The organism is Micromonospora fiedleri (assembly GCF_016774385.1).
Taxonomy (GTDB): Bacteria; Actinomycetota; Actinomycetes; order Mycobacteriales; family Micromonosporaceae; genus Micromonospora; species Micromonospora gifhornensis.
Window position 1 is genome coordinate 628184 of the sequence record NZ_JAETXL010000003.1, and the last position, 57671, is coordinate 685854.

45 protein-coding genes and 1 pseudogene (2 of these 46 running past the window's edge) are annotated in these 57671 nt (G+C 71.2%); 24 read left to right on the top strand and 22 right to left on the bottom strand.

Annotation, left to right across the window (positions count from 1 at the left end):
• The 3 genes in view from JMF97_RS31235 to JMF97_RS10630 are tightly spaced (at most 45 nt apart) and all read right to left on the bottom strand, a layout consistent with a single transcriptional unit that may run on beyond the window.
• Window positions 1–155, bottom strand: partial view of an ABC transporter permease gene (locus tag JMF97_RS31235; RefSeq protein ID WP_203221386.1) — the start only. The gene continues 661 nt to the left of window position 1, outside the view; the window shows 155 of its 816 coding nt (coding positions 1–155); it begins with the start codon at window positions 153–155; the stop codon falls past the left edge of the window.
• Entirely contained in the window at window positions 152–1168 is a 1017-nt protein-coding gene (locus JMF97_RS10625; protein WP_203221387.1) for an ABC transporter substrate-binding protein, read from the bottom strand. The genes JMF97_RS31235 and JMF97_RS10625 overlap by 4 nt, the downstream gene beginning before the upstream one ends.
• A 45-nt stretch (window positions 1169–1213) precedes the next feature.
• The gene (locus JMF97_RS10630) at window positions 1214–1954 is read right to left on the bottom strand and encodes a class II aldolase/adducin family protein (RefSeq protein ID WP_203221388.1); all 741 of its coding nucleotides are present in this window, start codon (window positions 1952–1954) and stop codon (window positions 1214–1216) included.
• A gap of 411 nt (window positions 1955–2365) precedes the next feature.
• Between JMF97_RS10630 and JMF97_RS10635 the strand changes: the two genes are divergently transcribed.
• The gene (locus JMF97_RS10635) at window positions 2366–2743 is read left to right on the top strand and encodes an MmcQ/YjbR family DNA-binding protein (protein ID WP_238359062.1); all 378 of its coding nucleotides are present in this window, start codon (window positions 2366–2368) and stop codon (window positions 2741–2743) included.
• 46 nt (window positions 2744–2789) lie between these two features.
• Here the strand turns inward: JMF97_RS10635 and JMF97_RS10640 are convergent, their stop codons facing one another.
• The gene (locus JMF97_RS10640; RefSeq protein WP_203221390.1) at window positions 2790–4625 is read right to left on the bottom strand and encodes a family 43 glycosylhydrolase; all 1836 of its coding nucleotides are present in this window, start codon (window positions 4623–4625) and stop codon (window positions 2790–2792) included.
• Window positions 4626–4948: 323 nt separating this feature from the next.
• Between JMF97_RS10640 and JMF97_RS10645 the strand changes: the two genes are divergently transcribed.
• Both JMF97_RS10645 and JMF97_RS10650 read left to right on the top strand, forming a co-directional pair.
• Window positions 4949–5710 (top strand): MBL fold metallo-hydrolase, encoded by a 762-nt coding sequence (locus tag JMF97_RS10645; protein WP_203221391.1) that lies wholly within the window; start codon window positions 4949–4951, stop codon window positions 5708–5710.
• On the top strand, window positions 5707–6300 hold the full coding sequence (locus JMF97_RS10650; protein ID WP_203221392.1) for a DedA family protein: 594 nt from the start codon (window positions 5707–5709) through the stop codon (window positions 6298–6300). Before JMF97_RS10645 ends, JMF97_RS10650 begins: the two co-directional genes overlap by 4 nt.
• Here the strand turns inward: JMF97_RS10650 and JMF97_RS10655 are convergent.
• From JMF97_RS10655 to JMF97_RS10665, 3 genes are all read right to left on the bottom strand, one after another.
• Window positions 6221–8515, bottom strand: a complete 2295-nt coding sequence (locus JMF97_RS10655) for an alkaline phosphatase family protein (RefSeq protein ID WP_203221393.1) — start codon at window positions 8513–8515, stop codon at window positions 6221–6223. The genes JMF97_RS10650 and JMF97_RS10655 overlap by 80 nt on opposite strands.
• Before the next feature lie 65 nt (window positions 8516–8580).
• The gene (locus JMF97_RS10660; protein ID WP_203221394.1) at window positions 8581–9318 is read right to left on the bottom strand and encodes a DUF4184 family protein; all 738 of its coding nucleotides are present in this window, start codon (window positions 9316–9318) and stop codon (window positions 8581–8583) included.
• Between the two features lie 26 nt (window positions 9319–9344).
• Window positions 9345–9719 carry an MmcQ/YjbR family DNA-binding protein gene (locus tag JMF97_RS10665; RefSeq protein WP_203221395.1) on the bottom strand — a complete coding sequence of 125 codons (375 nt, stop codon included), beginning with the start codon at window positions 9717–9719 and terminating at the stop codon, window positions 9345–9347.
• Window positions 9720–9872: 153 nt separating this feature from the next.
• Between JMF97_RS10665 and JMF97_RS10670 the strand changes: the two genes are divergently transcribed.
• Window positions 9873–10337 (top strand): aminoacyl-tRNA deacylase, encoded by a 465-nt coding sequence (locus tag JMF97_RS10670; protein ID WP_203221396.1) that lies wholly within the window; start codon window positions 9873–9875, stop codon window positions 10335–10337.
• A gap of 118 nt (window positions 10338–10455) precedes the next feature.
• Here JMF97_RS10670 and JMF97_RS10675 read toward each other — a convergent pair whose 3' ends face one another.
• The gene (locus JMF97_RS10675; RefSeq protein WP_203221397.1) at window positions 10456–10782 is read right to left on the bottom strand and encodes a plasmid stabilization protein; all 327 of its coding nucleotides are present in this window, start codon (window positions 10780–10782) and stop codon (window positions 10456–10458) included.
• 231 nt (window positions 10783–11013) lie between these two features.
• Here JMF97_RS10675 and JMF97_RS10680 point away from each other — a divergent pair, with 231 nt between their 5' ends.
• Entirely contained in the window at window positions 11014–12588 is a 1575-nt protein-coding gene (locus JMF97_RS10680; protein ID WP_203221398.1) for a hypothetical protein, read from the top strand.
• Window positions 12589–12968: 380 nt separating this feature from the next.
• Here JMF97_RS10680 and JMF97_RS10685 read toward each other — a convergent pair.
• Window positions 12969–14345: pseudogene (locus JMF97_RS10685) on the bottom strand (LVIVD repeat-containing protein); the annotation flags it as partial.
• Window positions 14346–14588: 243 nt separating this feature from the next.
• On the opposite strand from JMF97_RS10685, the gene JMF97_RS31240 reads away from it, so the two are divergent.
• From JMF97_RS31240 to JMF97_RS10720, 6 genes are all read left to right on the top strand, one after another.
• Window positions 14589–15317 carry a DUF305 domain-containing protein gene (locus tag JMF97_RS31240; protein ID WP_203221400.1) on the top strand — a complete coding sequence of 243 codons (729 nt, stop codon included), beginning with the start codon at window positions 14589–14591 and terminating at the stop codon, window positions 15315–15317.
• Between the two features lie 130 nt (window positions 15318–15447).
• A complete protein-coding gene (locus tag JMF97_RS10695) occupies window positions 15448–16020 on the top strand; it encodes a DinB family protein (protein ID WP_307816861.1) in 573 nt (190 codons plus the stop codon).
• 208 nt (window positions 16021–16228) lie between these two features.
• Complete coding sequence (locus JMF97_RS10705; RefSeq protein ID WP_307816862.1) at window positions 16229–19618, top strand: ATP-binding protein; 3390 nt, start codon at window positions 16229–16231, stop codon at window positions 19616–19618.
• A gap of 100 nt (window positions 19619–19718) precedes the next feature.
• Entirely contained in the window at window positions 19719–21365 is a 1647-nt protein-coding gene (locus JMF97_RS10710; RefSeq protein ID WP_203221401.1) for a bifunctional 3-(3-hydroxy-phenyl)propionate/3-hydroxycinnamic acid hydroxylase, read from the top strand.
• Between the two features lie 184 nt (window positions 21366–21549).
• A complete protein-coding gene (locus JMF97_RS10715; protein ID WP_307816863.1) occupies window positions 21550–23433 on the top strand; it encodes a Xaa-Pro dipeptidyl-peptidase in 1884 nt (627 codons plus the stop codon).
• A 135-nt stretch (window positions 23434–23568) separates the two neighbouring features.
• Window positions 23569–24678, top strand: a complete 1110-nt coding sequence (locus tag JMF97_RS10720; protein ID WP_203221402.1) for a threonine aldolase family protein — start codon at window positions 23569–23571, stop codon at window positions 24676–24678.
• Between the two features lie 5 nt (window positions 24679–24683).
• Here JMF97_RS10720 and JMF97_RS10725 read toward each other — a convergent pair whose 3' ends face one another.
• Window positions 24684–25115 (bottom strand): MarR family winged helix-turn-helix transcriptional regulator, encoded by a 432-nt coding sequence (locus JMF97_RS10725; RefSeq protein ID WP_203221403.1) that lies wholly within the window; start codon window positions 25113–25115, stop codon window positions 24684–24686.
• An 82-nt stretch (window positions 25116–25197) separates the two neighbouring features.
• Here JMF97_RS10725 and JMF97_RS10730 point away from each other — a divergent pair, with 82 nt between their 5' ends.
• Both JMF97_RS10730 and JMF97_RS10735 read left to right on the top strand, forming a co-directional pair.
• On the top strand, window positions 25198–26991 hold the full coding sequence (locus tag JMF97_RS10730) for an ABC transporter ATP-binding protein (RefSeq protein WP_203221404.1): 1794 nt from the start codon (window positions 25198–25200) through the stop codon (window positions 26989–26991).
• A gap of 25 nt (window positions 26992–27016) precedes the next feature.
• Window positions 27017–27850, top strand: a complete 834-nt coding sequence (locus tag JMF97_RS10735) for a metallophosphoesterase family protein (protein WP_203221405.1) — start codon at window positions 27017–27019, stop codon at window positions 27848–27850.
• Window positions 27851–27878: 28 nt separating this feature from the next.
• On the opposite strand, the gene JMF97_RS10740 is transcribed toward JMF97_RS10735, so the two are convergent.
• Entirely contained in the window at window positions 27879–28850 is a 972-nt protein-coding gene (locus tag JMF97_RS10740) for a GNAT family N-acetyltransferase (RefSeq protein WP_238359063.1), read from the bottom strand.
• A gap of 102 nt (window positions 28851–28952) precedes the next feature.
• Here JMF97_RS10740 and JMF97_RS10745 point away from each other — a divergent pair, with 102 nt between their 5' ends.
• Genes JMF97_RS10745 through JMF97_RS10755 form a run of 3 tightly spaced genes read left to right on the top strand, consistent with a single transcriptional unit; the run spans window position 28953 to window position 31260 of the window.
• Window positions 28953–29882, top strand: a complete 930-nt coding sequence (locus JMF97_RS10745; protein ID WP_203221406.1) for an ABC transporter ATP-binding protein — start codon at window positions 28953–28955, stop codon at window positions 29880–29882.
• A 29-nt stretch (window positions 29883–29911) separates the two neighbouring features.
• On the top strand, window positions 29912–30706 hold the full coding sequence (locus JMF97_RS10750; protein WP_203221407.1) for an ABC transporter permease: 795 nt from the start codon (window positions 29912–29914) through the stop codon (window positions 30704–30706).
• Entirely contained in the window at window positions 30703–31260 is a 558-nt protein-coding gene (locus JMF97_RS10755) for a TetR/AcrR family transcriptional regulator (RefSeq protein WP_203221408.1), read from the top strand. Before JMF97_RS10750 ends, JMF97_RS10755 begins: the two co-directional genes overlap by 4 nt.
• A gap of 76 nt (window positions 31261–31336) precedes the next feature.
• Here the strand turns inward: JMF97_RS10755 and JMF97_RS10760 are convergent, their stop codons facing one another.
• The 3 genes from JMF97_RS10760 to JMF97_RS10770 all read right to left on the bottom strand — a co-directional run bounded on the left by JMF97_RS10760 (window position 31337) and on the right by JMF97_RS10770 (window position 34289).
• Window positions 31337–32473, bottom strand: a complete 1137-nt coding sequence (locus JMF97_RS10760; RefSeq protein WP_412101334.1) for an acyl-CoA dehydrogenase family protein — start codon at window positions 32471–32473, stop codon at window positions 31337–31339.
• Between the two features lie 71 nt (window positions 32474–32544).
• The gene (locus tag JMF97_RS10765; RefSeq protein ID WP_203221410.1) at window positions 32545–33189 is read right to left on the bottom strand and encodes a response regulator; all 645 of its coding nucleotides are present in this window, start codon (window positions 33187–33189) and stop codon (window positions 32545–32547) included.
• Window positions 33186–34289 carry a sensor histidine kinase gene (locus JMF97_RS10770; protein ID WP_203221411.1) on the bottom strand — a complete coding sequence of 368 codons (1104 nt, stop codon included), beginning with the start codon at window positions 34287–34289 and terminating at the stop codon, window positions 33186–33188. The genes JMF97_RS10765 and JMF97_RS10770 overlap by 4 nt, the downstream gene beginning before the upstream one ends.
• Before the next feature lie 111 nt (window positions 34290–34400).
• Here JMF97_RS10770 and JMF97_RS10775 point away from each other — a divergent pair, with 111 nt between their 5' ends.
• The 3 genes from JMF97_RS10775 to JMF97_RS10785 all read left to right on the top strand — a co-directional run bounded on the left by JMF97_RS10775 (window position 34401) and on the right by JMF97_RS10785 (window position 37554).
• Window positions 34401–35138 carry an ABC transporter ATP-binding protein gene (locus JMF97_RS10775; RefSeq protein WP_203221412.1) on the top strand — a complete coding sequence of 246 codons (738 nt, stop codon included), beginning with the start codon at window positions 34401–34403 and terminating at the stop codon, window positions 35136–35138.
• Window positions 35135–35902 (top strand): ABC transporter permease, encoded by a 768-nt coding sequence (locus JMF97_RS10780; protein WP_203221413.1) that lies wholly within the window; start codon window positions 35135–35137, stop codon window positions 35900–35902. The genes JMF97_RS10775 and JMF97_RS10780 overlap by 4 nt, the downstream gene beginning before the upstream one ends.
• Window positions 35903–36201: 299 nt before the next feature.
• On the top strand, window positions 36202–37554 hold the full coding sequence (locus JMF97_RS10785) for a GNAT family N-acetyltransferase (RefSeq protein WP_203221414.1): 1353 nt from the start codon (window positions 36202–36204) through the stop codon (window positions 37552–37554).
• Between the two features lie 28 nt (window positions 37555–37582).
• On the opposite strand, the gene JMF97_RS10790 is transcribed toward JMF97_RS10785, so the two are convergent.
• The 3 genes from JMF97_RS10790 to JMF97_RS10800 form a co-directional block, all read right to left on the bottom strand.
• The gene (locus tag JMF97_RS10790; RefSeq protein ID WP_203221415.1) at window positions 37583–38527 is read right to left on the bottom strand and encodes an acyltransferase domain-containing protein; all 945 of its coding nucleotides are present in this window, start codon (window positions 38525–38527) and stop codon (window positions 37583–37585) included.
• Window positions 38528–38616: 89 nt separating this feature from the next.
• Window positions 38617–41757, bottom strand: coding sequence for a hypothetical protein (locus JMF97_RS10795; RefSeq protein WP_203221416.1), 3141 nt, complete (start codon window positions 41755–41757; stop codon window positions 38617–38619).
• Window positions 41758–41832: 75 nt separating this feature from the next.
• Window positions 41833–43032: a PucR family transcriptional regulator gene (locus tag JMF97_RS10800; RefSeq protein WP_203221417.1), complete on the bottom strand. Its 1200-nt coding sequence runs from the start codon at window positions 43030–43032 to the stop codon at window positions 41833–41835.
• 58 nt (window positions 43033–43090) lie between these two features.
• On the opposite strand from JMF97_RS10800, the gene JMF97_RS10805 reads away from it, so the two are divergent.
• From JMF97_RS10805 to JMF97_RS10815, 3 genes are all read left to right on the top strand, one after another.
• Entirely contained in the window at window positions 43091–45385 is a 2295-nt protein-coding gene (locus JMF97_RS10805) for an aminotransferase class III-fold pyridoxal phosphate-dependent enzyme (protein WP_307816866.1), read from the top strand.
• Window positions 45386–45389: 4 nt separating this feature from the next.
• A complete protein-coding gene (locus tag JMF97_RS10810; protein ID WP_203221418.1) occupies window positions 45390–46985 on the top strand; it encodes a xylulokinase in 1596 nt (531 codons plus the stop codon).
• A gap of 265 nt (window positions 46986–47250) precedes the next feature.
• Entirely contained in the window at window positions 47251–48945 is a 1695-nt protein-coding gene (locus tag JMF97_RS10815) for a hypothetical protein (protein ID WP_238359215.1), read from the top strand.
• A gap of 39 nt (window positions 48946–48984) precedes the next feature.
• Here JMF97_RS10815 and JMF97_RS31250 read toward each other — a convergent pair whose 3' ends face one another.
• The 3 genes from JMF97_RS31250 to JMF97_RS10830 all read right to left on the bottom strand — a co-directional run bounded on the left by JMF97_RS31250 (window position 48985) and on the right by JMF97_RS10830 (window position 52339).
• Window positions 48985–50463 (bottom strand): cation:proton antiporter domain-containing protein, encoded by a 1479-nt coding sequence (locus JMF97_RS31250; RefSeq protein WP_203221420.1) that lies wholly within the window; start codon window positions 50461–50463, stop codon window positions 48985–48987.
• Window positions 50464–50547: 84 nt separating this feature from the next.
• Window positions 50548–50775, bottom strand: a complete 228-nt coding sequence (locus JMF97_RS10825) for a cation:proton antiporter regulatory subunit (protein ID WP_203221421.1) — start codon at window positions 50773–50775, stop codon at window positions 50548–50550.
• Window positions 50776–50860: 85 nt separating this feature from the next.
• The gene (locus JMF97_RS10830) at window positions 50861–52339 is read right to left on the bottom strand and encodes a glycoside hydrolase family 43 protein (RefSeq protein ID WP_203221422.1); all 1479 of its coding nucleotides are present in this window, start codon (window positions 52337–52339) and stop codon (window positions 50861–50863) included.
• A gap of 291 nt (window positions 52340–52630) precedes the next feature.
• Here JMF97_RS10830 and JMF97_RS10835 point away from each other — a divergent pair, with 291 nt between their 5' ends.
• Window positions 52631–53374, top strand: coding sequence for a DUF8817 family protein (locus tag JMF97_RS10835; protein ID WP_203221423.1), 744 nt, complete (start codon window positions 52631–52633; stop codon window positions 53372–53374).
• 114 nt (window positions 53375–53488) lie between these two features.
• Here the strand turns inward: JMF97_RS10835 and argS are convergent, their stop codons facing one another.
• Window positions 53489–55213 carry an arginine--tRNA ligase gene (gene argS, locus JMF97_RS10840; RefSeq protein WP_203221424.1) on the bottom strand — a complete coding sequence of 575 codons (1725 nt, stop codon included), beginning with the start codon at window positions 55211–55213 and terminating at the stop codon, window positions 53489–53491.
• A gap of 364 nt (window positions 55214–55577) precedes the next feature.
• On the bottom strand, window positions 55578–56039 hold the full coding sequence (locus JMF97_RS10845) for a VOC family protein (RefSeq protein WP_307816867.1): 462 nt from the start codon (window positions 56037–56039) through the stop codon (window positions 55578–55580).
• 201 nt (window positions 56040–56240) lie between these two features.
• Between JMF97_RS10845 and katG the strand changes: the two genes are divergently transcribed.
• Window positions 56241–57671: the 5' portion of a catalase/peroxidase HPI gene (gene katG, locus JMF97_RS10850; RefSeq protein WP_203221425.1), read on the top strand. The gene runs 765 nt beyond the window's last position; the window shows 1431 of its 2196 coding nt (coding positions 1–1431); it begins with the start codon at window positions 56241–56243; the stop codon falls past the right edge of the window.

Below are 57671 nucleotides of genomic sequence, written 5' to 3' on the forward strand. Positions count from 1 at the left end.
GTCAGCGGGGGCACGTGCAGCGGCGAGAAGAACGCCCTGGTCACCGCCTCGTAGCCGATCGCGGCGAGCAGCAGCCCGAGGATGCCGAGCAGCCGCCGGCCGGTCGCGCCGACCGGCTGCCGGGTGTACGCGGGCGTACGACCGCCGGTGTTCACGGCAGGATCAGCTCGTCGAGGTCGGGTGTGGTGTTGATCAGGCCGTCGCGTCGGGCGTACCCGGCCAGCTTCTCGGCGGCCTGCCGGCTCACCTCGTCCCGCCAGCCGGTGATGGTGATCCTGCCGGCCACCTCCGGGGTGATCTGGGTGAAGGTGGGGATCTTCGCGCGGACCTCGTCCTCGTGCTCCCGGGCGTACGCGTACGCCTCCCGGATCGCGGTGCGGAACGCGGTGACCACCTCGGGCTTGCGCGTGACCAGGGCGCCGGAGGTGTACCAGGCGGAGACAGTGAGGTCTTCGGCCAGGTCGGTGAAGCCCCAGCCGATCGGCACCGCGCCCTGCGCCTTGGCCGCGGACAGGAACGGCTCGACCACCCACGCGCCGGCCACCCGGCCCTCGCTGATGGCGGCGGGCACCTGCGGGAAGGGGATCTCGACCAGCTTCAGTGATTCCGAGTCGCCGCCGTCGGCACGTACCGCCTCCCGGGCGGCGGCAGCCGCGATGTTGGTCAGGATGTTGACCGCGACGGTCTTGCCTTCGAGCTGTTTCGGGCTGGTGATGCCGGAGTCGGCGGCCACCACCAGCGCGCCGTAGTCGGCGCCGGCCTTGCCGGTGGAGGCGGACGCCGGCACCACGGCCTTGACGTCCAGGCCCTGGGTGCGGGCCACGATGAGGGTGGTGAGGTCGCCGGTGGCGAAGTCGACCTTGCCGGCGAGCACCGACGGTACGGAGGTCAGGTCGGAGGTCTCGGTGTCCACCTCGACCTTCAGGCCGTGTCTGGCGAAGATGCCCTTGTCCTCGGCGAGGTAGATCGGGGCGAGGTGGCCCAACGGTGACGAGGCGAGGGTGATGGTGGTCAGGCCGTCGTCCGTACCGGCGGCGCCGGTGGCCTGGTCCGAACCGCAGCCGGTCACGGCGGCGCCGAGCAGCGCGGCGGCGAGCAGGCCCGCGGCGCCACGGCGGAACGTGGTGGGAAGGCTGGGGTGACCGGTGATCCGGGTCGTGCGGAACATGGTTGATCTCGATTCTCAGGTCGTGGAGGGGTTGGTCGACGCCGGTCAGAAGCGCAGGCGCAGGTCGAGGTCCTTGACGTGGTCCGGGAAGGGCGTCACACCGCCGAGGGCGAGCGCGCCGAGGCTGGATTCGGCCGCCTCCTCGATCGCCACCACCAGGCTCGCGGCGTGCTTCGCGTCGTCTCCGGCGACGAGCAGGCCGTGGTTGCCGAGCAGCACCCCGTACGTCTGCGGGTGGGCCTGGTAGGTCTCGGCGATGGTGCGGACCGCTTCGGCGGTGCCGCGGGGTGCCCAGGGCGCGACCGGGACGTCGACCGCCTGCCCGTGCACGAGCAGCGCTTCGTAGCGGGCGGGGAGGCTGACCGAGGCGAGGGCGTAGCTGGTCGCGTGCGGCGAGTGGGTGTGGATGACCGCGTTGACGTCCCTGCGGGTGCGGTAGACGCCGACGTGCATCTTCAGGATGGCGGCCACCGACGGGCTGGGCGCGCCGTAGCGCACCTCGCCGTCGAGGTCGACCACGACGACCTCGTCGTTGACCGTGCGCAGCGCCGGTAGGCCGACCCGCAGGTCGCTCGCCGGCCAGGGGCGCAGCAGTTCGCCGGCGTTGACCGCGAGCAGGTTGTCGTGTCCGGGCAGGCGGACGCTGATGTTGCCGTGTCCGCTGGCGGACATCGCCGAGGCGGCGAAGATCCGGTTGATTCCGGTGGTCAGGTCGGTGCGCGCGGCGGCCAGTTCGTCGGCGCCGAAGGGGGCGTTGCGCAGTGTCGAGGGCGTGGGGGTGTGCACGGTGATGGCCTCGCAGGCTCGGGTGTCGATGGGTGTGCCGGATGCACGCGCCGAGCGGCGCGTGAGATGAGTAGCCGCGCGCAGGCACGGCGGGAGGAAGCGCGGTACAGCCGCGGACGGCCGCCCGACGGACGGACGTCGACGTCGGATGGGGCCGTACGGGGAAGAGGCCGGGCCGATCAGGCGGCGGCCGGTGGCCGGGTCAGCGGCCGGGACAGAGCGCGCTGCCGGTGCGGCCGTAGTCGACCGCGCGACGGGCGGTCAGCAGCAGAGGCATAACCCTAGTATGCCCGTAGGATTTATGGGCGATCAAGACGGGTGGGCCTGTGACCTGCGCCCCAGCGCCGTCGACCGCAACTCGCGCTGCGCGAGGCGGTGGAGTCGGCCACGCCACTGCCGTACGGTGAGACGATGATCGACCCGGTGAACACGATCCGTCAGGTGTGCCTGGGGCTGCCCGAGGTCAGCGAACGTCTCAGCCACGGCACACCGACCTGGTTCGTCCGCGACAAGAAGTGCTTCGCGCAGCTGTGGCCGGACGGCCACCACCGCAACGACTTCCCGCACCTGTGGTGTGCCGCGCCGCCCGGCTCGGCCGCCGAGTTGATCGCCGCGGACCCGGACGTCTACTTCCGGCCGCCCTATGTGGGCCATCGCGGCTGGGTGGGCGTACGCCTGGACACCGGCGTGCAGGCCGACGAGGTGGCCGAGGTCATCGAGGACAGCTACCGGGTCGTGGCGCCCAAGACCCTGGTGGCCCGCCTCGACGCGGCCGTCACGCAGGGCTGAGCACGATGGTGGGCCCGACGCCACGGTCGGGCCCACCACGGTCAGGTCACTGGAACGACACGTCGTCGAGGTAGAAGCCGTCGGTGCCCGAGGCCGTCTCGACGTAGAAGCGGGCGTTGGACAGGGTGCCGCTCCACGACACGGTCGCCGTACCGGTGAGCTGGGTCCAGCCGTTGGCGTTCGCCGTCGCTGCCGGGGTGAGCTGGACGTAGTTCGTGGTGCCGTTGGCGGTCACCGCCAGGGTCGGCCGCACCGAGGGGGTGCCGCTCTGCGAGCGTACCCACAGGGTCGTGGTGTACGTCCGGCCGTTGGTCAGCGCCGAGGTCACGTCCTGGCTGGGGCCGTTCCACGATCCGGTACGCCCGGAGTGCAGCAGTGACCGTGCGCCGCTGCGGACGACGGTGGTGGCCGACGACAGGGTGCCGCTGCCGAACACCGACCAGCCGGTCGTGCCGTTCTCCATGGTGCCGTTGGTCAGCAGGTTCCCGCCGCTGCCCGAGCCGGCGGTGAACCGCCAGTTGTTGATGTTGAGCAGGTATCCGCTGCCGCCGGTGAACCGCAGGTAGAGGTCGCGGGTGCCGGTGGCGCCGCTGACGTTGCACGAGGTGTTGGTCCAGTTCTGCCAGCCGCCGGTGCCGGCCACGGCACAGGTGCCGACCAGCGGGCCGGTGGCGCTGTCCAGCCGCAGTTCGATGGTGCCGCCGCTGGAGCCCGAGGCGACCCGAGCGGTGAACGACGACGCACCGGTGCCGAAGGCGACACCCCGGACCCGGATCCAGTCGCCGTTCTCGATGAACCCGACGTTCACGCCACCCTCGCTCGACGCTTCGGTCTCGATGCCGTTGCCCCAGTTGATGGTCTCGGCCTCCTGGGTGACGTACGGGTTGAGGGTGCCGATCTGCGGCGCACCGGCGCTGGTCATGTTCATCACCGGGATCGACCCGTCGGCGTTGTAGGAGAAGCGTTCCACCGCCACCGAACGGGTGTAGCCGCTGCCGCCGGGCAGGGCACCGTTGTGGTAGAAGAAGTACGAGTTGCCGGCGTAGTCGATGATCCCCGGGTGGTTGGTGAAGCTGGCGCCCTGCCGGGGCATGACCGTCCCCCGGTAGGTCCACGGTCCGGTCGGTCCGGGTGCCGTGGAGTAGCCGATGAACTCGCTGCAGCACTCGGCCGCGAAGACGTTGTAGTAGACGCCGTTGCGCTTGTAGACCCAGGGGCCTTCCTCGTACAACGTCGGGCGGCTGGAGTTGCCGGTGCGGGTGCCGAAGCCGGCGGTGGTCAGCGGGATCTGCGTCGGGCTGCCGGAGAAGGAGATCATGTCCTGGTTGAGCCGGACGTACCACAGGTTCGGGTTGCCCCAGTAGAGGTAGGCCTGACCGTTGTCGTCGATGAAGGCGTGCGGGTCGATCTCACCGTTGCCGACCAGCGGGCGGCCGAGCGCGTCCCGAAACGGTCCGGTCGGTGAACTCGACACCCCGACCCCGATGACCATCTGCCCGTTGGACCGCTGCCGCACCGGCACGTACCAGTAGAACTGGCCGTTGCGTTCGATGACGTGCCCGGCCCAGGCGTTCGCGTCCGCCCAGGCGAACGTGCTCAGGCTCATCGGCACCCCGTGGTCGGTCCAGTTCGACATGTCCGTCGAGGAGAAGACCCGCCACTCCTTCATGGTGAAGTACGTCGAGCCGTCCTCGTCGCGGCCGGTGTAGACGTAGACCCGGCCGTTGTGCACCAGCGGCGCCGGGTCGGCGGTGTAGACGTGCTGGACGATGGGGTTGTCCGCCTTCGCCGGTGCGGCGAAGAAGGTCACCAGCATCAGCGGAACGGCCAGCCAGGCGAGCCAACGTCTGACTGGCCGGCCGCGCAGGGGTACGAATTCCATGGTGGACTCCTGAGGGTGGTGGAAGGCGTCCGACGCCCGGCCGGTCCGGGACGGGACCGCCGGGTGGGGCGGGTGCAGCGGGTGGACGGGACCGCGACGTCGACAGCCGGTCGAGCCATCGAAGAGCGACGAATGTTAGCGCCAACATCACGCCACTCGGCCCTCACGGCACCCGCACGCGACGTTAACATGTGAGCGATCACATAAACAAGAAATCGATCGATGCCTGCCGGCTGTCGTTCACGGTCGACAGGTGGCGCGGGTGCGGTGCCCGACCAGCGGCCGGATACGGTGGCAGGCATGGCGACGGTACGGGTGACGGCGTGGTCGCACTGACCTGGCACGGGCACAGCACCGTGTGGATCGAGGATTCCGGCACCCGGCTGCTCACCGACCCGCTGCTGCGTGACCGGCTGGCCCACCTGCGCCGTCGACGTGGTCCGCTCCCCCGGCTGCCCGGTGCACCGGACGCCGTACTCGTGTCGCACCTGCACGCCGACCACCTGGACTTCGCGTCGCTGCGCCGGCTGCCCGCCCGGACCCTGCTGGTGGTGCCGGCGGGCGCCGCCCGGTTGGTCCGCCGGGTCCTCGGCCCGGCCGCCGGCACCTGCACGGAACTCTCGCCGGGCGAGCAGATCACCATCGGCCGGGTCACGGTCCGCGCGGTACCCGCGCATCACCATCCCGGCCGTGGCCCCTGGTCGCGGCAGCAGGCGCCCGCCATCGGCTACCTGATCGACGGTCAGGCCCGTACCTGGTTCGCCGGCGACACCGGCCTGTTCGACGAGATGGCCGACCTCGGGCCGGTCGACCTGGCGCTGATCCCGGTCGGCGGATGGGGTCCCACCCTCGGGCCCGGTCACCTCGACCCGCGGGCGGCGGCCGAGGCGGTACGCCGCGCCGCCGCAGCCTGCGCGGTGCCCATCCATTACGGCACCTTCTGGCCGATCGGCTGCGACCGGATCCGCCCGGACCGGTTCCTGCACCCCGGCGACGACTTCGCCCGACACGCCACGGCCGTCGCCCCGGGCACCCGGACCGTGGTGCTGCACCCGGGTCAGTCCGTCACCGTGCGTCAGTCGTGACCGCCACGCTTGGCGCGCTGGCCTGGCTCGCCGTGGTGGTGCTCTTCGGCGCCGTCGTCCCGGTGGTGCCGACCGGCGCGGCGGTCAGCGGCGCCGCCGCCCTCGCCGCACACCAGGATCCGGTGACCGTGCTGCTCGTCGTACTCGCCGGGGCGATCGGGGCGTACGTGGGTGATCTGGCGGTCTACCTGGCGATGTGCTGGGGCGGGGAGCGCTTCGCGCGGCGGCTGCGTTGGCTGCGCGGCCCGAACCGGCTCGACCGGGTGTCGGCGCGGGTACGCGAGGGCGGGGTGACGATGTTCCTGGTGTCCCGGCTGATACCCGGCGGCCGGTTGCCGGTGCTCCTGGCCGCGGCGGTGTCCGGGCTGCCCTGGCGGCGGTTCGCCGTGGCCAACCTGCCGGCCAGTCTGCTGTGGTCGGCCCTGTACGCCGCGATCGGCGTGCTCGGCCGGGCCATCTTCCCCGAACCGTGGCAGAGCGTGGTCGCCGCGATCCTGATCGTGGTCCTGATCAGCCAGGCACTGGGCTGGTGGGGACGCCGACGCCCGCTGCCGGTTCCGCCACCAGCGTCACCGGCTCCGCCGGCCTGACGGTCGGCCTGGTCGGGCTGGCCGGGCTGGTCGGGTTGGTCGGCTCGGTCGGGTTGTCGGGTTGACGCAGGCCGAGCCGGTGCAGCCAGCCGAGCAACTGACGATGCACCGCGTCCGGTCCGACCAGTTCGCCCTGCTGCGGCCAGCCGGCGGGATGGATGAGCACGGCCTCGTTCTGCCACCCGCCGAGCCCGCCATGGCTGCCCACCAGCTCTTCGAACGCCGGCACCTCCTCGAGGCCGGGCTCCACCGCGCTGATCACCACCAGGTCGCCGACGTGCGCCATCTGCTGGTGTCGCAGCAGGTCGTGCCGAGCTCGCGGCCCGTAGGGTGTCAGCGGATCGTCGCCGTCGACCTGGCCGTCGGACAGCCGATGGACTCCCCGCGCGCCGATGGCCAGCGGGCCGGCGGCGGAGTCGACCACCACCAGGCCGATGCCGGGATGGGCGGTCAGGCCGTCGATCAGCCCGGGGGCCACGGTGTCGACGCGGTCGCGGGTCAGTCGCCCCGGATGGTGGGCGAGGTAGATCATCGCCAGGTTGCCGGAGGCCACCACCACGGTCTCCGGCTCGTTGTGGTCGACGGCCGGCGCCGGGTCGGCCGCCGCCGGCGTTCCGGTCGCCGAGCGGGCCGCCACCCGGGTCGCCGTGGCGGTCATCCCGCTGCGGCCGGTGACCTCGGTGAGCAGCCGGTCGACCCGCTCCCACGTCTCGGGGCGGCCACCCGGCTCGTCGTCGACCGGCGCCGGCAGGATCTCCTGGGTGGCGGTGAGCCGCCGTACCAGCTGGGTCAGCGACTCGCCGTAGCGCTGGCGGAACGTGGCACCCTGGCTCTGCCCGTGGTCGCTGAGCACCACGACGTGGTAGCGCCGGGCCCCTTCGGCGGCCAGCCGGTGCAGGATGCCGAGGGTGTGGTCGAGCGTCTCCAGGGCCGCCATCGCCTCCGGGCGGGCCGGCCCGGCGTGGTGGGCCACCTCGTCGTAGTCGACGAAATCGCAGAAGATCACCGGTGCGCCCCGGGCCATCTGCTCGGCGATGAGCGCGACGTTGAGGTCGCTGAGCAGGCTGGCCAACGGCCGCAACGCCAGGTAGGAGCCGCCCCGGTCGGCCCTGGGCTGCACGCCGCGTACCCGCCGCCGACGGGCCCCGTGCAGTTCCCGCAACACCTGACCGGCTCCGAGGACCACCGCGCGGGCGAAGCCGTACGGGCTGGTCATGAAGGCCGCGTAGCCCGGGGTGGAGCGTCCGGGCAGCCCGGCACGGCTGATGGTGAACAGGCTGGTGGGAGCGTCACCGGAGAAGGCGGTGCTGATGCTGACGCCGCCGTCGCGCAGCAGACCTCGGCCGGTGGAGACCCGCCGCTCGACCTCGGCCGCGTCCCGGGGGCGGCTGGTGACCACGAGCCGGCCCGGTTCACCGTCGGCTGTCGCCTTCTCGTACCAGCGGTAGGCCGGCACGTGGTCGACCTCGCCGTACAGCAGGCCCGCCTGCGCGGCCGGGGTGGTGGCCGGCAGCCCGGTGTGCCAGCGGGTCATCCGGTGACTGCCCGACCGCAGCCAGCGACCGATGGTCGGCAGGTTGCCCGCGCGCACCGCCCACTGCACCACCGGTGCGGCCACCCCGTCGAGCTGGATGATCAACAAGCCGGCCGCCGGTTCGGCATCCTCGGTGGACGTGGCAGCGGCCCGACGCCACGGTCGCCAACGCGGACGGCCGTCGAGGCTGCGGCGGACCCGACTCATCAGCCGCAGCATCTCGCTGACGAACGAGTCGTCGGTGCCGGCGTCGGCCAGCCAGTTGACCACCGCGGCGAGCGCCACGGCCAGCCAGGCGGCGGCGAACGCCACCGGGAACCCGGCCACGTGCGCCTCCGGCGCCAGCCGCAACGCCACGTACATCACCAGCGCCTGGACACCCACCCCGATGGCCAGGGCACCGAGCCCGCCGAGCGCGGTGGCCAACGCCAACAGCAGCGGGCGTAACACCGCACCGACCGCGGTGACCAGGCCGACCAGCCACAGCAACCCGACCAGGCCGGTGGTGGTCACCCCGGGCAGCAGCCAGAACGTGGCGCTGAGCACCACGAACGAGGTCACCATGCTGCGCACCAGCGCCCGCATCCGGGCGAGGGTCGGGCGGTGGTAGTCGCGCAACATCCGCAGGCCGAGCCGGACGGTCTCGGGTTGAGCCTGTCCGGCAGCCACCTGCGGTTCCATCCCGCCACCATGCCACAGCCGAACCACCAAGATCCAAAAGGCCGAGCGGTCGACGGTGCCCGCGCTCACCGGGTCGGTCGGGTCGGCCAGCAGCGCACCGCCAGGACGCCGGCCAGCAACGCCGCACCGACGAGGTGGATGAGGCGTACGCCGGTGGCGGCGGGGAACGACGCGCCCGGCAGCATCGGCACCGTGACCAGGCCCACGGCGGCGACGACGATGACGACGCCCCAGAACGCCCCCGGGCGGATGGCCCACTCGGGCCGGTCCGCTCCCCTGACGTCGGGCCGCCCGAGACGGGCCAGGCACCAGATCGCGACGACGGCACCGAGCACGGTGCTGGTCAGATCCGACACCGTCCACCAGGCGACGTCGGTGACGCTTGCCCAGCGGACACCGAACACCACGACCAACCAGTCGTCCGTGTGGGTGAGCCAGTCCCAGGCAAGATGGCTGGCCGCACCGAGCAACGCCGAGGTGACGGTGACCCACGAGCGATGACCGCCGCCCGCCGGCCCGTCGACCCCCCACCCGAACCGGCGGTTCTGCGGCAGATGGGCCGCGACGGTGCCGATCGAGGACCGGAAGATCCAGGCGTACGCCAGTGCCACGGGTAGGCACCACCAGATCAACGCGGGCCAGGTGTGCGTGTCGGGGAAGCCGGGGCCGTCCGCCCGGTACATCAGGTGGCCCACGTCCGGTGCCACGGCACCGCTCGACAACGCCACCCCGTCGAACCACCGTGGCCGCCACAGCTTCAGCGGCAGGACCGCCGCCAGATGCGAGGGCAAGGTCAACGGCACCGCGGAAGTCTAGTGGCCGGCGCCTGTCAGCCGAACCGGTCGTCGACCTCGGCCGCGACCGGCTCCGGGGCGCGCATCCGCCAGGCGTCGGTGACGAGTTCGGCGAGGCGCTCGGCGTCCACCCGCGCCAGTCGCAGCATGACCAGGGGCAAGCCGTCGTAGCCGGGGGTGGTGAAGAACGTCTCCGGTTCCCCCAGCAGCAGCGCCTGCTTCTCGGCCTCGTCACCGACGTACAGCACGGCGATGTCGGTGCGGATGGTGCGGGGCTTGCCGGGGCGTCGCTCAGGATAGGACCAGACGAAGCCCTTGTCCGCCACCCGGAAGTCGAAGCCGTCGCTGTCGATCTCCACCACCTGGGGCAACGCCAGCGCGAGGCGCCGCACGTCGTCGGCGTCAGCCATCGTGGCCCCCACCGGCATTGTGGCCCTCACCGGCATCGTGGCCCCCACCGGACACAGCCTGCTGCATGCCGCCAAGGCTAGTGGGCGGGTCCGACATCCCGACGTCGGCGGTGTACCGACCTGCGCCGACGGGTACGACGATAGGCTGTCGTCGTGTCCACGCCGGCTCTCGACGCCCTCGCCGCGGCCGGCCTCCGCCACCAGGTCGTCGAACACGGCCCGGTCCGCAGCCTCGACGAGGCCGCGGCCGCCCTCGGCGTGGCGGTGCCCGACGTGGTGAAGACCCTGGTGGTACGCCGCGGCGACGACGACTACCTGTTCGTGCTCGTTCCGGGTGACCGGGTCATCTCCTGGCCCCGGCTACGGGCGCTGCTCGGGGTGAACCGGCTGTCCCTGCCGGACGCCGACACGGCCAAGGCGGTGACGGGCTACGAGCGGGGTGCCATCACCCCGTTCGGCGCGACCACCCGATGGTCGGTCGTCGCCGACGAACGGATCCGGGGCCGCACGATCACCCTCGGTACCGGACGACACGGTACGGCCGTGCTCGTCGAGGCCGACGCGGCTGTGGCAGCACTCGCGGCCACCCTCGCCGACATCACCGACCCCGCCGGATGACGACGGGCCTGCTTCCAGCCGACGGTGATCGACTCCGTTTCGCTGAAACGGCGGTATCCCGCCACTGCGCACCCCGCCGTTTCGGCGAAACGGCGCGCCGCGGCAGCGGCCCGGTGCCTCACCGGCTGGACAGCGCCTTCTCCAGCTGCTCCTTGGACATCGAGGAGCGGCCCTTGATGCCGCGCAGGCGGGCCTCGTTGTAGAGCTGCTCCTTGGTACGCCCCTGCGCTCCAGTGTGCGACCGCTTGCCGCCGCGATGTCCGGACGAGACGTCGTCGAGCGACGATCGGCTCGCGGTACGCGACTCGCCGGCCCGGGCCCGTTCCTTGTTCACCGTCCGGGCGGCGATCTCCTTGGCGCGGCCCTCCCCCACGCCACGCTTCTTGGCGCTGGCCTTGATGTGTTCGTACTGCCGTTCCCGCTTGGGACTCGATCCTGCTGGCATCGCTTTCCCTCCGCACGACCTGGGACGGGGACTCCTTCCGGTGCAGACATGCCCCGGTCCACCCAGGCCAAACACATCGACGATCGACCTGTCGAAGCTCCGCCGGCCGTACCGCCGGTGACGCGGCGGCGATCGACGCGGTGGTGGAGTGGGGCGTCGGGGTCGGGCGTGGCGCTGATTCGTAGGGAAACACCGGATTCGGCGCGGGGCCGGACGGCATAGCGTCGGAGGATGCTCAGAACTCCGTTCGTCGGCCGGCTCGCTGGCCGGGTCGACGCGGTCGCCGTCCGTCGCTGGATCAGCGGCGCACTGGCCCTGACCTGCGCCGTCGTGCTGACCGCCGGATGCAGCAGGGTCAAGCTGCCGGGTGGCGGCGGGGACGCCGACGACCGGTACGGGTACGCCCCGAAGCCGGACGACTCCGTGGTCTACCAGCCGGACGTGGTGCTCGTCGAGGGCGGCGGCAAGGCCATCCGCTCGGTCAGTGACGACGGGTTCACCTATGTCGTCGACGGTGACGCCCCCGGCGCGGACGAACTCCAGCCCGGCAAGATCATGTTCGCCACCAGTCAGGCGGTCGGCCGGGTGGTACGGGTGGAGAAGTCCGGCGGCGACCGGGCGGTCACCTTGGCTCCGGTGCAGCTGACCGATGTGGTCCGCGACGCGGACATCACCTTCGACCAGCCGCTCGACCTGACCGCGCAGCAGTTCAGCCCCTTGCCCGACCTGCTCGGCGAGGTGGTCGAGGAGGAAGCACCGGCCACCCCCGTGCTACCCGACGCGGCGGACGCCACCGGCCTGACCGGCAACGCCATCGGCCTCGGCGGCGGCACGGGCGGCGGCGCGCTCGGCCTGGGTGGGAACGAGGGTGGGCTGTCGGATCTGCGGATCGCCGTGCCGCCGATCGCGCTCGGGCCCGCTCGCGCACCCGGCGGCGGGGGCGCGGCCCACAGCATGGAACGGAAGATCGGCGGGTGGGGCGTGACCGCCTACCTGGGTCGTACCGCAGTGGGCCTGACCGCGCAGCACAGCACGGCGGCCTCCGGCCTCAAGGTCGACTTCGACATCCAGTTGCTCCTCGACAACCTGCGGCTGTCGGGCAACGTGAAGGTGACCAACGGGGTGATCCCCCACCCTCGGTTCCGCATCGACGGGGTGCACGGTCTCGCCATCACCGTCGCAGCCGGCGCGCAGGGTGGGTTGAGTGACAACAAGAAGGCGCGGATCGAGCTACCGATCGAGTTGTCGCAGCCGATCATCATCGGCGGCTTCCCGGCGACGCTCAAGCAGACGTTCAAGTTCCTCGTCCAGACGGCATTCACCGCGAAGAACGGCAACATCTCGGGTACCGGCCGGTGGGGTCTGACCGGACCGATCGGTTACGAAGGGGGTTCGGTGCTCACCCCGACCTTCTCCGTGCAGCAGAGCATCATGCAGTCGCTGCGGGGGGTGTCGGTCGGCGTCGAGGCGATCGTGGTGGCCGCGGAGTTCCGCTTCGGTCTGATGCTCGGTCTGCCGGTGGCCGGTGCCGGGCCGTTCGTCGGCGTGGTGGCCTCGCTGGGGCTGACCAACGGTTCGGCGGCCGGTCGGGTGGGTCTGCCGTTGGCCGGGCCGGCGGTGAAGTGTCGGGGCACCACGCTCGTAGTGACCGCACGGGCCGGTGAGGGCCTCAACGTTTCCGCGCCGTTGGCCAAGGCGATCGAGGTCGTACTGGGGGTGCCGATTCCGAAGGAGGCCACCTTCGTCAGCAAGGACATCATCAACCGTACCGTCGTCGAGCCGGACGTACCCCTGTGTCGTGAGTGAGGCGCGGGCCGCGCGACGTGCCGGGTGCCGGACAGGGCTCCGGCCCGGCGGGAATCCGCCGGGCCGGAGCTGTGGTGCTGTGGTGACGGGGGTACGGATCAGCTGGTCCGCACCGAGCCGTTGACCTTGGTGTCGCGGATGGTGGCGCCCGGGGCGTTCACCGAACCGTTCACGCTGCTCTCGACGATCGACACCACCGAGGCACCGGCGGCCTGGATCGAACCGTTGAGCTTCGAGCCGAAGACGATCAGACCGGCACCCGGGTTCACCTTGATCGCGCCGTTCTGCGTCACCCCGTCGAAGCAGGTGATGCCGGACTTGATGGTGAGACTACCGTTCTGGCGTCCACGCAGGACGGTGGTGCAGGACGGGTAGCTGGGCTGGGTCTGGACGTTCAGCTCCTCGAAGGCGATCGCCCGCGCGTTGTTGGTACGCGGGTCGTCCAGCTTGAGGACGTCCAGGCCCTTCTGAATGTCGTTCGAGTAGATGTAGCCGTTGTTCCAGTACGCCGACCAGGATCCGCCGAGGATGGACCGGGTGTCCGACAGCGGACCCCGCTCCCAGTAGGCGATCTCGAACGGGTTGGCGGAGTCGGTGAAGTCGATCACCGAGATGCCGCCCTGGTACCACGCCTGGACCATGATGTCGCGGCCCATGGCCGGGATCAGCGAGCCGTTGTGGGCGACGCAGTTCTCCCGGGTGCTGTTCTCCCGCGGGATCTTGAAGTAGCTCTTGAAGACCAGCTGGCGGTTGGCCCCGGAGCCCTCGATGTCGTAGATCGCGTTCGCGCCCTGGTTGTCCCGGTAGGCCGGGGTGCAGATCGCGCCGCTGCCGCCACCGAGCTCGTCGGTGAACAGCACCTTGGTGCCGGCGTTGTTGAACGTGGCCGAGTGCCAGAACGCGAAGTTCGTGTCCTGGACCTGGCTCAGCACCACCGGGTTCTCCCGGTCGGAGATGTCCATCAACACACCGTCACCCATGCAGGCGCCGGCCGCGAGGTCCAGCTCCGGGTAGGCGGTGATGTCGTGGCAACCGCTGGTGCGGGCGCCGCCGCCGTCCGGGAAGAGCACCGGAGTGGACACCACGGAGGCGCTGGTCGGGTTCGCGACCGGAACCTTGATGATCGAGATCTTGTCGTGCGGCGTCTTGCAGTACGCCGCGGTCGCCGACGGGCTGTACGACTGGACGTAGACGTACACGTCCTTGCCGTCCTTGCTCGGCACCAGCGTCAAGGTGTGCGAGCCGCAGTCGGTACGGACCGACTTGATGTAGCGCGGGTTCGCCTTGTCGCTGACGTCGAAGATCCGCACACCCTCCCAGTGGTCCGGGTTGGCCACCGAGCCGGCGCTGCTGTTGCACGAGTCGTCGCTGCGAGGCGAGTCGACCGCGAAGAACAGCAGGTTGCCGAAGACCGACGGGTCGCCCTGTCCACCGGGGCAGATGACCTGGCTGACCACCTGCGGCGAGGCCGGGTTGCTGACGTCGAAGACGTTGAACCCGTTGTAGTTGCCGGCGAACACGTGGTCGCCCTGGAACGCCAGGTCGCTGTTGTACGAGGACTCGGCGGCGAGGCCGCCGAACTTCGGCACGTTGGCGATCTGGGTGAGGTTGGCGCTGCTGACGATCTCGTCAACGCCCGGGATCACGTTCGCGGCGGCGCTTGCCGGCGCCGCCGCAACCGTGCTGAGGAGGAGGGCGCCAGTGGCGGCGAGGCCGAGGATGGCCCTCCGCTTCCCTCGCGCGGTCGGTTGTGACATGTAGTTACACCCTTCGTCGTGGGTGAATTGGGGGTAGCGGGACGATAACCTGCGACACCGGGAATCTTTGTGATTTGGGTCACAGTAGACCGGACGCCATGATCACGATTAGGCAACACCGGGAGCACGAACAACCGCAGGAACGACTAATGACGTCTTTTCCGCGTCCCCAACCCCTGCTGTCATATCCGCAGGTCGCGTTACGATCCCGGCCAACCTCGGGTCCACGGCGGGAGGCAAGTCGTGCAAGGCGTACGGATAGGCAAGGTTCTCCGCCAGTCGCGGGCGGTCGTGCTGGTCGAACTGGCGGTGCTGGCGGTGCTCGCCGTCGGGGCCACGGTGCTGTTCCTGCTACCGGAAGACACATCGGAGCCGGCGGCGACCGCAAGCCCGACGCAGGCCATCGAGTTGCCCGGCCTGCCGGACTCCACCGCGCCGGTGGTGATGCCCGGCCGTCCCGGCGAAGAGGCCCGGACGGCGCCGGCGAACGAGGTGTCGGCCCTGCCCCGCCAGCCGCACAACAACGCGGACATCCGCTTCGTCACCATGATGATCCCGCACCACGAGCAGGCGTTGGTGATGGCCCGACTGGTCCCCGAACGAGGCGAGAACGAGCAGCTCAAGCGCATCGCGGCGCGCATGCTGGCGGCCCAGGAGCCCGAGATCAAGTTCATGGAGACCTGGCTGGCCGAGCGCGGTCTGGACCGCAACTCCGGCGGCGACCACCGGCACACGATGTCCGGCATGCAGTCGGCGGAGGCGCTGAACCGTCTCACCGCCGCTCGCGGCGCCGAGTTCGACCGGATGTTCGTCGCCATGATGACCGAACACCACGAGGGCGCGATCAAGATGGCCAACGAGGCGCTCGTGCTCGGCAGCGAACCCCTCATCAACGAGATGGCCAGCAGCGTGGTGGTGGAGCAGAACGTCGAGATCAACCGGATGCGCGCGGTGCTGGCCAGCGGAAACTGACCTACGGGTACGGGCGACGCCGACCCTGCCACCGCCGTTCGTCGGGCCGGTGGCGCCTGACCCGACGACGGCGGGGAATGTCGGGGGTGGCCGATAGCGTGCGGGCTGAAACCGACGAAAGAGGCCCGCCGTGACCGAGCCGACCTTGACGACCGAGCCGACCTTGACAGCAGAGCCGATGCCACCGACCGGGCCGCCGTTACCGGCCGAGCGTGCCGACCTGCTGGAAGCGCTGCAACTGCACCGCTTCTTCCTGCGGAACACCACCCGCGACCTCACCGACGAACAGGTCGGCCAGCGCAGCACCGTCAGCGAGCTGTGCCTCGGCGGGCTGATCAAACACGTCGCCGACACCGAGCAGACCTGGACAAGCTTCATCCAGCACGGTCCGACGTCGATGCCCAGCGTCACCGACCCGGCCACCTTCGAACAGCGAGCGCTGACGTTCCAGATGCTGCCCGGCGAGACCCTGGCCGGCATCCTCGCGGCCTACGACACGGTCGCCCAGCACACCGACGACCTGATCCGTACCCTGCCGGATCTGGACGCCAGCCAACCCCTGCCCGACGCACCGTGGTTCGAGTCCGGTGTCCGCTGGTCGGCGCGCCGGGTGCTGCTGCACCTCATCGCCGAGACGTCCCAGCACGCCGGTCACGCCGACATCATCCGCGAGGCCATCGACGGCACCAAGAGCATGGGCTGACGGTCGGACCACCAGCGGCGGCAGGTCGCGGTCTGCGCAGCCGGACCACCAGCGCGGCTCCGCTCAGCCCGGCCACCGGCGCGACAGTCCGCTCAGCCTGGTCACCGCGGCGGCGGATCAGGGTCCTCTCAGGACGCCGGGTGACTGGCCGGGGAGCCGTCAGCTGGCATACTCGGCCGGGCCAGGTCGGGCCGAAGATGGTGGTGGAGTGCAGTTCCGGGTGCTGGGGCCGCCGGAGGTGGTCCGGGACGGGCAGGTGGTGCCGCTCGGTGGGCCCAAGCAGCGGGCGCTGCTGGTGCTGTTCCTGCTTCGGCCGAACCGGTTCGTCGCCGCCGACTGGCTGGTCGACGCCCTGTGGGACGGTCGACCGCCGCCCAGTGCGAACATCACCCTGCGCACGTACGTGGCGGGGCTGCGCCGGGCCGTGGAGCCGCACCGCTCCCCCCGCGAGACGGCCCGCGTCCTGCGGAGCCGATCGAAGGGCTACGAGCTTCGAGTCGACCCTCACAGCATCGACGCGACCCGGTTCCGGCAACTGGTGGACCGGGCGGCGGAGCGCCTGAACGCCGGTGAGCCGGCGGCCGCCGAACGCGACTACCACGACGCGTTACGGCTCTGGCGGGGTGAGCCGATGACCGGGGCGGCCGAGTTGTCCGCGGTGCGTCCCGAGGCGGCGCGGCTGGCCGAGCTGCGACTCATCGCCGAGGAGGGACGGTTCACCGCGGCCGTCGCCGCCGGCCGGCACGCGACTGTCCTCGCCGAGCTGCGTCAGTTCGTGGCGGCCCATCCGGTACGCGAGACCGCCCGCGCCCAGTTGATGCTGGCGCTGTACCGGGCCGGCCGGCAGACCGAGGCGCTTGCCGCGTACGACGAGGGCCGCCGGATCCTGGTCGACGAGTACGGGATCGATCCCGGCGCGCACCTGCGCGAGCTGCACACGCTGATCCTGGAGCAGGCGGTCGCGCCGGCCGCGAACCCCCCGACCGTCCACTCTGCCGGCGGAGTCGTCGGCATCCACGCCCGCCCGCCCCTGCTGCCCTCGCAGACCGCGACCGCCTCGCCCGCGCCGACGCAGACCGACAGTCCGCTCGTACCGACGCAGACCGAAACCAGCCCGCTCGTACCGACGCAGACCGAAACCAGTCCGCTCGTACCGACGAAGGCCGAGATCGGTCCGCTCGTGACGGCGGCGCACGGCACGACCCGTCCGCCCGGCGTGCCGGTGCAGGTGGGGGCCGGTTCGCGTCTGGTGCCGGTGGGGTCGGGTGACCCGGCGGGAGCGCTGGTGGGTCGGGGTGCCGAGCTGGCCCGACTGGTGGCGGTGTTGGCCGGGGCGACCCGCGAGCACGGCCGCAGCGCCATCGTGGTCGGTGAACCGGGGATCGGCAAGACCAGCCTGGCCGCGACGGTCAGCGCCGTCGCCGGGGCCGACGGCGTCGCGGTGGTGTGGGGACACTGTCCCGACCTCGGGCAGGCGCCGCCGTTCTGGTTGTGGCGGCAGGTGGTGCGCGGCCTCGCGGCCATGCCACAGGTCGGGGCCAGCGGAACGGTGCGCGGGCTCGACGCGTTCGCCGCCGGGCCGGCCCACGACGCGACCGGCGAGGTCAGCCCCGATCCGGCGGCCCGGTTCCAGGCGTACGAGGCGGTGGCGGAGCTGGTCCGCGCGGCGGCCGAACCGGCGGGGCTGCTCATCGTCCTGGACGACCTGCACGCCGCCGACCCGGACTCGTTGCTGCTGCTGCGGTTCCTCAGCACCGCGCTGCCCGGCACCCGCGCCCTGGTGCTGGCCACCCTGCGGCCGTACGAACACGACCCGGCGCTGGTGGCCACGGTGGCGGAGCTGGCCCGCGGCCCGGGCTTCGGTCGACTGCGGCTGACCGGGCTGACCACCGACGCGGTGGCCGACCTGGTGCGGCGACGCACCGGCGCGCCACCGGCCGGGCCGGCGCTGGCACGGTTGGTCACCCGCACCGGCGGCAACCCGTTCTTCATCACCGAACTGCTGCGTGCCCGCGCCGATCCGGCCGGTACGGACCTGCCGCCGAGCATCCGGGACACCGTCCGGTTGCGCCTCGGTGGGTTGCCCGCGGCGACCCGCGACTGTCTGGCTCTGCTCGCGGTGGCCGGCGACGATCTGGACGCCACCACGATGGCCGAGGTCCTCGAACTGCCGGCCGACGCCGTCGCCGAGGCGCTGAGCGCGGCCTACACAGCCGAGTTGGTCACCGAGGCCGAGCCGGGCGGGGTGCGGTTCCGTCACCCGCTGTTCGCCGAGGTCGCCTACGCCGAGTTGCCGCCGCCTCGGCGGGCCACTCTGCACGCCCGGCTGGCCGGTGTCTACGAACGGTCCGGGGTGGTCGGCCCGGCCGAGTTGGCGCGCCACTACGGGCAGGCCGCCGGACTCGGTCACGAGGAGGAACACCTGCGGTGGTCGCTGGCGGCGGCCGACGACGCCACCCGACGGTTCGCCTACGAGGACGCGCTCGGCCACCTGCACCGGGCGGCGCACCGGTTGGCCCGGGCCGTCGGCTCCGCCACGGCGGCCCGCACCGAACTCGACGTGCAACTGCACCGGGCCGCGTTGCTGCAGATGACGGTGGGTGTCGGCGCCGACGCCGTCGACCAGGTCTGTGCCCGGGCCCGCGAGCTGCTCGCCCTGGTCGGGCCGGACACCGACGTACGGCCGGCGTTGTGGGCGCTGGGCGAGCTGGCCGCCAACCAGGCCGACTACGCCGGCTGCACCGACCTGGCCGAGCGACTGTGCCGAGCCGGCACCACCGCCGATACCCACACCGGCACCGGCACCGGCACCGGCACCGGCACCGATGAGTTGACCGTGGCGGCCGGTGAGTACCTGCTCGGGGTGGTCGGCTACTTCACCGGCCGGCTCGACGCGGCCGACCAGCGGCTCACCGCCGCGATCGACCGGCTCGGGGCGGTGGACTCGCGGCTGCTGGGCCGGCAGGTGGGTCGCCTGCCGGTGCTGGCCGCGTACAACTTCCGCGCCCTGGTCAGGTCACTGCGCGGTGACCCGGTGGCGGCCCGGCGCGACATCCGGGACGCCGAACTACTCGCGGAGCGGCTGGACGATCCGTACGGTCGGGCCAACGCCGCCTTGTTCGCGGCATGGATGGGCCTTCAGGAACGGGACGTGCCGACGGTGCGGGCCGCCGCCGCCCGGTGCCAGGAGATCGGCGCAGCCGACGGGATGCCGCACTTCGTGGCCACCGGTGGGTTCTTCCGGGAGTGGGCCGCCGCCCGAGGCGGTGCCCCGGACCGGCTGGCGGCGATGCGCGCCGCGGTGGAGGGCATCTACCGTCCGGGGCTGCGCGCCACCCGCACCGTCACCTTCACCGCGATGGCCGAGGCGTACCTGGCCGCGGGTGACCGGGACACTGCGGCGGCGTTGGCGCAGGACGGCCTGGCCGTGGTGCACCGGCTCGGTGAGACGGTGTTCGCCGCCGAACTGCACCGCATCCGCGGCATCGCCCGCGACGACCCGGCCGCGTTGGCGGCCGGTGCCCGCCTCGCCGAGGAGCAGGGCGCCGAACTGCTGCTGGCCCGGTTCCCGCCGCAGTTCGGCGGCCGGTCGGGCTGACCTCAACAACATCTCCACGCCTCTTCCACACCCGGCTGCTGTGCTGACCACCGTCAGATCCGGCCCGGGCACACCGGGCAACGGTGTGGGAGGAACAGTCATGAAGCCCGCTCAGCCAGCGCCGCAGCCGGCAGCCACAGAGGTCGACGTCGTGGTGGTCGGATGCGGTCCGGTCGGCGCGTTGACCGCGAACCTGCTCGGCCTGCGCGGGGTGAGCACACTTGTGGTGGAGCGCAGCACGACGCCGCACGGTCAGCCCCGGGCGTTCTCCTGCGACGACGAGGCGTTGCGGATCTACCAGCAGGTGGGGCTGCTCGACCGGATCGGCGCCGACCTGCACCAGCCGGCCCGCGCCGACTACGTCAACGCGGCCGGGAAGACCTTCGCCACCATCGACTTCTCGCAGGTCGACTTCGGGTTCGGGCACGCGCCGCTGAACTTCTTCGACCAGCCGCGCCTGGAGCAGATCCTGCGCGGCGGGCTCGACCGGTACGACCACGTCGAGCTGCGGCTGGGCACCGAACTGGTCAGCCTCTACCAGGACGACGACCGGGTGCACCTGGTGCTGCGCGACGTGGCCACCGGGCAGTCGTACCCGGTGCAGGCCCGGTACGTGCTGGGCTGCGACGGTGCCCGCAGCACCACCCGCACGGCCGTACGCATCCCGCTGGCCGGGGCGAGTTACGCCGAACCGTGGCTGGCCGTCTCCGGTGACGTGCCGGCGGAGGCGATCCGTGCGCCGCACACCACGTTCGTCTGCGACTGGCGACGGCCGGCGTTCGTCTCCCCTGGTGCCCGGGGCAGCTACCGGGCCGAGTTCATGCTCCAGCCGGACGAGACCGAGGCCGACATGACCCGCCCGGAGCGGATCGCCGAACTGGTCGAGCCGTACGTCGATCCGGACCGGTTCACCGTCACCCGGGCGGTGATCTACACCTTCCACCATCTGATCGCGCAGCGGTGGCGGGAGGGGCGGGTGTTCCTGCTGGGCGACGCCGCCCACCAGATGCCCCCGTTCCTCGGTCAGGGACTGTGCAGCGGGCTGCGCGACGCGACGAACCTGACCTGGAAGCTCGCCCTGGTGCTCGGCCGCGACGCCGACCCCGCGCTGTTGGACACGTACGAGACCGAACGGCGTGGGCACACCGCGGCGATGGCGGACACCAGCGTCCGGCTCGGACGGGTGTTCCTGGCCCGCAGCCGTCCCGCCGCGTGGCTGCGGGACACCGCGCTGCGGGCGGTGCAGACCGTGCCCCGGGTCCGCCGGTTCGTGCGGCGTTTCGAGTTCAAACCCCTGCCCGCGTACGACCGGGGCCTGTTCGCCGGTGGGCGGCGCCACGGTGCGGTGGGCACGATGTTCCCGCAGCCCCGGGTCACCGTGGCCGGGTCGGCCGACCCGGTCCTGCTGGACGAGGTGCTCGGTGCCGGATTCGCCCTGCTGGGCACGGCGGTGCCGGCCGGCAGGCCCGGTTGGCCGGGGGTGCCGGTGCGCACCGTCGTGGTACATCCGGCGGGCAGCACGGGCCTGGCCGCGACCTGTGCCGAGCCCGATGACGGGCAGGTGCATGTCGTCGACGTCGACGGCGTGATCGTCTCGTGGCTGCGTCGGCACCGGTGCGACGCGGTGGTGCTGCGGCCGGACCGGTTCGTCTACGCCCTCGGGTCCGCAGCGGACGACACGCTGCTGCCGTCCCTGGCGGCGGCGCTCGGTACGCCCGGGACCGTCGCTGCGACGCGGTCGACCTGATCGGTCGGCGAACGCGGCGTCCGACGTCGACCGAACGGCCGGACATCACCGTCCCTTTACGACTTTCCGCCGGTCAGCGGGTGAGCGGGGTGCCGCCGGCAGGGTGACCAGGTCTAGCATGTGGATCACCAACCGTGACCCCCTGGTTGACATCGGCCAACAGCCGAGTGAAGGGAAACCACACGTGCGTCGAACCCCCCATCTAGCCCTGGTGGGCGTGGGTGTGACCGGTGCGCTGGTGCTCAGCGCCAGCCCGGTCGCCGCGAAACCCGCGCCCGCCTCCACCACCCCCGGCATCGTGGTCAGCGACGGCATGACCCAGCCGGTCTTCTCGCTCGCCGACGCGATCGAGGAGCGGGTGTACGTCGAGACTCCGGTGGACACCGACGGCGACGGCCGTCGTGACCGGGTCGCGATCGACATCTCCCGTCCTCGGGAGACCGCCACCGAAGGCTTCAAGGTGCCGGTCATCTTCGAGCACAGCCCGTACCGCAAGGGCACCTGGGGCAGCGTGCCCTACCACAGCGTGCTGGTGGACGAGCTGCCGCAGAACGGTGTGACCCACCCGTCCGTGTCGCTGTCCGCCGACGTCGAGACGCAGGGCGCGGTGACCAAGCCCAACCTGCCCGGCCAGCTGGACGACTACTACGTGCCGCGCGGGTACGCGGTCGTGCTCGGCCAGAGCGTCGGCACCGGCGACTCGGACGGCTGCCCGACCAGCGGCGACCAGGCCGAGACGCTGGGCACCAAGGCGGTCATCGACTGGCTCAACGGCCGGGCCAAGGGGTACGACGCCAACGGCGCAGCGGTCAAGGCCGACTGGAGCACCGGCGCGGTCGGCATGACCGGCGCCTCCTACAACGGCACCCTGCCCAACCAGGTCGCCACCACCGGGGTCAAGGGCCTCAAGACGATCGTGCCGGTCGCCGCGATCAGCAGCTGGTACGACTACTACCGAGCCAACGGTCTGGTCGTCGCGCCCGGCGGCTACCAGGGCGAGGACGCCGACATCCTGGCCAAGTACACCGCCGGTCGGGCCCGCGCCGAGGGCCACTGCGCCGACGAGATGGCCACGCTGACCGAGGAGCAGGACCGGGTCACCGGCGACTACTCGAAGTTCTGGGCCGACCGCGACTACCTCGACGCCAAGAAGGTCAAGGCCAGCGTCTTCGTGGTGCACGGCCTCAACGACTGGAACGTGCGTACCGAGCAGTTCGCCGGCTGGTGGGACGAGCTGGCCAAGCACAAGGTGCCGCGCAAGCTCTGGCTGCACCAGGGTGGGCACAGCTCGCCGGGCAACACCGCCGCGGTGACCCTGCCCGACGGTAAGACCTGGACGTACAAGCAGACCGAGAACCGCTGGTTCGACTTCTGGCTGTGGAACGTGCCCAACGGCATCATGGACGAGCCGACCGCCGTGGTGCAGCGCGAGAACCGGGTCAACACCACGTACGCCAACTGGCCGGACCCGGCCACCCGTGACGTGAAGCTGGCGCTCGGCGCGACCGACGCGACCAGCCCGGGCACGCTGATCGCCGGCAAGCGCCCCAAGGACGCCACCGTCGAGCAGAGCTTCGTCGACAACGGCCGCACCCTGTCGCCGAACGTGCTGGTCGCCGCGCCGGACGTGGCCAACCCGAACCGGCTGGCCTACCTCACCCCGGAGCTGACCCAGGACGTCCGGATCTCCGGGCGCGCGGAGATCCGGCTGCGGATGGCGATCGAGAACAAGTCGGCCGCGAACCTGACCGCGTACCTGGTCAACTACGGCCCGGCCGGCTCGACCGCCGCGCCGACCGTGGTGACCCGCGGCTGGCTCGACCCGCAGAACCGCAAGGACGCGGCGCGCACCGAGCCGCTGAAGCAGGGCAAGCTGTACGACCTGAAGTGGACCCTGGAGCCGAAGGACTACGTCTTCCCGGCGGGTAACCGCATCGGCGTGGTGGTCTTCTCCACCGACCAGGCGTACACCCTGCTGCCCCTGGGTGGCACCGAGTTGCGGGTCGCGCCCAAGCACAGCGAGTTGCGCCTGCCGGTGGTCGGCGGCCAGAAGGCCCTCGCCTTCTGAGTCGACGCCCGACCCGGATGATCCACGGGCCCGCCGCCGGTACGCCGGTGGCGGGCCCGCTCGCTGTCCCCGACCTCGCGCCGACCGCGTTCATATTCTTATTGCAAAGAACTTGCAACAAGGTAGGGTGCCGGCATGGACGCTGAACCACGTACCTCGCAGGACTCCGGCCGACGCCCGGTGACCACCACGGGCCGGACCGTGCGACGGTCCCTGGTGCTGCACTCCGAACTGCATCGCCGCCCCCAGGAGATGCTGCGCGCGATGCTGGCGCAGGTGGACGCCGACACCCCGCCCCACGGGCCGGACGGGCCGGTGGCCACCCTGGAGCGGCGGATCGCCGCGCTGCTCGGCAAGGAGGAGGCGCTGTTCTTCCCGTCCGGGACGATGGCGCAACAGGTCGCGCTGCGCATCCACGCCGACCGCCGGGGACGCCGGGCGTTCGCCGCGCACCCGCAGAGCCACCTGGAGGTCTGGGAACATCGGGGGTACGCCGTCGTCCACGGGCTGCACTGCCACCCGGCCGGCGACCGGCACCGGCTGATGGACCACGACGACCTGATCGCCGTCGGCGAGCCGCTCGCGGCGGTCATCTGGGAGCTTCCGCAGCGTGACATCGGCGGCCAACTGCCGCAATGGGACGACCTGGTCGCCCAGACCACGGCGGTACGCGACCGCGGCGCGGCGACCCATCTGGACGGTGCCCGGCTCTGGGAGGCCCAGACCTGCTACGCGCGGCCGTTCGCCGAGATCGCCGCGCTGTTCGACACCGCGTACGTCTCGCTCTACAAGGGTCTTCAGGGCACCGGTGGTGCGGTGCTCGCCGGGTCGGCCGACGTCCTGGCCGAAGCCCGGGTCTGGCGGCGGCGGCTCGGTGGCGACGTCTACGACGCCTGGCCGCTCGCGCTGGCCGCCCTGCACGGCCTGGACACCCGCCTGCCGGCCTACCGCGACCACGCGCTGGCGATCGCGGCGGCCATCACGGCCGACGGGGTGGCCCGGGTGGTGCCGGATCCGCCGCAGACGCCGCTGTTCCACATCCACCTGCCCGTCGGGCCGGCCGCCGCCGAGCGGGCCGCCACGGCCCTGCTCGCCGAGACCGGCGTCGAGCTGTTCCGCCGGACCTGGTCGGCACCGGACCCGCACCGGTGCGCGTTCGAGGTGACCGTCGGGGAGAACGCCATGGCGTTCACTGCCGAGGAGGTCGTCGACCTCCTCCATCAACTGCTGCGGTACGCCGCCTGACCCGATCAGGCGCGGAGGGTACGCAGGATCCGGGTCAGTTCGGCCCGGTCGGCGTCGTCGAGGTGCCCGAAGAAGCGGTCTGCAGCGGCCCGGCGGGCCGCGCGGATCTCGGTGCCGACCCGGTGGCCCTCCTCGGTGAGCGCGACCAGGGTGGCCCGTCGGTCGGCCGGGTCGGGTCGGCGCGTGACGAACCCCCGGTCCTGAAGGTCGTCGATGACCTCGGTGGCCGAGCGGGGCGCGATGCGCAGGTGCTCGGCGAGCGTGCCGGGGCGGGCCTCGCCGAGGCGCGCCAGCACGCCGAGCGCCCGGGACTGGCTGGGGGTGACCGCCCAGGGTTCGAGGGCCTCGCGCGTCTGTCGGCGCAGCCGTGCCGCCACCGCCCTGAAGGTCTCCGCGAGGCTCTCGTCGTCGACGCCGCCGGTGGTGGGCTCGGTCACCGGAATACCGTAACACGAGATACGGTTGCACCCTCATAGAGAGGTAACCTCAGCATCTGATCCCGACGAGAGGCGGTTCCCCTTGGAACCCTCCCCCAGCGGCCGCGACCGCGGCCACCGCACCCTCAGCGCCGAGGAGAAGGCGCAGGCCCGCCAGGTGTCACTGCGCCGCATCGGCCGACTCTTCACCCCGCACCGGCCCGCGCTGGCCGTCGTCACCGCGATCATCGTGGCCTCCTCCGTCATCGCGATGGCCACCCCGTTCCTGCTGCGTACGGTGATCGACCGCGCCCTGCCCGAAGGCGATGTGACCCTGCTGGTCTGGCTGGTCCTCGGCATGGTCGCGGTGGCCGCCGTCACGGCCGTGCTCGGCGTGGTGCAGACCTGGATCTCCACCCGGGTCGGTCAACAGGTGATGCACAAGCTGCGCACCGACGTCTTCGGCCACCTCCAGCGGCAGTCGCTGGGCTTCTTCACCCGCACCCGCACCGGGGAGGTGCAGTCCCGGATCACCAACGACATCGGTGGGATGCAGTCGGTGGTCACCTCCACCGCCACCGCCGTGGCGTCCAACCTCACCACCGTGGTCGCGACCGCGGTCGCCATGGTGGCGCTGTCCTGGCAGCTCTCCCTGGTCTCACTCGTCGTGCTGCCACCGGCGATCTGGCTGACCCGCCGGGTGGCCCGGATGCGTCGGGAGATCACCGCCCGCCGCCAGCGCGAACTCGCCGACCTCAACGTCACCGTCGAGGAAGGGCTGTCGATCAGCGGGGTGCAGCTGGCCAAGACCCTCGGCACCGGGCCTGCCCTGATCGACCGGTTCACCGCCTCCTCTGCGCGGCTGGTGGACCTGGAGTTGCGCAGCGAGCTGGCCGGCCGGTGGCGGATGGCCACGATGAGCATCATCTTCGCCGCCGTACCCGCCGTCATCTACCTCGCCGCCGGTCTGCCCGGCACCGCCGGCACGCTGAGCATCGGCACCCTGGTCGCCTTCACCGCCCTGCAGAGCGGCCTGTTCCGGCCGCTGACCGGGCTGCTCAACGTGGGCGTCTCGCTGGCCGCGTCGCTGGCGCTGTTCGCCCGGATCTTCGAGTACCTGGACCTGCCGGTCGACGTCGACGACCCCGCCGAACCGGTCCACCTCGACCCCACCCGGGTACGCGGGCACGTGCGCTTCGAGGACGTCACCTTCACCTATCCGGGCAACGACACCGCCGCCCTCGCCGGGATCAACCTCGACGTACCCGCCGGCGCCCACCTCGCGGTGGTCGGTGAGACCGGCTCCGGCAAGAGCACCCTCGCCGCGTTGGTCAGCCGGCTGTACGACCCGACCGCAGGCCGGGTCACCGTCGACGGTGTGGACCTGCGCGACCTGCGCCTGGCCGACCTGGCCGCGATCGTCGGCGTGGTCAGTCAGGAGACGTACCTGCTGCACAGCACCGTCCGGGAGAACCTGCGCTACGCCCGGCCGGACGCCACCGACGCCGAGATCGAGCAGGCCGCCCGCGCGGCCCAGATCCACGACCTGATCGCCGGCCTTCCCGACGGGTACGACACGATGGTCGGCTCGCGCGGCCACCGGTTCTCCGGCGGCGAGAAGCAGCGCCTGGCCATCGCGCGGACGCTGCTGCGTGACCCCCGGATCCTGGTCCTCGACGAGGCCACCAGCGCCCTGGACACCGAGACCGAACGGGCCGTGCAACGCGCCTTCGACGTGCTCGCCGAGGGACGTACCACGATCACCATCGCCCACCGGCTCTCCACCGTCCGCGACGCCGACCAGATCGTGGTGCTCGACCACGGCCGGGTCGTCGAGGCCGGCGACCACCACAGCCTGAGCGACCGCAACGGCCGCTACGCCAGTCTGGCCTCCTGAAGGCCGGGCTGGGATGATCGACGGGATGGCGGGATCACTCTTCGCAACCAGCGACCTGCATGTCGGGTACGCGGAAAATCGACAGATCGTCGACCGGATCGAGCCGGAGTCCGCCGACGACTGGCTGGTCGTCGCCGGTGACGTCGGCGAGCGCTTCGACGACATCGAACGCACGTTGCGCCTGCTGCGTGGCCGGTTCGCCCAGGTGATCTGGGCGCCCGGCAACCATGAGCTGTGGACGCACGCGTCGGATCCGGTGCGGCTGCGCGGCGAGCACCGCTACCGGGACCTGGTCCGGATGTGCCGAGACATCGACGTGCTCACCCCGGAGGACGACTACGCCGTCTGGCGGGGGCCGGGCGGGCCAGTGACGATCGCCCCGCTGTTCCTGCTCTACGACTACACGTTCCGGCCGCCGGGCGCGGACACCAAGGAGGAGGCGCTGCGCCAGGCGTACGACAAGGGTGTGGTCTGCGTCGACGAGATGGTGCTGCACCCCGACCCCTACCCGGACCGGGAAGCCTGGTGCCACGCCCGAGTGGCGCTGTCCGAACGTCGCCTCGCGGCGGCGGATCCGGCGATGCCGACGTTGCTGGTCAACCACTGGCCGCTGGTGCGCCAGCCCACCGAGGTGCTGTGGTACCCGGAGTTCGCGCAGTGGTGCGGAACGGTCCGCACCGCCGACTGGCACGTACGCTTCCGGGCCGCCGCGGTGGTCTACGGTCACCTGCACATCCCCCGGACGACCTACTACGACGGCGTACGGTTCGAGGAGGTCTCGCTCGGCTACCCCCGGGAGTGGAGCCGCCGGGGCCCGACCCCGGACCCGCTACGTCGGATCTTCGGGACCCCCTCGTGATCGGCGTGCCGCTGCCGGTGCCCGCGGGTCAGTAACCGATCGTGCGGTGCAGCCGCAGGAACGTCTCGGTGAAGCCGAGCCTCGGCCAGGTGCGTGAGGACAGCAGGTTTGTCACCCGCCAGTCGGTGACGACGCAGTCGAAGCCACTGTCGACGGCCCAGTCGACGACGGCCGTGCCGAGCGCCCGACCGGCACCGGCCCCACGGGCGGGTGGGAAGACCGCGGCGTAGCCGAGGAACCCGGCGTTGTCCGGGCGGGCCGGGCCGAGGTGGCTGCTCGACTTCTCCAGCGCACACCCGATCGCGGAGCCGATCACCGTGCCGTCGCGGACGGCGACGAAGGTGGCGTACTCCGGGTTGTCGATGTCGTCGGCCCAGTCGTCGAGGCTCTCCTCGACGGTGCCGATCCGGCCGGCCGAGAAGGTCGGGGAAAGGCCCTGGTGCGTCGGTAGTTCGAGGTCGAGCCGGGCGAGGTCCGGAATGTCGGCCCGGGTGGCCCGGCGTACCGTCAGGTCTTGGGCCAGGGGCTTGGTGGCCGGCTTCGTCGCCGGCCGGACGGCGTGCGCGTGCTGCTGGCCGAAGCCCAGCCGGCACCAGGCGCGGACCAGTTCCTGGTCATCGGCCGGCACCACGACGTAGTGCGCGGTGCGGCCCTCGTCGACCCAGCGGGTGGCGGCCGCCGCGTACAGGTCGCGCATCGTCTCGGCGTCGGTGGCCGCTTGGCCGGCCGCTTCCACCCAGATGTTCGGCCCCCACAGCGGCGAGGCCTTCGGCGCGCCGAGCACGAACCCGACCGGTACGCCGCCCCGGGTCGCGACCGCGCCGGAGGCGTCCGGCGCCTTGAACGCGGCGGTCACCTCGGCGACGGCGGTCTCGGATGCCTCGAAGCGGGGCGAGAGCAGCGGCTGCGCGAGACGGTGCCGGCGGTGCCGCTGTGCCAGCAGCGCGCCGCAGGCCGTCAGGTCGCCGGCCTCGAACGGCCGGATCTCCACCGGGGACATGGGCGGCACGCTAACGCGCACCCCGCACGCCCGGCACCCGATTTTCGGGCCCGGCACTCCCCCGGCCTCATCACCCTACCTAACGGTAGGTAGGGTGATGGCATGACTTCCGATCCGATCGTGCAGGCCGTCGAGCTCACCAAGGTCTACGAAACCCGCCGGGCGCTCGACGACCTCGCGCTTCGTGTGCAACCGGGCAGCCGGTTCGTCGTGCTCGGGCACAACGGCGCGGGCAAGTCGACGCTGCTGGAGATCATCGCGACGCTGCGGGTGCCGACCTCCGGCTCGGTGCGCGTCGGCGGCTTCGACACGGTACGCCAGCCGCGAGAGGCGGGCCGCCTGATCGGCCTCGCACCGCAGTCCAACGCCCTGGACCCGCTGGCCACCCCGACGGAGGTGCTGGACTTCCAGGCGGTGGCCCTGGGCCTGGGGCGGCGTCAGCGCACCCGCCGTACCCGCGACCTGCTCGACCTGTTCGGCCTGGGCGAGCACCGCGCGTCCCGGGTGGCCACACTGTCCGGGGGCACCCGGCGCAAGCTGGACCTGGCTGTCGCACTTGTCGCCGAGCCGACGTTGGTGATCCTGGACGAGCCGACCACCGGCCTGGACCCGCTCGCCCGCATCGACTTCTGGGCCGAACTGACCCGGCTCAACTCCGACGGCACCACCCTGCTCATCTCGACGCAGGACCTGCACGAGGCGGACGTGCTCGCCACCGACATCGCGGTGCTGCGCGAGGGCAGGGTCGTCGCCCAGGGCACCCCGGCCGCACTCAAGCACCGCGTGGGTACGCGCACGCTGACCCTCGACCTGTCCACCGACGCCGTCTCGACCGCCCTCGTCTCCTCCTCCCGCGTCGGCTTCCTCACCGACGACGACCACGCCAACCGGGTACGCCTCGGCATCTCCGACGACCCGGCGGCGCTGCGGGACGCGCTGGCCGAGATCAGTGGCGTGGCCGGCGAGATCACCGGGCTTCACCTCTCCGAACCCTCGCTCGACGACGTGTTCGTCGCCCTGGCCGCCCGCTGACCCCCGCCGCCACCCGAAAGGCTTTTCCGATGACCCTCCCGTTGGCCGTCGCCGCACCTCGACGTACCCCGGCTCCCGTCGTCCTCGCGGCCGTGCGGCGGTCCACCCGAGCCGTGCTCCGCTCACCCGCGCTGCTTGTCGCGCCCGTCGCGCAGAGCCTGTTCTTCCTGCTCGTCTACGCCGGGCAGCTCAGCACCGTCGGCAGTTCCTACCTGCCCGGGACCGGCTTCATCGCGTTCCTGCTCCCGCTGATCCTGCTCACCGGGGTCGCCACCGGCGCGGGCGCCGCCGGCACGCTCGTGCTGCGCGACATCACCAGCGGATACCTCGACCGCCTCCGGCTCGCCCACGGCAGCACCACCCCGTTCCTCGTCGGCCCGGTCGTCGCCGCGCTGGTCGCGGTCGTCGCGCAGATGGTGATCACGGTCGTCGGCGCCACGGTGATCGGCTACCGGCCGCAGAGCTGGCCCGGGGTGTTCGCGATGCTGCTGCTGATGGTGGCGCTGGGACTCGGTGTGGCGCTGCTGAGCACCGCGCTGGCGATCCGGTCGGCCTCGGCGTCCACCACCGGGCTGGTCCCGCTCGCCGTGTTCGGGCTGTCCTTCTTCACCGGCGTCTTCGCGCCGGTGGACGAACTCGCGACCTGGATGCGGTTGATCGCCACGGTCAACCCGCTGACCTATATCGTCGAAACCGCCCGTCAACTCGGCAGTGGCGACACGCTCACCGCTGCCCCGGTCGGTGTCACGGCAGTCGCCATCCTCGCTGTTGCCGGAATCGCCGCCTGTGCCCTGGCCCTGCGCAACGCGAGGAAGAGACGATGAGTCCGCACACCGACACCCGCGCCCAGATCATGGACGCCTTCGCCGAGCAACTCGCCGCGACCGGCTACCAGGGCATCTCGTTGGCGCAGGTGGGGCGGACCGTCGGCATCCAGAAGCCCTCCATCTACCACCATTTTCCGGGCGGCAAGGAGGACCTCTACATCGCGGTCGCCGAGCGTTACATCCGCGACGTCGGTGGGCGGCTCGCCGCCGCGCTCGTCGACCATCGTGACGTCGAGGAGCGGCTCGGCACGCTCGCCGCGGTGGTGGCCGGGCAGAAGGGTGAGTCGATCACCTTCGAGCAACGCATCTACGACGCGCTGCACCTGGTCTCCGACGAAACCCGTGACCACGTACGGGCCTGCTACGTGAATCTGGTGCTGGACCCGGTCACCGCGTTCTTCACCTCGGCGCGCGACCAGGGGGTCGTCGCCGGTGAGCCGGCGTTCCTGATGAACGCGTTCCTGCATCTGGCCCGCGCCGCGGATCTCACCGACGACACCGGCCCGACCAGGATCGTCGCCCTCTTCCTCGACGGCGCACGCCCACGGTGACCCGGCCGGCGTGCCCCGGCGACCCGCACGCCGGAGCGGGCGTGCCCGGTCTGGGGGTCGCCGGGCACGCCTCGGCTCAGCGGAAGGCGGAGTGGCCGGTGAGCACCTGGCCGATGATCAGCTGGTGGACCTCGGAGGTGCCCTCGTAGGTCAGCACGGACTCCAGGTTCGCGGCGTGCCGGATGACCGGATAGTCGAGGGTGATGCCGGCCGCGCCGAGGATGGTGCGGCACTCCCGGGCGATGGCGATGGCCTCCCGGACACTGTTGAGCTTGCCGAGGCTGACCTGCCGGTGGTCCAGGGTGCCGGCGTCCTTCGCCACGCCGAGGTGCATCGCCAGCAGCATCCCCTTGCCCAGTTCCAGGCTCATGTCGGCGAGCTTGAGCTGGGTGGCCTGGTACGCGGCGAGCGGCCGGTCGAAGATCTGCCGGCTGCGGGCGTACTCGACGGTGGTCCGAAGGCAGTCGTGGGCCGCGCCGAGCGCCCCGAAGACGATGCCGAAGCGGGCCTCGTTGAGGCAGGACAGCGGCCCGGACAGGCCCGCCGCCGCCGGCAGCATGGCGTCGGCGGGCAGCCGCACGTCGTCGAGGACGAGTTCGGAGGTGACCGAGGCGCGCAGCGACTGCTTGCGGGTAATCTCGGCGGTGGTGAAGCCGGGTGTGCCGGCGGGCACCAGGAACCCCCGTACGCCCTCGTCGGTGCGGGCCCAGACCACCGCGACGTCCGCGATCGACCCGTTGGTGATCCACATCTTGGTGCCGGTCAGCACCCAGTCGCCGCCGTCGCGGCGGGCGCGGGTGCGCATGCCGGACGGGTCCGAGCCGAAGTCCGCCTCGGTCAGCCCGAAGCAGCCGATCGCCTCGCCGGCGGCCATCGGGGGCAGCCACTGCTGCTTCTGCTCCTCCGAGCCGAACCGCCAGATCGCGTACATGGCCAGCGACCCCTGCACGGAGACCAGGGAACGCAGGCCCGAGTCGCCGGCCTCCAACTCGAAGCAGGCCAGCCCGTACGCGGTGGCGGAGGTGCCGGCGCAGCCGTACCCCTGCAGGTGCATCCCGAGTACGCCGAGTTCACCCAGCTCACGGGCCAGCTCCCGGGCCGGCAGCTGACCGTCGTCGTACCAGGTCGCGATGTGCGGCCGGACTCGCCGGTCGACGAACTCGCGCACGGCGGCCTGCAACTGCCGGGTGTCGTCGTCGATCAGCGAATCGATCCCGAAGTAGTCGAGGGTGGACGCGGGAACGGTCAGGGTCACGGTCGGTTTCCTTTTCGGCGCGGTCGGAGTCAGTCGAGGATGCCCTCGTGCAGGGCGCGCAGCACCGCGTTCGTCCGGTCCCGGGCGCCGAGCTTGGTCAGGATCATGGAGACATGGTTCTTGACCGTACCCTCGGCCAGGAAGAGCGCACCGGCGATCTCCCGGTTGCTGTAACCGTGCGCGACCAGCCGCAGCACCTCCCGTTCGCGCTCGGTGAGGCTCTGCGCGGTGGGCGCGTCCGGGCCGGCCGGTGAGGGATCCGAACGGATCGCCCGCAGCATCCGATCGGTGATCGACGGGGCGATGAGCGTGCCACCGTCGGCGAGCGTGTGGATCGCCCGGGTCAGCTGCCCCAGGGTCACGTCCTTGAGCAGGTAGCCGCGCGCCCCCGCGCGGAGGGCACCGAGCACCAGCGCGTCGTCGTCGAACGTGGTCAGCACCAGCACCGGGATGTCGATGTCGGCGGCCTTGAGCTGTTCGATGGTCCAGATGCCGTCGAAGCGGGGCATCCGCAGATCCAGCAGGATCACGTCGGGCATGGTCTGCGCGATCACCGGCAGCGCGGCCCGGCCGTCGGCGGCCTCACCGACGACGTCGATCTCGGCGACCTCCAGCAGCCCACGGATGCCCTGCCGGACGAGGGTCTGGTCGTCCACGACCACCACCCGGATCATGACGTGGGCACCCGTGCGGTCACCCGGAAGCCCGCCGAGCCGTCGACGACCACCTCGCCGCCGAGCGCCTCGAAGCGTTCCCGCAGCCCCCGCAGCCCGTTGCCGAACGTCGGCCGACGCGCGCCGCGCCCGTCGTCGTGCGCGTCGAGCACCGCGGCACCGTCGTCACCGGTCACCGAGATCCGCAGCCGCTGCGCCTCGGCGTGCCGGATGGTGTTGGTGATGATCTCCTGTGCCGCGCGGACGAACGCCGCCGCGCGCTCCTCGTCCACCTGCACGTCGGCCGACACGTCGATCGACACGTCGAGGCCGGGCAGGTCGCGCGCCATCCGCCGGAGCGCCTGGCCGAGATCGACGGTCTCCGTACGCAACTGTCCGACCGTGGCCCGGACGTCGCCGAGCAGGTCCCGGGCGACACGATCGGCCCGCTCCACGTGCTCCCGCGCCGCAGCACCGTCGCGATGCCGGGCGGTCTCCAACTCCAGGGTCAACACGGTCAACTGGTGGCCGATCAGGTCGTGCAGCTCCCGGGAGATCCGCAGACGTTCCTCGGTCCGCGCCGATTCCTCCAGGCGCAGACCGGCGGCCTTCAGCTCGACGTGTGCGGCGGCCAGCTCACGACGCATCCGCTGTTCGCGCAGCAGGGTCATCGAGCTGAGCAGCGAGGCCAGCTGGATGAGCAGGTAGAACCCGACGATCAGGGTCAACTCCGCCGGCGTACGGGTGGTCGGCACCGCGACGAGGATGATCACCGCCGTGTTGAGGCCGACCACGGTCAGCCCGACGGACAGCGGCACCACGTAGACGCTCACCGCGGCGGTGAGGACCAGCAGCACGGGCAGCAACCCCAGGTGTTGCGCGGTGAGCACCAACGTCCAGGCGGCGACGACGGCCACCCCGTACGCCACGTACCGCGACCGGCCCTGCTCGGGCGCGGCCATCGCGGTGAACAGCGCCGCCAGCAGCAGCACGAACAGGGCGAGCCACCAGCCCCGCCCGATCATCAGCTCGACCGCGCCGAACAGGCCGGGGGCGGCGACGGCCACCGCCACCACGAGCATCGCCAGACCGGACCACTCCTCGGTGCCGACACGTCGCATGTCCCCACCCTAGGTGGGGTTCGTCCCTGGTAACCGGTGCCGGAAGTCATGGTCGCCGGTGATGACTTCCGGCACACGACACCGTCCCGGCGACGCTCGTAGCGTCGGAGCATGACCAGTTCCGAGCCGGCCGTCCTCGCCGAGAACCTCGCCAAGAGCTACCGCCACGTCCAGGCGGTGGCGCAGGTGAGCCTGCGGGTCGCGCCCGGCGAGACCATGGGCATCCTCGGCACCAACGGCGCCGGCAAGACCACGACCATCGAGATGATCGCCGGCCTCCGGGTGCCCGACCGGGGACGGGTACGCGTCCTCGGCCTCGACCCCCGTCGCGACCGCGCCCGACTGCGGCAGGTGCTCGGCGTACAACTCCAGGACGCCTACCTGCACCACGCGCTGCGCGTCAGCGAACTGGTCGAGCTGTACCGCAGCTTCTATCCCGACCCACGCCCCGCCGACGAACTGCTGGAACTTGTCGACCTGACCCGGCAGCGCCGGACCATCTTCGAGAAGCTCTCCGGTGGGCAGAAGCAGCGGCTCTCCATCGCCCTCGCGCTGGTCGGGCGGCCACGGGTCGCGATCCTCGACGAGCTGACCACCGGCCTGGACCCGGCGGCCCGGCGACGCATGTGGAGCGCCATCGAGCAGCTCAAGTCCGAGGCAGTCACCGTCCTGCTGGTCAGCCACGCGATGGAGGAGGTCGAACGGCTCTGCGACCGGGTCGCCGTCCTCGACGCCGGCCGGGTCGTCGCGGTCGACACGCCCGCCGGTCTGCGTACCCGGGCCGGCACCGACACCCTCGACGACGCGTTCGTCACGTTGACCGGCAAGGACCTCGAGGAGGCGACATGACCACCGCGATCACGCCCCACCGGCCGGGGGTACGCGCCCTGCTCGTCCTGGTCGGCTGCGAGGCCAGGATGGTCGTACGGGACACCGCCGGGCTGGTCGTCCCGCTGGGCCTGCCGCTGCTGATCCTGCTGACCAGCGCCGGTTCCGCCGGCAACCAGGTCGTGGCCGACGGGCGTACGGCCTTGGAGGTGTACGTCCTTCCGCTGGTGGTCACCATGGTCGTGGCGATGATCGGCATCATCAACATGCCAAGCTTCCTGGCCTACTATCGGCGCTCGGGCATCCTGCGGCGGCTGGCGGTCACCCCGCTCTCGCCGGCCCTGGTGCTGGCCGCCCAGGCGATCGTGAGCGTCGCGCAGACGCTCGTCGGCATCACGGTGGCCGCCGGGGTGGCGGTGCTGGTGTTCGACGCCCGCCCGCCGGCCGACGTCGCGGTGGCGCTCGGCGTGCTGGCGCTCACCATGGCGGCGATGTACGCCATCGGCATGCTGGTCGCGGCGGTCGCACCGACACCGAATTCGGCCGTGGCCCTCGGCCTGGTCGCGTTCTTCCTCCTCGGCACCCTCGGCGGCATGTTCGGTGGCCGGCAGGCATTGCCCGATCCGCTCGCCGACCTCGGCGGCTGGCTGCCCTTCGGCGCCGCCGTGGACGCCATCTCGTCCGCCTGGACCGGCGCGGCCGTCGACGCCACTGCCCTGCTCGGTCTCGGCGCGACAGTCCTCCTCGGCACCCTGGTAGCCGCCCTCCTGTTCCGCTGGGAATAACCCCGACGAACTCCGCGCGCGAGGGTGAGGATTCACGCTCGATCCGGGATCGAGTGGCCAACCATCGCACGAAAGCCACTCGATCCCGCATCGAGCACGATCATGGGCTGGGCGGTACAGCGGCACGAGCACGGCGGGGTCTAGGCGGTGAGGCTCGCCAAACGCTGCATGGCAGGGTGGTAGTGCCCGTGCCGCAGATCCTCGGTGACCTTCGCCAGCACCTGAGTCTTCCCCATGCCCGTCATGGTGCAAGATCGGGCGGTCGCTTCGAAAGCCGATTCGGAAGGCGAGATCGACCGATGGAGATCAGGGAGATCACACCCGGCGGGAACGAGTCCCTGGCTCGGGCGCTGCTGGCGGTGCAGCATGCGGCGTACGCGGTGGAGGCGGCGATCATCGGCGACGACCGGATCCCGCCGCTGCACGAGACGCTCGACGAGGTGCGTGCCGCGCCGCTGAGGTGGCTCGGCGCCTTCCAGGAGGACCGGCTGGTCGGGGCGATCGGCTGGTCGGAGGACGAGTCGGTGGTGGACATCGATCGGCTCGTCGTCGACCCGGGGGCGCATCGGCGAGGCGTCGGCAGGGCGTTGGTGGGCGGGGTTCTCGCCTCGGCCGGTCACCGTCGAGTCGTCGTGGCGACGGGACGGGACAACCGGCCCGCCAGGGGGTTGTACGAGGGTCTCGGGTTCGTGCGGACCGGCGAGGTGGAGGTCGTCCCCGGTCTCTGGATCACGCAGTACGCCCACCCTCCGACGGCACAGTCGGCGAAGGACGGCGCATCCGACCGGGCCGATCGCAGCGGGCCGCCGGACTGGGACGAGGCCCTCGCACCACGGCAGCGGGCGCTGCTGCGACGGTGGCTTCCGGGGGCGACTGTCGTGCGGGACCACAGCTGGGGTCTGGTGGCGACGAGCGTGATCGAGGTGGTCTGCGCGGGGTCACGGTTCATCGTCAAGGCCGGTGGTGCCGACGACCGCCACATCGAGCGGGAACTGTACGCCCACCGCCACTGGTTGCGGCCCTGGACCGACCGGGGTCGCGCGCCGGTGCTGGTGCACGGCAGCGCGGAGGACCAGCTCCTCGTCACCCGCTACCTGCCCGGGGTGCTGGTGCTCGGCACCGGGCATGCCGATCAGCCCGACACGTACCGGCAGGCGGGCGAGTTGCTGGCGCTGCTGCACGCCCAGAGCGCTGTCGTCGACGACGACTACGAGCGACGGGAGAACGAACGGTCACTGGCCTGGCTCGACCGGCCGCACCGGATCGCCGCGAGCACTGTCGCGCGGCTGCGCGCCGAGATCGCCGACTGGCCGACCCCGCCGGCGACCCTCGTGCCCACCCACGGTGACTGGCAGCCCCGCAACTGGCTCGTGCACGACGGCATCGTGAGCATCATCGACTTCGGCCGGGCGGCGCTGCGTCCCGCGCTCAGCGACTTCGCCCGGCTGGCGGTGCAGGACTTCCGTCGCGATCCGCGCCTGGAAACGGCCTTCCTGGACGGGTACGGCATCGACCCGCGCGAGGCCGGTGCGTGGTACCGCACCCAGGTCCGCGCGGCGATCGGCACCGCGGCCTGGGCCCACCAGGTGGGTGACGAGTCGTTCGAAGCCCAGGGTCATCGGATGCTCGCCGAGGTGTTGGCGGCGACGTAGGGGTGCGTCGGTCGCCGTCGGGCGTGCGCTAGAGCGGGAATCGGCCGCGCCGCCACTGCCAGTGGTGGCCGGCGGCCAGGTGGTCGATGATCGCGCGTTGCAGCACGGTACGGCGGGGCAACGCGTCCAGTGGCGTGCTCAGGGTACGGAACACGAACCGCAGGACTTCGACGTCGGCGTCCAGCCCTTCGGGCTGCTCGTAGGGCTCCAGCTCGAACCGGCGCTGGAACCGGATGATGTTGGAGTCCTCGGGCAGGTACTCCGCCAGCTGCGGATCGAGCAGCCACGAGCCGCAGGCGAACGCGGTGTAGTGCTCGTCGGGGAAGTGGCGTGGGAAGAACGCCCGCGCCTGGTCCAGCGACGCGTCGATCGCCTCGGGGCTCAGCGGCCCGGAGTCCGGGATGTGCAGGTCGATGGTGGCGCCGGCGCGGTGGTGCTGCAACCGGCCCAGCTCGTACAGGCTGCCGCGGGTGTGCAGCGTCAGCCAGCTCTGCATGACCGGCCAGCCCTCGCCGCGCATCCGCCGGTCGATCGCCAGGTTCCGGCCGAGATCCGCGAGGGTCGTCCAGGAGACCGCGTCGGGGATACCGTGGTCGCGGTGGTACGCCATGGTGACGTCGAGAAGGGCCAGGTACGCGTACACGTAGAGGTGCCGCCAGGCGGGACCTCGGTCCCGGGGCAACTCCGGACCGGGCGGCAGCCAGCCGTAGCCCCCGAGATCGGCGCGGACCAGCGCGATCGAGCGGTCGAGCAGCCACCGCAGCTCCGGCGTCCACTGCGGTGAGCCGGGGTCGGGCCAGCCCGCGATGATCTCGGCGGCGTCGTCGGGCGGAACCGCGAGCCGGGCGAGGATCTCCGGTGCGTCGGATGCGGCGGGCAGCGGCGCCGACGGGTGGTCACCGGCGAGCCGGTGCACCCGCTCGACCTCCTCGACGGGCACGGCGAGTCGGGCGGCGGTGTCGACAGGGTCCACCCGGCCGACCCTACCGACCGGCGATCCGGAGCAGAAGGCGACAGATGCCCGGCGGGCCGCCGGGCATCTGCCATCTCATCGGTGTGGACTCACTGGATCGGCGTCGCCGCGGCCACCGCCTGGGCGGTGCGGATGCTCTGCAGCGCCAGTTCGACCGCGGGCAGTCCCTCCACGTACTCCTTGTCGGCCAGCTTCTTCGACCAGAGCACCAACTGGTCCCGCATCACGTCGGTGCGCTGGTAGGTGAGGTACTCCAGGCAGTACGCGACGGGGTCGAGGGTGGTCTGCAGGTTGCAGCCGAGTCGGGACTCGCCGGTCAAGGGCGACGTCTCGATCGCGGCTTCCGGCTTCAGCGTGCACGGGAACGCGTTGTCGGCACAGTAGTTCGACCGCGCGTGCTCGTACGGGCCGGTGACCATGTTCGTACCGTCCATGTCCGACGGCGTGCGGTACCTGCCCACCAGGTTGCTGCTGATCCGTTCGTCCTGCTGCAGGGCGGTGCCGAAGCCGAGCTTGATGTACGACGTCATCAACCGCGCCTGCTTGGTCAGCTGCTGGTTCAAGTGGTAAAGGGTTTCCTCCGGCTTGGTCGGGTTGGGGTTGCTCAACTCCCGGCTGACCCGGGTGTAGTAGTCCGCGGCCTGCTGGTGCAGCCAGTTGGTCGACCGTACGCGGGCCTCTTCGATGTTGTCGACGTCGCTGGCGGACTGCTGGAACTGCGCCTTGTAGGTGGAGTCCCACCTGGCGATGTCCTGAGACGCCTGGCGGCAGGCGCCGGGCGTGCCGTCCACGTGCACCCGGCAGACCTCGCCCAGCGGGAAGACCTTCGTCCACTCCCGCACCACCCGCCAGGTGCCGTCCCACTTCTGCCGCACCCGCATGCTGAACTGGAGGTCGGCGGTGGTGATCTCCCACCGGCCGGAGGTGCGGGTGTCCACGTTGATCCAGCCCGACTCGTGGCAGAGCTGGACCGGCGAGTCGGCCCGGCCGTACTGCGCCACCCAGAGCGCCTGCGGCAGGTCGATGTAGCTGACCTGACTCGGTCGGCTCAGGGCCACTCCGCCGGCCGTGCAGGACGGCACGGTGGCCGGGTCAGCCGTCGGCTTCTGGCCGGCCGGCACGTCCTGCTTCGGGCCCGCGAACGGGTTGTGCTGGCCCGCACCGCGGATCTCGTCGCGGATCACGGCGGCCCGCTTCGACATCTCCCACGCCGTCACCCGGTACTGCATGATGGCGTTGCGCATGAGGTCGTTCAGGTGGCCGTAGGGTGCGACCGGGTCCTTCTTCGCCCGGCTCAGGTCCCGCGCCGCCTCCTGGATCTGGTTGCCGGCCGCGAGCAGCCGGTCGGACTGCTCACTGTCGGTACGGGCACCATGCTCCGGATTCTGCGCCAGCAGCATCTGGTACCCGGTGGCCGCCAGCAGCCACGCTTCCGCGTCGACCGGGTTGTGCACCTCGTTGCTGCCCGAGCCGAGCCCGTTGCCCTTGCCGTAGTGGTGCAGGTAGCCGATGGAACCGTAGGTGCCGTACATGTTCAAGGCCTGATTCGAGTCGGTCGCGGTGAACGGCGCGATGAATCGACTGTCGCGCGCCACCTCGGTGGCGTCGAACACGAGGTCCTCGGCGAGGTCGCTGTAGTTGACGCTGGTGTCGGAGTACGGCAGCGGCCGCCCGGTCCGGGCCTCGTACCCAACGCCCCGGTTGATCCGGCGTTTGATGTCGCTCACCGCCGCCGTCTTCTGGTTGGCGAAGATGGCGCTGCCCCACATGTCGACCTGCTCGGTCAGCTTGGCGAGCCGCTCGTTGATCTGGATGAGCTGGGCGTTCGTGGCGTTCTGCAGCTCGATGACCACCCCGAACTGTTCCAACATGTCGGCGTAGATGGTGCCGAGGCCGCGCTCGATCCGGTCGAAGCGGTCGTTCATGTTGGTCCGCAGATCGGCCACGTCCTGCCGCAGCGCCCGCAGTTGGTCGAGGATCTGCTCCTCCGGGCTCAGACCCCCGGCGAAGATCGGCAGCAGTGCCGAGATCGCCCCCAGCACGTTGCCGGTCAGCGCAAGGGTGCTCATCGAGGTCAGCGCCGCACCGAGCCCGAGGCCCGCAACGGTCGGCAGGTACTGGTTGATGGCCGTGGCGATCTGGCTGGCCGCTCGGCCCACCGCGGCGACCGTCTGCCCGGCCCGCGGGTCGACGAAGCCGGCGAGCAGCGCGAGCACCTCCACCGCGCCGGCCGCCCCGTTGATCCACTGTTGGGCGGCGTTGGCCTGCTGCACCGCGGCCCGGCGGTCCTGTGCGGTGGGCTGCGCGGCGTCGTTGGCCAGCGGGAAACGCTCCAGCAGCTCGCGCAACGCCTCGTTGTAGCCGTCCACCCGGCCGCCGATGGCGCCCAGCAGGTCTTCGAGCTGGGCCATCGTGTCGGCCAGCCACTGCTGGTTGTTCTGCTGGTTGTCGAGGATCGCGTTGACGTTCAGCCAGGTCGCCAGGTACGGGTCGGCGGCGAGGCTGTCGATGGTCGCAGCGCCGTCCACGTTGTACTGCACCCCGAAGGTGGCGTTCCACGCCTCACGGAAGGTGCTGTCGGCGAGCGAGAGGTTCGCCACCCCGTGCCAGATCCAGTTCTGCACCTCGTACGCCTGCTGGAACCAGGAGTGCTGGAACTGCGCGGCGGTGATCTGATCCACCATCGCGCCGTAGTTGCGCAGTTGGGTGCCGACGGTCGACTCCATCAGCTCCCGCATGATCGGCGCGGCGACCGTGCCGCCGGGCGCCATCGCGCTCAGCTCCAGCAGCTTGAGCACGAACTGGTACGCCGGACGCTCCAGGTCGTCGGCGGTCAGCCGGCTGTTGTAGAAGTTCCGCCGGATGACGGAGTGTTCGATGATCTGCTGTCGGGTGGCCTGCGGATGCAACTGGCGGTAGGCGATCATCTCCGCGCTGAGCATCATGTCCTTGAAGCCGTCCGCGCCGTTGATCCGGGCCCGCATGTGCATGGTGAACAGGGCTCGGCGCAGGCTCGCCTCGTCGACCGAGACGGACGTGGTGTCGTTGGCGGAGGCCGATGGCGCGACGACGATGCTTGACGCCGCCATTGCCGCTGCGGCCACGAGCGCGGTCAGGGTCCACAGACCGCGGGTACGCCACCAGCGGTGTCGACCGCCCCGGCGCGGGCCGACCGGTAGGTCCGCCCTGGATGCCACCGCGCCACCGGTGGCGTTGAGTTGGCTGTGCACGTTCTACCCTCATCATCCTCGGCCGTCTGGCCGTCGACGCAGCTTGACCGGCGCCAGTGGGAAGACAGTGGGAACTCAATGGGAGGCGGCGCCGCCACCGCCTGCGGCCGGGACACCGAGCCGGCTGGCCAGCACCACCATCAGCTCGAATCGGGCGCTCGGGTCGTCCAACTGGTCGCCGTACAGCTCGCGCAGGCGCTTGAGCCGGTAGCTGACCGTCTGCGGGTGCACGAACAACTCGGCGGAGACCTCGGCCCGTGAACCCCAGTGCCGCAGCCAGCTGTGCAGGGTGGACAGCAGGTTCTCGCGCTGCGCGGGGCGCAGGTCGGCCAGCGGGGCGAGGCGGCGGGCGGTGAGCACCGCCAGGGCGCCGGTCTCGCCGCGCAGCGCCAGCGCGACCAGGTGATCGTCGACGAAGATCGGGCCCGGGTCGGGCCCGAGCAGCCCGGCGGCCAGCTCGGCGAGCCGGACCGCCGCCGGCACCTGGGGCCAGGCCAGTGCCGGTCCCACCACGGCCCACCGCCCGGCCAGCGCCTCGGTCAGCGCGGCCTGGGTGGCGCGCGGGCCGGCCCGCAGCAGCAGCACCGCGTCCCGGCCACGCTCGACCACCAGACCGTCCGGGCCGTACCGGAACCGCACGTCGCGGGCCTGGTCCAGCGGCAGCAGCACCGGTAGCACGGCGTCGAGGTCGGGCCAGCCGATCCGGGCCGCCGCCGCGCCGACCGCGCTGGGCATGCCGTCGCCGCGCAGCAGCAGCTCGGCGAGGTGCCGGCGGCGGTCGCCCTCGCCGGCCTGCTCGCGCAGTTGCAGGGCGTACCCGTCGGTGCTCGCCGCGGCCAGTTCGTCGACGTACGCGGTGACCGCGTCGGAGAGGTCGATCAGCTCCTCGGTGCCGACCGGACGCAGCCGGGCCAGCGACTGCGACGCGGTACGCAGCAGTTGCCGTCCCGCCATCCGCAGCGCGGCGAGCAGTGCTTCCGGTCCGCGTTCCTCCCGTGCCTCGGCGGCACCGAGGGCGACGAAGACCTCCCGGAAGGGGCCCGGCAGCGCCGGTTCGTCGGTGCCGACCAGGTCGAGGAAGCGGTCGAGCGCGACCTGGACGGCGTGCCGCACGTCCCGGGCGAACTTGTCGTCGGCGATCCCGGCGAAGGCCGGCGTGGCCTCGGTGACCGCGACCGCCACGGCGTCGACAGTCACCGGCAGGTGCGGGCGCATGGCGGTGGCCAGGTCGGCGGAGAGGCGTCGCCAGGCAGGCGCGGACCCGGGCACGGTCACCCGGCGATTTTGTCACGGCAGGATAAAAACGCCGGGGATTGTCGCTGCCGGCGGGACGGTGTTTCGACACGCGGTCCGGGTGACCATGGACGCCACCACCGACCCGACCGAGGAGAGTGCCGTGCAGCATCGCCGGTCCCGCCAGCACGTGGTCGACATGTGCCGCACCATGCTCGCCCGTGGCTACCTCAAGGCCACCGAGGGCAACGTGTCGGTGCGGGTGCCCGGTCACCGGCTGTACGCGGTCACCCCGAGCAACTACGACTACGACCGGATGCGGGTCGAGGACATCTGCATCGTCGACTTCGACGGCAAGCACGTGCCCGACGACTCCGGCGTCGACCTCAAGCCCTCCATCGAGTGCGGGATGCACGCCAACATCTACCGGGAACGCCCGGACGTCAACGCGGTCGTGCACACCCACCAGCCGTACGCCTCGGCGCTGGCGTTCCTGCGCAAGCCGATCCCGGCGCTCACCGACGAGCAGGTACGGTTCCTCGGCCGCGAGGTGGCCATCATCGACTACGCCCCGTCGGGCACCTCGTTCCTGGCCCGCAACGTGCAGAAGAAGGTGGCCAGCGGGGACAACGCGTTCATCATCGCCAACCACGGGGTGGTGGCGGTGGGCACCGACCCGGACCGGGCGGTGTTCAACATGGCGCTGCTGGAGAAGGTCTCCATCGCGTACCTGCTGGCGTTGACCAGCGAGGCGGGGAAGGTGCACACCATCCCGACGGCGATCCGGGAGATCGCCTTCGGCAAGTTGCGGGCCGACGAGAAGCGCATCGCCGCGCAGATCACCGAGGCGGTCGAGCCGCTGCGGGTGCCGGCCGACGAGGCCCTGCCCAGCGCGGACGCGGTCACCGCGCAGACCACGGACGAGGCGTCGGGGGCCGAGCCCGCCCCGCTCGGGTACGCGATCAGCGCGTACCCGGACGTCGACGACGTGATGCGTCGACTCAAGGCGCTGACCGCCCAGCCGGTACGCGGGCTGCGCCACGACGCGCTGCTCGACGTGCTGAACTACTTCGACACCAAGTGCCGGGCCAGCAAGGAGATCACCGACCGGGCCAAGCGGCGCATCCCCGGCGGGGTGCAGCACAACCTGGCCTTCAACTACCCGTTCCCGCTCGCGATCGAGAAGGCCGAGGGGGCGTACCTGGTCGACCGGGACGGCAACACCTACATCGACTTTCTCCAGGCCGGTGGTCCGACGATCCTGGGCAGCAACTACGGCCCGGTCAACGAACGGGTCGCCGAGGTGGTCCGTGAGTGCGGTCCGGTGACCGGCCTGTTCCACGAGTACGAACTCAAACTCGCCGAGATCATCCACCGGTACATGCCGCACATCCAGATGTACCGCTCCCTCGGCTCCGGCACCGAGGCGGTGATGGCGGCGGTACGCGGCGCGCGGGCCTTCACCGGCAAGAAGATGGTGATCAAGGTCGGTGGGGCGTACCACGGCTGGTCCGACACGATGGTCTACGGCCTGCGGGTGCCCGGCACGTACCGGATGAACGCCAAGGGCATCCCCTTCGGCGCCACCGCCCGCACCCGCGAGGCGTTCCCGCACGACCTCGGACAGCTCAGACGCAAGCTGATCGAGAACCGGCTGCGCGGCGGTACGGCGGCGGTGGTGGTCGAGCCGGTCGGCCCGGAATCCGGCACCCGGCCCGCGCCACGGGACTTCAACGCCAAGGTCCGCGAGTTGTGCGACGAGTTCGGCGCGCTGCTGATCTTCGACGAGGTGGTCACCGGCTTCCGGCTCGGCCTGGGCGGCGCGGCCGGCTACTTCGGGGTCACCCCGGATCTGACCGTGCTGGGCAAGGCGGTCTCCGGCGGCTACCCGATGGCCGGCGGGGTCGGTGGGCGCGCCGACGTGATGGCGGTCTTCGGTTCCGGGTTGGACGGCAAGAGCGGGGCGCACATCCAGGTCGGCGGGACCCTGTCGGCCAACCCGCTGTCCTGCGCGGCCGGCTACTTCGCCATCGAGGAGATGGCCCGGACCGGAGCGCCGGTGATCGCCGGGCGGGCCGGTGACCGGCTGACCCGGGGACTGCAACGGCTGATCGACTCGTACGGGCTGCCGTACGTCGCGTACAACCAGGGTTCGATCGTGCACCTGGAGTGCAGCGGCGTGATGCTGCTGGACATGCGCAACCCGGTCAAGCTGCTCAAGGAGAACAAGGCCCGCAAGCGGCTGATGGAGCAGATGGGTGCGGCGTACACCGCGCACGGCATCATCACCCTGGCCGGTTCCCGGATGTACACCTCGATGGCCGACACCGACGCCGTCATCGACGACGCCCTGGGCCGCTTCGATCAGGTCTTCGCCCTCGTCGAGGGGGTCTGAGCCGGTGGCCGCCACCGCACCCCAGGTCTTCGCAATCGACCTGGGCACCTCGGCGTTGAAGGCCGCCCTGGTCGCCGCCGACGGCACCGTCACCGGCTGGGCCGAGCGGTCCCTGCCGCTGCGGGTGCTGCCCGGCGGCGGCGCCGAGCAGGACCCGGCGACCTGGTGGGCGGCGCTCGGCGCGGTCGCCGCCGACCTGGGCCGCGCCCATCCCGACCAGATGCGGGCGGTGGCCACCGTCTGCGCCTCCACCCAGGGCGAGGGCACCATCGCCGTGGACGCCGCCGGGGAGCCGCTGACGCCGTGCATCTCCTGGCTGGACATGCGGGGCGCACCGCACCTGCGTCGACAGTTCCGCGGCTTCCCCGCGTACCAGGGGATGTCGGTGCGCCGCATCGCGCGGTGGCTGCGGCTCACCGGCGGCATGCCCTCGCCGACCGGCAAGGACCCGGCCGCCCACATGCTGTTCGTCCGCGACGAACTGCCGCAGGTGTACGCCCGCACCGCCGCCTTCCTCAACGTGCTCGACTGGATCAACCTGCGGCTCACCGGACGGACGGTCGCCACCGTCGACTCGATCCTCACCTCCTGGGTCACCGACAACCGCCGCCCAGGAGACATCCGCTACTCCCCCGCGCTGGTCGCCGACTGCGGCATCGACGCCGACAAGTTGCCGCCGATCGTCGCCTGCACCGAGGTGCTCGGCCCGCTGACCCCGGCCGCCGCCGCGCACCTGGGGCTGCCCGAGTCGGTGCAGGTGGTGGCCGGGGCGATCGACACCACGGCGGCGGCGATCGGGGCCGGCACCACCGGCGACCGCCAGGCCCACCTCTATCTGGGCACCTCGTCGTGGATCGCCGCGCACGTGCCGGGCAAGAAGACCGACGTGCTGGCCGGCATCGCCTCGGTGCCCTGCGCGATCGGCGACCGCTACCTGATGACCGCGCTCCAGGCCACCGCCGGGGCCAACCTCACCTGGCTGCGCGACAAGATCGTCGAGTACGACGATCCGCTGCTCGGCGCCGGTCACGTCAGCCGCGACGAGGGCTCCATCTTCGACGCCTTCGACATGATCATCCCGACGGTGCCGGCGGGCGCGAACGGCGTGCTCTACACCCCCTGGCTGTACGGCGAACGAGCCCCGGTCGACGACGCGAACCTGCGCGCCGGATTCTTCAACATCTCGCTGGACACCAACCGTTCCGACCTGCTGCGGGCGGTCTTCGAGGGGGTGGCCCTCAACACCCGCTGGCTGGCCTCGGCGGTCGACCGGTTCCTCGGCACGCCGGTCACCTCGCTGGCCATCACCGGTGGCGGGGCGTTGTCGGACTCGTGGTGCCAGATCTTCGCCGACGTGCTGGGCGTGCAGATCCGCCGCGATGCCCAGCCGCTGGCGGTCAACGCCCGGGGTGCCGGCTGGATCGGTGCGGTCGGCGCCGGGCGGCTCGACTTCGCCGGCATTCCCGAGCTGATGCGTACCGACCGGGTCTTCACCCCGACGCCGCAGCACCGGGCCACCTATGACGAGATCTTCGCCGTCTACCGGGATCTGCATCAGCGGCTGGCCCCGGTGTACCGCCGGCTGAACCGCCCCCGCTGACGCAGACCGGTCCGCTGGCCCTCTCATCGACTGGGATCACCGCCGGGTCGCCGATTCCGGAAGTTCCGGCATCCATCGATGATGGCGTTTGTCTGCCGTGGATGCGACGCTAGGACGCCGACGCCGGCCACCGACAGGAGGGTACGTGGAGACGACACGCCGGAAGTCCCTCGGCACCTCTCCCACCGACGACCAGCAACCCGGCCCTGACCAGGAGGAATCGACACCGGAGTCCGGTGCCGGTGAAGCCGGTCCGGCCGGGGCACTGGCGACGGCGTCGCGGCTGCTGCGTCACGAATGGACCTTGGCGTCGCTGGCCGGCCTGCTGTTGGCCGTCGTCCTCACCTGGCCGACGCTGAAGCATCCGTGGACGACCATCCCCGGCGACATCGGGGATCCCACATTGCAGACATGGCAGGTCGCCTGGGCCGGGCACGCCCTGATCACCGACCCGCTCGCGCTCTGGCACTCCAACGCGTTGTTCCCGGAGGCGTACACCTACGCCTACACCGACACCCTGCTCGGGTACGCGCCCGCCGGGATGCTCGGCGGCAGCATGGAAGCGGCCGTGTTCCGCTACAACCTGCTCTACGTCCTCGCCCACGCACTCGCCTTCGTCGGAGCGTACGCCCTGGTGCGTCAGCTGGGTGGCATCCGGACGGCGGCGGCGGTCGCCGGCATCGCCTGGGCCTTCGCGCCGTGGCGGCTCGCGCACAGCGGCCACCTGAACATCCTCTCCACCGGCGGCATCGCGTTGTGCCTGGCGATGCTGGCTCGTGGTCACGGCTGGTCGCTGCGGGAGGGGCACCGGCCGGCGCTGCACCGCCCCGGCTGGATCGTGGCCGGCTGGCTGGTCGCCACCTGGCAGGTGTGTCTCGGCCTCGCGATCGGCCTACCGCTGATCTACATCCTGGCCGGCGCGGTGCTGGTGGTGTCGGCGGCGGTCGGTTGGCGCCGGTGGCGCAGCGGTCGGTGGGTCCTGGGTCGCCGGGTGGTGCTGGCCAACCTGTTCGGTGGCGTCGTCTTCGGTGCGGTGTGCATCTGGCTGGGGACCACATTCCTGCGGGTGGTGGAGCTGTATCCGCAGGCTCGCCGGGATCTGTCGTGGACGGAGATGTTCTCCCCGCCCCTGCGGGGATACTTCATCGCCCCGGCGGACTCCTGGCTGTGGGGGAACTACTTCGAGCCCGCTCGGGCGCAGTTGACCTGGCCGCCGGAGATGACCCTGCTGCCCGGCATCACGTTGATCATGCTGGGGGTGGCCGGGCTGAGCTACTCGGTGTTCCGCCTCCGGCACCGCCTGCTGCTCGGGCTCGGTGTGCTGGTCAGCGGTGCGCTCGGGCTGGGCAGCAACCTCATCGGTGACGGCGATCCGGGATACATGACGTTGTCGCGTCTGCTGCCCGGCTGGGACGCGCTGCGGACCCCCGGGCGGCTCATGGTGTGGACGAGCCTGCTGCTCGCCATTCTCGCCGCCGGCGCGATCACGGAGTTCGGGCGGCAACTGCCCACCATGCGGTGGCCGCGAGTGGTCGGGCGGATCGTGCTCCTGGTGCCGCTGCTGCTGGTCCTGGTCGAAGGCGTCAACCGGACCCCGCACCCGGTCGCGCCACCGGCGCCGACGGCGATCCGGTCAGCCCCCGAACCGTTGCTGGTCCTGCCCGCCGAAGGCATCTCCGAATTCCACGTCATGCTCTGGTCCACCGACGGGTTCCCCCGGGTCGCCAACGGTTTCGCCAACTTCGTGCCGCCCCACCAGCAGCAGATCCGCTCGGTGAGCATGACCTTCCCCGACGCCGACAGCATCGCCTATCTGCGGCAGGTCGGCATCCGGTCGGTGGTCGTGCTGCCGGATCAGCTCTTCGGCACACCGTGGGACGGCGTCACCACCCGACCGCTGGACGGTCTCGGCATCACCCGGGAGGAGGTCGACGGCGCGGTCGTCTACCACCTCGGCTGAGACGGACGCGACGCGGCGGCCGGGCCGGCGGACCGCGGCCTACTCCCGGGTCGCGCCCATCGGCTCGCGGACCAGGGCGCCGTCGATGTAGCAGTAGCGCCAGTGCTCGCCGGGCTCCAACGACCGGATCAGCGGATGGCCGGTCTGCCGGTAGTGCTCCTCGGCGTGGCTGTTGACCGAGTCGCTGCAACAGCCCACCGCGCCGCAGGTCAGGCACATCCGCAACTGCACCCAGTCGTCGCCGCTCTCCACGCACTGCGGACACGCCTCGGCGTCGGACTCGGTGATGTTGATCCGGTCCAGGTGGGTGCAGGCGGTGCTCATGGTCTCCTCCCGCACGTACCGCCAGTTGCCGTGCAGGAACCGGTCGGGGATGATCCGCGCCAGGTAGCGCGAGTTCGCCGCGAGCAGCGGGCTGCTCACCGCCAGCACCAGCACGTACAGGGCGATGAACGGGCCGAGGCGGGCGTCCAGGCCGGCGGCGAGCGCGAGAGTGGCCAGGATCAGGGAGAACTCGCCGCGCCCCAGCACGGTCAGGCCCACGTTGGCCGTGCCACGCTGGTTGAGCCCGAACAACCGGCCGGCGATCAGACCGGCGAGCACGTTCGTCACCAGGGTCATCAGCACCGCCAGCAGCACCGGCAGGGCCACCGAGCCGATCGCGCCGACGTTGATGCTGAGCCCGAACGCCACGAAGAAGACCGCCGCGAAGACGTCCCGCAGCGGCAGGACCAGCCGTTCCACCCGTTCCCGGAGGGCGGTACGGGACACCACCAGGCCGATCATCAGGGCACCGATCGCGTCGGAGACACCGATCTCGGCCGAGACGCCGGCCACCAGCACCACCAGCCCGACCATCAGAATGGACAGCAGTTCGTCCTCGTTGCTGTCGATGATCCTGCCGACCAGGCGGGCGCCGTACCGGGCGACGGCGAAGAGCACCACCAGGTACGCGAAGCTGAGCCCGATGCGCAGCGCCAGCTCCCCCGCCGACCCGGCCCCGGACAGCAGCGGCGACAGCAGCGCCAGGTACAGCGCGAGGAACAGGTCCTCGATCACGATGATGCCGAGGATGACCGGGGTTTCCGCGTTGGCCAGTCGACGCAGCTCGATGAGCAGCTTGGTGGCGATGGCCGAGGAGGAGATGCCCAACGCGCCGGCTATCACGAACGCCTCGTAGCCGCCCCAGCCGAGCGCGAACCCGAAGATCAGCCCGGCGCCGATGTTGAGGGCGATGTACGCGCCGGCCGCCACGAACAGCCGCTTGCCGCTGCCGATCACCTGCTCGACCGGGAACTCGACGCCGAGATGGAACAGCAGCAGGACCAGACCCAGCGAGGCGAGCAGGCCCAGATCCTCGGGATGGGCCACCAGCACCGGACCCGGGGTACCCGGGCCGAGCAGGATGCCGGCGAGCATGAAGAACGGCACCGTGGGCAGGTTGATCCGGCGACCGAAGCGGGCCAGCAGGCCCGCGATCAGCACAAGGGCACCGAAGCCCACGAGGTCGGCGTGCACGGTGAGGACTCCCGGGTGGACTCGACGGGCAGGGCGGGGCGACGCGGGCCGCCGAGGTCACCTCCGGGCCCGTGGCAGGACCGACTAGTCGGAGAAGTAGGTGCCGGTCAGCAGCGCGCCCACCTTGCGGGCCTGCTCCTCCGACATCTCGATCACCGCCACCGGATCGTCCGCGCCGGCGGCGAAGACGTACAGGTCCCGGGCACCGTCACGGCGTACGACGATCGAGATCCGTTGGGTCTTGCTGCCCAGGTCGACGTCGTAGCGTTTACCGATGCCCGGCAGTTCCTGCACGTAGATGCCTTTACCCATGACCTCTCCCGCCGCCGCTGCGCGATCTCCTGCGCAATCGTACGAGCCCGACCGGCCACCACAACTCAGGCAGGGTGGTCGAAAGTCAGGACATCAACCGGAACGTGGCGTCGTTACGGCCCTGCGTGTCGGTGATCGGATCGAGGCGCAGCTGGTAGTCGTAGTGCCGGATGTACCGGTCGGGGTAGTTGTACGACTGGAACGACGACCAACCGCTGTTGCCCAGCCCGGCGACCTGCCGGAAGGTGGCGTCGGCGGCGAAGACCGAACTGCCGTCGTTCGCCGCCAGCACGAAGTCGAAGCCGTAGTGCCGCAGGTAGTAGCCGGGATAGTTGACCGACTCGAACGACACGTACCCGGAGTTGCCGGCCAGGCCCGGCACCACCCGGAACTGGGCGTCCTGGGCGGGGTTGACGTTGGCGTCGATGCGTACGTCGTAGTTGGCGTGCCGTACGTAGCGGTCCTGGTGGGTGTACGCCTGGATCCGGTGCACCGGGGCGTTGCTGGGCCAGCGGGCGAGCACCCGGCCCTCCTCGGCGGCGGTCAGATTGAGAATCGAGCCGTGCCGCTTGCGGCTGGCACCCATGTGGTAGTCGGACCTGGTCCGGAAGTTGGTGACGCTGCCCAGGTTCGTCGAGGTGATCGGCAGGTACCCGCGGCCGGTGGCGTACTGGTCGAGGTACAACGCCCACTCGTTGCGGCCGTTGAACTGCATCCACATCGGCCCCTCGACCACGTTGCCGCCGCCGGTGCCGTTGGAGATGCCCAGGTGGGACAGGTTGCCCAGGCTGGTCCAGGTGCCGAGGATCGAGTTGCTGGCCTCGATCGCGATGTGCCCGTCGGCGGAGGCCCGGTAGTAGCGGTAGCCGCCAACGCTGTTGGGCACCTCGATGATCTGGGTGTCGATGATGCCCTGGCCGCCGCTCGGACGCTCGATGTACAGCTGCGGGGCGGTGAAGCTGCGGAAGTCGGTCGTACGCACGTACCAGATCCGGTGCTTGGTGACACCGTTGCGCGGGGAGTTCGTCGCCCAGTAGATGACGTAGTCGCCGGTCGCCTGGTTGTAGATGGCCTCCGGCGCCCAGGCGTTGCCCGCGCCGGGGATCGCGCCCGCCACGTTGATCAACCAGGGGGTGGACCAGTTCACCAGGTCACGCGACTCCCACACCACCAGGGAGGTGCTGCCCCGGTTGGCGGCGTCGTTCCACGAGGTGCCGCTGGCGATGCGTAGGTCGGTGGCGACGATCCAGTACCGGTCACCGGCGGGCGAGCGGACCAGCGCGGGGTCGCGGACGCCACGCGTACCGAGGGTGGAGAGCAGCACCGGCCCGCCGTTGTTCAGGTCGCGCCAGGTCAGCCCGTCGCGGCTGTGGGCCAGGTAGATCTGCTCGCCGTTGGCGGACTCCCCGGTGAAGTGCGCCATCAGGTACCCGGTGAACGGATCCAGCGCGGCAGCGCTCGGCGCCTGCGCGGCGGCCTCGGCCCGGGGTGCCTGGGCGGCAGGGAACAACAGCAGGCAGGCGGCGGCGAGCAGCGCGCTCATCCGACCCAGAACTCTCGACATCCGTTGCTCTCCTTGCCGGCGGGGGGTCCAGGGACGGCAATGCAGGGCCGGGCACGCCTGTGAGCGTTAACAACAGCTACCGGCAACCCGCCGGATTCACTGTTATCGGCTTGTTTCGCAAGTGTTTACGGCCCCCCTCGCACTGTCAAGACATCGACGTGCATCGGTTGCCGTGCGGCCCGCCCGAGCGCAGATCAGACCCGGTGGTCGGGGCTCGTCCCCCCGGGACCGCGGTACTACGACGTGGGCGGGTCAGACTGGTCAGGACATCGACCGGAACCGGGGGTACGGGTGAAGACGACCGAGGAACGGATCGCGCCGAACGAGACCACCGTGCCGCTGCTGCCCTGCGCGGCGGTGGACGAGACGATCGCCTTCTGGCGGGCACTCGGCTTCGCGGTGACCTGGGAGCAACGCAAGCCGTACCTGTACCTGGCCTTCCGGTTCAGCGGCTTCGAACTGCACTACGGCCGTCCGCCGGGCGGATTCGATCCGGCCGGACAGACCGTCGGCTGCCTGGTGATGGTCGACGCGGTCGCGCCGTACCATGCCGCGTTCGTCGCGGGGATGCGCGGCACGTACGGCAAGGTGCTGTCCCAGGGGTTGCCCCGGATCACCCGCTACCGGCCCGGCGCGTCCCGGTTCAGCGTCGTCGACCCGTCCGGCAACACCGTCACCTTCATCCGCCGCGACGAGCCGGTCGAGGTGGAGTACGGCGGGTCGAAGGAACTGGCCGGTCTGGCCCGGGTGCTCGACAACGCCCGTATCCTGCGCGAGTTCAAGAGCGACGACCGGGCCGCTTTCCGAGCCCTCAACTCCGGACTGCGCCGGCACGGCGACGAGGCCCCCGCCGTGGAGCAGGCCCTCGCACTCGCCGCCCTGATCGAACTGTCGACCGCCCTGGGCAAGGTCGACCTGGTGCCCACCTGGGGCGACCGACTCCGCGCACTGCCGCTCACGGCCCCCGAACGCGCCCAGATCCGCCACTCCATCGCCACCCCCGACACCCTCACCCCCTGGCTCCCCCACCCCTGACCACCCCACCCCCCGCCCCCACCCTGCCCTGTTGATCAAGAGGTTTTGGTCTCGGAAAGCGCATGCCCGAGACCAAAACCTCTTGATCAACAGGGGCGAGGGCAGGAGGGATGGCTAGAGGTGGGTGGGGGCGGGGATGCCGAGGAGGGACAGGCCGGTGTGGAGGGTGTCGCCGGTGAGGTGGCACAGGGCAAGTCGGTTGGCGCGGATCGGGTCGGGGGCGCGCAGCACCGGGCAGTGTTCGTAGAAGGTGGTGAAGGTCTGCGCCAGGCGGTACAGGTAGCCGCAGAGGCGGTGGGGTTCGTAGTGGGCGAGGACCTCGGTGAGGGTGTCGGCGAAGCCGTCGAGGTCGAGGATCAGCGCCCGCTCGGCCGGCTCCAGTGTCGTCGTCGGGTCCACCGTGGGGGCGGGGTCGCCGGCCCGGGCCAGCAGGGATCGGATCCGGGCGTGGGCGTACTGGAGGTAGACGCCGGTGTTGCCGGTCAACGCCAGCATCCGCTGCGGGTCGTAGGTGTAGTCGCGGGTACGGCTGGTGGCCAGGTCGGCGTACTTGACCGCGCCGATGCCGACCTGCCGGGCCCGCTCGTGCAGGGCCGCGCCGGTCAGGTCCGGGTTCTTGGCGGCGACCACCTCGCGAGCCCGGTCGACGGCCTCGGTGAGCAGGTCCACCAGGCGCACGGTGTCACCGGCCCGGGTTTTGAACGGCCGTCCGTCGGGGCCGAGGACCGTGCCGAAGGCGACGTGCACGGCGGACACCTGCGGCGGCAGCCAGCCGGCCCGCCGCGCGGTGTCGAAGACCATCGTGAAGTGCAGTGACTGTCGGGCGTCGACCACGTAGAGCAGCCGGTCGGCGTGCAGCTCGGCGACCCGTTGCCGCAGCGCCGCCAGGTCGGTCGCGGCGTAGCCGAATCCGCCGTCACGTTTGCGGACGATCAGCGGGCTCGGTGCGCCGTCCGGTCCGCGTACCTCGTCGAAGAAGACGCAGAGCGCGCCGTCGCTGGGCACCGCCACCGCCTGCGCCGCCAGGTCCGCGGCGACGCCGGGCAGGGCATCGTTGTACGCGCTCTCGCCGACCGCGTCGGCGGCGGTCAGCCGTACGCCGAGCCGGTCGTAGATCTCGGTGAAGTAGCGGGTGGACTCGGCGACGATGTCCTGCCAGGCGGCCACGGTGGCCGGGTCACCGCCCTGCAACGCCACCACCCGTTGCCGGGCCCGTACGGCGAACTGCGGGTCGGTGTCGAACCGGGCCCGAGCCTGCCGGTACAGCGCAGCCAACCAGCTCATCGACACCTCGTCGCTGTCGTCGGCCGTCACGGGCTGCTCGCTCTGGTACTGGATGAGCATGCCGAACTGGGTGCCCCAGTCGCCGATGTGGTTGCGGCGTACCACCGTGCCGCCGAGGTGTTCGAGGATGCGTACCAGCGCGTCGCCGATGATGGTGGAGCGCAGGTGCCCGACGTGCATCTCCTTGGCGATGTTCGGCTGCGAGTAGTCGACGACGGTGGTGACGCCGGTCTCCGGCGTCCCGACGCCCAGCCGGGGGTCGGCGAGCCGCCCGGCGAGCTGCGTCAACAGTGTCCGGTCGGCCAGGTCCAGGTTGACGAACCCGGGCCCGGCCACCTCGGCCACCAGGTCCTCGGCACGCAGCGCCTCGACCACCTCTGCGGCGATGTCACGCGGACGCCGCCGCAGCGTCCGGGCCGCCGCCAGCACCCCGTCGGCCTGGAAGTCGGCGTGCTCCGATCGGCGCACCTGCGCGACGAAGTCCGCCAACCCGAGGGATGCTGCGGCGGCGGAGACGGTGTCGGACAACGACGAGGCCAACGAGGGCACGGTCACGGGTACTCCCGAGAGGGCTGGGACGGGCGGGTCACCGGACGCCGGCCGGCCGCAGCACAGCGGCGGGCACGACGGAGAACGCGCGGAAGAAATCGACGACTATCGTCGTCGCAGGCGCACGCGGCGGACGCTGGTGAGCACCAGTTCCATCTCCACCGCCTCAACGCCAAGGTCGCGCAAGAAAGCGCCACCACCTACCCGCACTCTACGCGCGCCCCCACCCCTGCACCCTCCCACCCCACCCCCTCACCCCGCCCCCACCCTGTTGATCAAGAAGTTTTGGTCTCGAATCCGCCTCCCTGAGACGCAAACCTCTTGATCAACGGGGTCCAGGAGGGGCCGGGAGGGGGCGTACGTGGGTGGGTTAGGGGTTGGTGGTGAAGCCGGGCAGGGTGGTGCGGGTTTCGGGGGTGTGTAGTTCCTGGAAGAGGGTGATGTGGAGGTTGGCGGGGGCGTCCAGGCGGGCGTTGACCGAGTGCCAGGGGGTGGTGGTGGGCGGGGCGACCTGGGTGGCGCCGGCGGCGACCAGGCGGTCGGTGGTGGTGGCGGTGTCGTCGACCTCGAACGCCACCCGCAGTCGGGGGGCAACCTGCTGTCCGACCTCGACCTCGTCGATCATTCGCTTCTGGGCCGGGTTGGCGATCTCCAGGGTGGCGCGGCCGGCGTCCAGGATCACCACCCGGGCGTCGTCCTCACCGGAGTAGGCCGCCTGCTCGGGCAGGCCGAGCACGTCGCGGTAGAAGCGGACCGCCGCCTCGTAGTCGTCGGCCTCGACCACGAGCCGCAACTGGCGTACCGGCGACGCGGGTGGCTCAGACGGATTCACGTTTCGGTCTCCCAACGCATCGAGGTCAAGGCCCGTCACCGAGCGGGCGTCGATTTCGGCGTCCACCGGCGGGGCGGGCACGGCGTGCGCAACGCTACCGAAGGCGACTGCCGCAGCGGACGCATCCTGGCCCGGCACGCAGTGACTCGTGACCGGGACGGCCAGTTGACATGAACGAGAACCCGTTCGAAGAGGAGAGACGTGTCCGAAAGCGAGAACCCGGCAATCCCCTCCCCGGCGCCGAAGCCGGGTCGACCGAAGACGAATCAGGACTGGTGGCCCAACCAGCTCAACCTGCAGGTGCTGCACCAGCACTCACCCCGGGCCAACCCGATGGGCGCGGCCTACGACTACGCGGCAGAGTTCGCCGGCCTCGATGTCGAGGCGCTCAAACGCGACGTCTTCGAGGTGATGACCACGTCGCAGGAGTGGTGGCCGGCCGACTACGGCCACTACGGTCCGCTGTTCATCCGGATGAGCTGGCACTCCGCCGGCACGTACCGGATCGAGGACGGTCGGGGCGGTGCCGGCGACGGCGCGCAACGCTTCGCCCCCCTCAACAGCTGGCCCGACAACGCCAACCTGGACAAGGCCCGCCGGCTGCTCTGGCCGGTGAAGCAGAAGTACGGCCGGAAGATCTCCTGGGCCGATCTGCTGGTCTTCGCCGGCAACTGCGCGCTGGAGTCGATGGGCTTCAAGACCTTCGGCTTCGGCTTCGGACGCGACGACGTCTGGGAGCCGGAGGAGATCTTCTGGGGACCGGAGGACACCTGGCTCGGCGACGAACGCTACAGCGGTGACCGGGAACTGTCCGGCCCGCTCGGCGCGGTGCAGATGGGGTTGATCTACGTCAACCCGGAGGGCCCCAACGGCACTCCCGACCCGTTGGCCTCCGCCCGGGACATCCGGGAGACCTTCCGGCGGATGGCGATGAACGACGAGGAGACCGTCGCCCTCATCGCCGGCGGTCACACCTTCGGCAAGACCCACGGCGCCGCGCCCGCCAGCTACCTCGGGCCCGAGCCGGAGGGCGCGCCGCTGGAGGAGCAGGGGCTGGGCTGGCGGAACAGCTACGGCAGCGGCAAGGGTAACGACACCATCACCAGCGGCCTGGAGGGCGCCTGGACGCCCACCCCGATCACCTGGGACAACAGCTACTTCGACACCCTCTTCGGGTACGAGTGGGAGGTGCACGAGAGTCCGGCCGGCGCGAAGCAGTGGCGGCCCCGCAACGGTGCCGCGGCCGACGCCGTGCCGTCCGCCCACGACCCTTCCATCCGGTACGCCCCGATGATGGCCACCAGCGACATCGCGCTACGCGCCGACCCGACGTACGAGCAGATCTCACGACGTTTCCACGAGCACCCCGACCAGCTCGCCGACGCGTTCGCGAAGGCCTGGTACAAGCTGCTGCACCGGGACATGGGACCGCTGTCGCGGTACCTCGGGCCGTGGGTGCCCGAGCCGCAGCTGTGGCAGGACCCGGTGCCGCCCGTCGACCACGAACTGATCGACGCCGCCGACGTCGACACGCTCAAGGCGACGCTGCTCGGCAGCGGGCTGACCGTCCCCCAACTGGTCCGTACGGCGTGGGCGTCGGCGGCGAGCTTCCGTGGCACCGACTGCCGGGGC

Bases quoted from the DNA above. Each gene is read 5' to 3' on its own strand.
- JMF97_RS10780 (WP_203221413.1), top strand. From the start codon at position 35,135: ATGACCACCGCGATCACGCCCCACCGGCCGGGGGTACGCGCCCTGCTC.
- JMF97_RS10775 (WP_203221412.1), top strand. From the start codon at position 34,401: ATGACCAGTTCCGAGCCGGCCGTCCTCGCCGAGAACCTCGCCAAGAGC.
- JMF97_RS10720 (WP_203221402.1), top strand. From the start codon at position 23,569: ATGGACGCTGAACCACGTACCTCGCAGGACTCCGGCCGACGCCCGGTG.
- JMF97_RS10745 (WP_203221406.1), top strand. From the start codon at position 28,953: ATGACTTCCGATCCGATCGTGCAGGCCGTCGAGCTCACCAAGGTCTAC.
- JMF97_RS10755 (WP_203221408.1), top strand. From the start codon at position 30,703: ATGAGTCCGCACACCGACACCCGCGCCCAGATCATGGACGCCTTCGCC.
- JMF97_RS10765 (WP_203221410.1), bottom strand. From the start codon at position 33,189: ATGATCCGGGTGGTGGTCGTGGACGACCAGACCCTCGTCCGGCAGGGC.
- JMF97_RS10735 (WP_203221405.1), top strand. From the start codon at position 27,017: ATGGCGGGATCACTCTTCGCAACCAGCGACCTGCATGTCGGGTACGCG.
- JMF97_RS10675 (WP_203221397.1), bottom strand. From the start codon at position 10,782: ATGCCAGCAGGATCGAGTCCCAAGCGGGAACGGCAGTACGAACACATC.
- JMF97_RS10680 (WP_203221398.1), top strand. From the start codon at position 11,014: ATGCTCAGAACTCCGTTCGTCGGCCGGCTCGCTGGCCGGGTCGACGCG.
- JMF97_RS10750 (WP_203221407.1), top strand. From the start codon at position 29,912: ATGACCCTCCCGTTGGCCGTCGCCGCACCTCGACGTACCCCGGCTCCC.
- JMF97_RS10785 (WP_203221414.1), top strand. From the start codon at position 36,202: ATGGAGATCAGGGAGATCACACCCGGCGGGAACGAGTCCCTGGCTCGG.
- JMF97_RS10740 (WP_238359063.1), bottom strand. From the start codon at position 28,850: ATGTCCCCGGTGGAGATCCGGCCGTTCGAGGCCGGCGACCTGACGGCC.
- JMF97_RS10640 (WP_203221390.1), bottom strand. From the start codon at position 4,625: ATGGAATTCGTACCCCTGCGCGGCCGGCCAGTCAGACGTTGGCTCGCC.
- JMF97_RS10825 (WP_203221421.1), bottom strand. From the start codon at position 50,775: ATGGGTAAAGGCATCTACGTGCAGGAACTGCCGGGCATCGGTAAACGC.
- JMF97_RS10635 (WP_238359062.1), top strand. From the start codon at position 2,366: ATGATCGACCCGGTGAACACGATCCGTCAGGTGTGCCTGGGGCTGCCC.
- JMF97_RS10710 (WP_203221401.1), top strand. From the start codon at position 19,719: ATGAAGCCCGCTCAGCCAGCGCCGCAGCCGGCAGCCACAGAGGTCGAC.
- JMF97_RS10655 (WP_203221393.1), bottom strand. From the start codon at position 8,515: ATGGAACCGCAGGTGGCTGCCGGACAGGCTCAACCCGAGACCGTCCGG.
- JMF97_RS10665 (WP_203221395.1), bottom strand. From the start codon at position 9,719: ATGGCTGACGCCGACGACGTGCGGCGCCTCGCGCTGGCGTTGCCCCAG.
- JMF97_RS10830 (WP_203221422.1), bottom strand. From the start codon at position 52,339: ATGTCGAGAGTTCTGGGTCGGATGAGCGCGCTGCTCGCCGCCGCCTGC.
- JMF97_RS10625 (WP_203221387.1), bottom strand. From the start codon at position 1,168: ATGTTCCGCACGACCCGGATCACCGGTCACCCCAGCCTTCCCACCACG.
- JMF97_RS10770 (WP_203221411.1), bottom strand. From the start codon at position 34,289: ATGCGACGTGTCGGCACCGAGGAGTGGTCCGGTCTGGCGATGCTCGTG.